The following is a 57671-nucleotide window of genomic DNA, read 5'->3' on the forward strand; positions in this document are numbered from 1 at the left end:
AAACGCAAACGCAAACGCAAATATCACGTCGGATAATGATGTTTTAATAGATGATAGCTATGTATTAAAAAAAATAAAATTATATCGTTTGGGTAAAGGTAGGAATAATGTTGTTCAGAGTTTTGTGATTGATAATAAAACAGATAGATTATATACACTACATGTGACAGGAAAACCAGAAAAAGGAGTTGTAAATAATTTTGTACTTGGTAAAGGATCTAATCAGATTACGGCTTATTCCTTTCAGAATCCAACAGAATTTATTGGTCATCAAGGTTTAACTTTTGATTATAATAGTGGGTATTTAGTTTCTTCAGCGGGTGATGCATTTAGTTACAAGGGATGGTTTATCACTCATTTTAAATATGCGGAGCGGGCTTTTCCCTATGATGTGAAATTTACAAAAGTATTCGATCGACCATATAATACACGCGTTAATACAATGCCTGTTTTGACCTTAGATGCTAAATATTTAATAGTAAGAAGTAAGTTGAATGGACGGAATTTATTAAGGGTCTATAATAGTGAAAAAGTAGATTTCCGAAATGAGAGTGATATTTCATCAGAAGAGAATTCAGAATGGTTTATTGATAAAGATTTAACCAAAAATAATTATGTGTTACAAGCAATTACCGCTGATGATAAATATATATATTTATTGAGTGGAGGAACAAATAGAGAAAGCAAAAGAATTTATGTTTACACGTTAAAAGGAGAACTTGTAAGAAAGTTTAATAATGTAACAGTAGGAAAAAAAGATTCTCTTAAAAGTGGCAAAGAAAAACATTGGGAGCCTGAAGGTTTAGCGATTGATAGCAAATCAAAATCATTGGTGATTATGTATGCTTTGGGTGATCATAAAAAAAGATTTGCACAATTGTATTATATTCCTTTAGATAGACTTATAGTTGAATAACAATAGTAATTAATATATTTATATTTAATAAATATAAAAGGAAACAATAATGATATTATTTTAAAATGCAAATAAAGTATATAAAAATAATATTTTATTTGTAATTTAATGTATGCATGAAACATTAATGCTTTATCTATTTTGAATAGATTTTTCGTTCAATTTAATATTGAACTATGTTTCATACTTGACGCGTAATACTACTAAAATCCTTATCCACCTTAATATCATGTTCAAAACATCTATCCCCATAATAAACCGCATTAACCTGCGTCTTAACCAATAAATACCCTCGAAACTTCTTAAACAGTTTCATATCCGGTTTAAAGTCGGCCTGCCAGAACTGGTGCAAATGCCCTTGATACGTCAATCCTTTGATGTCGTACAGGGCATTGCCCATCACTTTGAGTGGTTTGTTATGAATCAGCGCAGAGATCCCTGCCGTACTGTTAATCGTCACCACCGCTTTTGCGTGGCGTAATAATTCCGGCATCGGGAGATCGTGCACATAAATGACGCGCTCACCTAAGCCATATTCCTTACTCAACCGCTTAATTAATGGTCGATAGAGTCTGTGACCACGATCCATCGGATGATGTTTGATCACCAAATAACTTTCTTTCGGCGCTTTACGTGAAAATGAGTACATGACTTCATTAATATAGTCACGCACATCGTTATAATTGCTGTGGTTACGAATCTGGCTATCGTTATACACCTGCAAAACGGCAAGATAATAACGCTGATCCAGCTCATTCATTAACCTCGGCAATACCTTACGCTGTGTTACCTTGTAAAGTTGCTTGCGCCAGTACGCACGAACCCAGCAACGAGCTTCATACCACGGGGAAAATGATTTGTGGTGGCGGTAGCGAGGGAACTCATGACGGTAATGCCAACCCATCAGGTAATACCACATCGCATGACCTATACGTTTCATCGTTGAAGGTTTTAAGTTCTCAACGTGCGGCGCAGGCATATCTGGCAACTTACGATAAAAATCCGGATCGCGCGGTAGCGATGAATATGCGTTCACACCGCCTTCTTCCACGGTTATAAATTGCGGACGTAAATATCCTTCTTCAAATGCCAGAAAGCGGATGCCTTTCGACTTTGCCCAGCGTTTTGCTTCTTTGTGCAATGGGCGGCAGTCACCAAAGCAGAGGATGGTATCAAAGTCATATTGTCGGTGGAGATCTCGCAGCCAACCGGGAAACTCTTTCGGCGTTTGGTAGTAAGCCAGGTATTGTCGATGGCGGCAGTAAAAACGATCCCCGCCGTTGAAGACAACATTCACAGCGTTACGGCCTAATGACTCTAACCATTCGGCGACGTCATTGAAAAAAGGTCCCATCGGTCCCTGCAAAAGCAGATATTTTTTACCCGATAATAAAATGGTTAGTGCGTTGTCTTGCATAAATAATTTGCGTAATAGTCAACTATGAAATTGTTTAGCCAAATCTGACCTTGCAGAACATAATTAATTTGCGGTAATAGCGTATTACCCGCCCCGCTTTTTTTCGGGTAATAAACATCGGCTTGCGCGGCGTCTGGATTAAATATTCCGCAGCTTCTTCAACCGTAATAGGTTGTAGCCGTGTTGGGTGGATATAGGTTGGATAAACAATCAACGCCTGATAGATCAAGTCTGCTAGCGTTAATCTGCGCTCGCGGCGCGGGCAGTGATGTTCATCAACGGTTAAACCCCAACCGGCATAGAAGGGCAGGCCGTAACAATGAACTTGTTTGCCATGTAATAACGCTTCAAACCCGGACAATGATGTCATGGTGTGCACTTCATCTGCGCGCTGGATGCATTGAATAATATCTGCGTCCAGTGCCTGATAATCAGCAAGTTCAGCGATCAATTTAGCCGGAATATTGCCCTTGCGATTTCCCACCAGTACATCCGGGTGCGGTTTATAAATAATGTAGGCGTGCGGATTACGCTCGCGCACTGTGCGTAATAACTCAAGGTTGCTCTTAATCGAGACAGTGCCAGTTTTAATAGAGGCATCGTCTTCTACCTGACCCGGCACCAGGATGATTTTTTTATCTTTGGCTTCGGCAGGCAGAGAGAAATCGGCCCCCAGGTTGTATTTGCTCAGTTTGCTCTCAACCAGCCGCTGGCGTAATTTTTCAGCTCGCATCTGCTGCGCCAGCGTTAACTGGCTGTGATTAAGCAGTACTTCCAGGTCGCTGGGGCGCGTGGCGTCATAGTAGATTCCGCGTTTATCCAGTACCAACGATAGCGGCGGCAACAGGTCAGAGCCAAGTCCGGATGAACGCAGAAAACCATCTTCCATTCGCCATAACGGCAGTGATTTTTGCTGCGCTTCGGCTTGCCATTGCTGTTCTCCCTTTACACCCCATACCACGCAAGCGGTGGCCGCAGTACAGCGACGTGTAAAACTCAGTCGGTTTGTCGCCGTTCGTAAGAAAGGTTTCAGGATCGCTGACTTCCACAGCGTTAAGCCTGGCGCCCATAAATAGCCATTACGCTGTTGCTGATGGCTGCGCTGTAATTGCAGCCATTGCAGCACGGTAAACAGATCGCTTGCGGCCCCCGTTAGCGGGTCGATATAGCGACAGTAACGCAGGTATGCTGCGGCAAAAAGTTCTTCCAGCGTGGCAGAACCGCGTCGGGCGGATAACAACGCGGACTTCGGATGGCGGTCGTCTGTTAAGCCCCAGCCTGCATACCAGGGCTGACCGAAACATGTTACTGGTTTTCCTGCCAGTAAGGCTTCAAAGCCGTATTGGGATGTCACGACGTAAACCCGAGAAACGTGTCGCAACAGCGACTGCGGGCTGACATTCTCGGCAATCAAACGTACTCGTTGCGTGGCGCGCAGATCAGCGAAATAACCTGTTTTCTTTCCTTCCAGGACATCCGGATGCACCTTCACCCAAATTTCGGCTTGAGGATTTTCCGCCATCGCGGCTTCCAGCATGGCAGCAAACTCATGCGGGCCAGCATTGCCATACGTCACTGACATATCATTAAATGTCTGATCGACAACCAGAACGATGTCTGCACGTTCTGACTCATCAGCCACAAATGCAGGCGCCAGGTTATATTTCGATAAATCCCCGGTCACGATGGTGTGCATCGCTTCTCTGGCCTGGCTTATCAGAGCTGTATTTCCGGCTTTATTCTGTACCAGTTTCTCCAGCGCCGAAGGCTTGCTGGCATCGTAGTAAATGCCGGAGTCGTCCACCACCAAAGAAAGCGGCGGCGTGCCATTGACGCCAAGATCCAGCGAACGCACAAATCCATCTTCCAGACGAATGACGGGTTTTCCCGCTGCTTTGGCGATGGCGACTGGTTTCGCAGCGCTGGGGCGATGCCCCCACACGGCGATAGCATCGACGTTTTGCGGAACAGGACACAGCAGAGAAAGTTTCTGGCACGGTTGCGCCAGAAATTTCTCCAGATGCGGAATACGCCAGATGCCAGGCGAGTAAATGCCAATCATGCGTTTTCGGCCAGTTCTTGCGCCATCAGAGCGCGCACCTTTTCAAGGCATGCCGGGGTGTCGACGCCCGGACCGGTTGCGGCAACCTCAAATGTGCGAATGTTGATCCCCGCGTTCATCAACCGTAGCTGCTCCAGTGATTCCGCCTGTTCCGGCATGGACTCTGGCAATTGACTGTAGTTTTGCAGCACATCGCGACGATAAGCGTAAATACCGACGTGTTTCAGGTAGCGCGCTTTTTCAGCATTACGCGGATACGGAATCGGCGAACGGCTGAAATAAAGTGCATCCTGGCGGGTATTTACCACCACTTTTACCGTGCTTGGCTCTGTTGCTTCTTCGGCAGAAATCGCGTGGCATAGCGTTGCCACTGGCAACGCGGGGTCATCACGCATTCCTTGTAACAGCGTTTCTACATCCCGCGGGCGAATCATTGGTTCATCGCCCTGCAGGTTAATGTAGATATCTGCCTCGACTTTATGCATCACCTCGACCAGCCGATCGGTGCCGGATTCATGATCGTTGCGCGTCATGATGGCTTTCCCGCCAAACGCCTGCACGGCCTGTTCAACGCGCGGGTCGTCTGTTGCCACCCAAACTTCCGCAACGCCCGCCACCTGTAACGCACGCTCGTAAACATGCTGGATCATCGGTTTGCCAACAATATCGAGCAGTGGCTTACCCGGCAGGCGCGAGGAGCCGTAGCGGGCCGGAATGACAATAACTGCTTTGCTCATTTCAATTCCTTACAAAGACAGAATCACTTTTGCACCCACCGCCAGCTGATAGAGGATGGTGGAAATACCACGGGTAACTTCAATGTTTTTCGATTCATATTTCGGCAGAACCATAATCTCATCACCCGGCTTGAGTGAATCCACATCTTCAGCGTTGACTGCCGCACCGTTCTGACGAATGACGATAATTCTGGCGTTACCCGATTTTTGCGTCAGGCCACCGCATTTCTCGATGTAATCCTCGGTGGTCATTCCCTTCTGCCAGCTCACCGCGTTCGGGAACAGCACCTCGCCATGAACCATAACCAGCGATGTTTTCTCCGGAATATTGATGACGTCGCCATCTTCCAGCAGAACAGAATCAATATTGGACTCGTTGAGGATCACTTCACCTTTCGGAACCACGGTGCGCGCTTTCGCCACAAAGCGGCTGATCAGTTGCGCTTCCTGCATTCGCAGGCTGGCTTCTTCTTTGGTGGAGGACTGGGCGGAAAGTGATGCTTCCTCCAGCTTTTGCAGCGAGAGATTCAGCATCTCTTTCTGCCGCTGGGCCACTGATGGGCGATAAAGCTGAACCGCGTTCATCTGCGACATGCTGTTCGGGCGGACTTTTTCCAGAACCGCACGCATGGTGGAGCCATAAGGCAGCACCATTGCATGTTCGCCAGAGTGCGCGCCTTCAACCCGCACCTGAATGGTGCCGGCATAGCGGTCAGTGCTGACGATTAAGGTATCGCCATTTTGCAACATACGGCCTGGTGCAGAGCTTATCGGGTAGTATTCGCTACGTTTTTGCAGCCCTTGTTTACGCATAATCGTAATGTGCGTCGCACCAGGCTTAGGGCGCGCCCAGCTCAACGCTTCTGTTACAGGAATGCTGCTTTCGCGGAACTCAAAGTCGTAGCTGTTAAAGACATCGCCCTGAACGCTGAACGTATGTTGACGAGGCCCAACGATGATGGTGTCACCATCGGCGAACTGCGAAAGCCCCAGTTTACCGTTCAGCAGGAAGTCATACAGGTTGACGTTGGAGCGCACGCGGTTGCCGCGCTTGACTACAATATCAACGTAACTTCCGCGCTCTGGATCAACGCCGCCAGCCTTGATCAGATAATTGAGTAACGAATCAGACGTCACACCGCCATACAGGCCAGGATTTCGCACAAATCCGGTCACGTACACTTTTACTGGCTGCGCCTGTAATAAGGAGGCGTAGACGTTGACGTTGGACTGGTACACTTCCTTCACTTTGGATGTGACCAGGGTATTTAACTGACTATTACTGACGCCAGCAACTTTCACCGGACCAACGTTCGGCAGGAAAATATTACCTTTGGGATCAACCTGTAACGCACCATCAAAGGTGAACGCACCCCACAAGCGAACCTGAATGCTATCGCCCGGATTAAGAATATAGTCAGGGTTGAATCCTACCGTCGCACCGCTATCCGCGCTGGTGCCGTTGAAAAGTTGAGCGCCAAACATACGGCTCATTACCACCGGCGGAGCGGGCGGCGGGGTATTGTCGAAGCCGCTCATGTTTTGCGTATCCGACTTTTGTCCGCTCAGAATACCGGGCAGTGGCGCTGCTCCTGTCAGGTTTGGGTCAGCGTTAATATCAATGGCCGCGCTGGCCTGCGCCGCGTGACAGGCGGCAATCAGTAAAATTGATTTAAATAATTTCATCACAAACTCATTCAGCGACAGCGTTAATCTCGGTGATCTTCAATAACAGCCAGCAACAGTTTCAGGGTGCCGAACAGCAGGCAGCACACCAGTAACCAACAGGCGATCAAATAAGGGATGTTTGGAAAAGAGGATTCCTGCGGCAACTGTGGCGAACTGATCACAGACAGCACCTTGAGCTTACGAGCCGCTTCTACACGGGTCTTTTCAATGGAGGTCAGCGTCAGTTTGTAGAGCTCGGTGTTGAACTCTACTTTTGATTTGATTTCCTCAAAATCCACCGCCATACGGTTTAGCTTGTCACCCTGTGGCGCTGTGATTTTGCTTTTTTCTTCATCGATTTGTGCCTGCAATGACTGAATCGCATTACGTGCACTCACAACTTGCGGGGCGTCCTCGCGCAGATACGTCAGCAAGTTCCGCAGGTCCGCTTCCATCTGGATCTTCTGGCCCATCAGCGTATTCACTAACGTGCTCGCTGCCTGCGCCTGTGCCTGTGGATCCAGAACGTTGTTGTTGTCCTGATAAGAGAGCAGTTCCGCTTTGCTGGCGTCCAGACGCTGGCGTGCCTTTTCCATTTCCGTTTCTGCAAAGGCAAGCTGGTCACGCGCAATGCGATGTGACATCTCATTGATAAAGCGCTCTGACTCTTTCAGCACGGTCTGGTTAAACTTAAGCGCAAACTCCGGGCTAAAGCCCTGCGTCTGAATATTGAGCAATCCGGTTTTATCGTCATACGAAACGTTGATACGGTCCTTGTAGTACTTCAGGAAGCCTTCTGCGGTTTCATCCTTGCTAAGATGATTAAGAAAATCGAGCCCGCTGTGGCTAAACGCTTCGCGAAAATTCAGTTGCTTATCTAACGCAGCCAGCATATCTGGAGAGTTGATGTACTCTTTCAGATATAACGCATCCTCTGCGGAACTCGGGTTAGAGGCACCCAATAGCAGACCAAAATTTAAACTGCCGCTGTTTAAATCATCTGAGCGTTTAATGGCAACTTTCGATTCGCTCATATAGCGAGGCTGGCTGAAGATAGCCAGATAGATCAGCAGCACCGCCATCGGTGCCAGAATGATGATTTTCGCCAGGTGTTTTTGGATATCTGCCAGTGAGATGGCAGACAAACGAGCACGCATCCAGGATACGGCAGACTTCACTTTTATCAACATGTAACGATTATCAGAGTTTCAGTGGGGCGCAAATTCAATGAGAGACTTAACTCTCGCGCCCTGTTGCTTAATTAGTCGAAAATGCGCACAAGACCAGTGACTTTGTTCGCCTTGTTGGTCACCAATAACGTTGAGACGCGGTGTTTTTGCATCTTTTCTTCCGCTTCGATGATCATGGTTTCTTCTGGCAACGTCAGCGGTTCACGCGTCATCATCTGCGCCGCTGTGGCGGATGTCAGAGAATCTTCTTTTTCCATAAAGCGACGCAGGTCACCGTCGGTGATAATGCCCGCCAGCTCGCCTTCTGCGTCTTCTACCATCACCATTCCCTGGCAACCGCTGGTGATACGTTGAATCACCGTTTTAAAGGGCGCATCCAGATGAACCGAAGGGACATCATGCTGCATGACATCCGCAACGCGGGTCAGCAGGCGACGGCCTAATGAACCGCCCGGGTGATAGCGCGCAAAATCATTCGGCATAAATTTGCGTTGGTGGATCATGGCAATCGCCAATGCATCGCCGATCGCCATGGTCAGCGTAGTGGACGTTGTTGGTGCAAGATTATTCGGGCAGGTTTCATTCGCCATGTGGAGTTCCAGTACGGCATCGGCATTTTTCGCCAGCGTGGAATTTCCATTATTGGTAATGGCGATAATTCGGTTGCCGAAATTCTTCAGTGACGGGACGAGCTTGAGGATTTCATCTGTTTCGCCGCTGGCAGAAATAAGGATCAGAAGATCATAAGGCGTAATCATGCCCAGATCGCCATGGAAAGCTTCTGCGGGATGAATAAAGAAACTCGGCGTACCCGTAGAGGCCAGAGTAGCAGACATTTTTCGACCAACATGCCCTGATTTACCCATTCCCGAAAGAATAACGTGTCCTTTACAATTAATTATCAATTCAAGAGCACGTTGGTACTGAGTGGAATCCAGCTGTTTGGACAAATTTTGTAATGCAGCACCTTGTTCTGCCAGAGTCTGGCAAACCGAGGTAATTAAATATGGATCGATAGTACTGCTCTGGTCATCAGGTAAATGTCTTTCAGACATATCAACTCCTTTGCTCGGAAATAATGCCATAGTCACAACAAACCCGAACCAACAATAAATTATTGATATTAAATCAATTGGTTATAACAAAGTGTTTTAATGAATATAAAACCATGGTCAGCCCATGTGCTTATGTAGGGCTTATCACCTTCTTATTAAGTCGCAATGTCTCGTGGAAGTGCGAAGATGCTGCAATATTACAGGCGAGAAGGGGGAACCAAATTTTGCCCACCTATTTAACACACCCCTACATTATGAACAAGGAATTTAGGATTTTTATCAATCATTAAAATGTTTCGCGATTAACTATTAAGTCGAAAAACAATTTAGCGATTGATTGTTTGCTTATAAAAAAAGAACGTATGTCACTGTTATCAATAAATAAAACACGTCAGTAATGGCGATGATATTTTGTGATTAACTATTTAAGTTGAGTTAATAAACAGATTGACAATCCCCTTGTAAAGCAGAAGAGAATAACAAATTTTTTGCGGTGAATATTGACCAGCATGATAGTTTTGCACTTGATTATTTATGGCGATAAATATGTTTTTAAATCAAACAGAGACGCATTTATCACCGTATATATTTTCCGTGGAAACTATTATTAAGTTAAAAAATAATGGCGGGGATTATCATTCGCTAACCAATAACTGTGCACACTGATAAGGAAGTGCCTCGCATGAAGGCACTTCCAACAACCAACGAGCTCACTCTGGATTCAGAGTGGTTTGTTAATCGCGTCATAAAGATGGTTCAACGTTGTTAAGCGCTTTCTGTATATTTCTCTCAGGCAGGGTTTGTCACTGCCACAACGGCGTCGTTCTGCCAGCCACTGTGCCTGTGATTCTTTTAGTTCCCCGGCGGCACCCATTGCGTAAAGCCCGTGGAGAAATTTGTATTTAACGCTCATCTCCACATCCATGTCATTGAGGGTACGCGACGCACAAATCGCTTTTTCATCCGCACTGCGGGCCTGTCGACAGTCAAAACTGGCTGCCGTGACAGAGAAAGCAGGCAACGTAATGATGAGAAATGCCGTAAGTATATTTTTCACTGGTTGGCTCCTTCAGAAAGAATAACTGGCCCTGGAGCCATGGTCAGGGCTCTGTTTCTCGTCAGCCTGAATCCTGTTGCTTCCCCGGTTTTTACTGACAGTTGACATTCGAAGTGAAACGGCGTCCAGCTAATCCCCCTGCGGTACTGGCCATTGCCTGTCAGTAGTGCAGGTGAGAGCAGTCGCTGCATATTATGTTTTCCCTGATCGAAAATAACCTTATCTACGTCGGGGTACTGCTTCTGCAGCTCTTTTATTGCGAGCGGTCGGCAAATAAATTCGGCTACGCGCTGAGCTTCAGTCCAGTTGTTATTGACAAAATTACGGTCATTCTTCCCTTTTACCTCACGATTGATAACGCTATTCAGATGTTTTACCTGGACAGAGTTCAATGTGACGTTCGTTGCAAATGCAAATCCGGTATACATACAGGATATCGCAGTAATAACAACCAAATACTTACTAATCCGAAATACTCCATTACGCATAAGTACCTACTTTTACTGTGCAATTACAATGTCTATGTGAATATAAGTGGTGAAAATAAATAATTTGCTGCGCTGCATCAATGTTTATGCTTAATCAGAGTATTCCTGAAGGTGCTTCTGGATGCAAAAATGCAAAATTCCGATTACCTGAAATAAAAATATTAAGAAGTAAATCTTCTTTCTACGGTATTTAACCTATTAGAAACTGGTTTGACTTTAAGCTGGAGCGTACAAAGAGGAAATGCCAGTGCATGGTGAATATTCACGGTTTACTATAGTGATGGATTTTATATACAAACGAATTACTTCGATATTACATCGCAAAAACACTCAGGGCTGCCGCCTGAGGATCATGAAGAATGTTGTTATATAATAAGTCAGCATTTCGCACTTTGTACAATCTGGGTTAGGGTATAAAAAATAATGTAGTTACGTAATGAAAATATAATTCAGAACATGTATAAAGTCGTTTTTTAATTGCTTGATATGTCTAAAATTATTCTTGTTTTTTGGCAAATTTCTTATTGTTTTTTATATTCAATTTATTGATCTATATTGTTTTTTTGAAATTGATATTGCCCTAGTATCCGGTTAAGGAAATATTGTTGTTAATTTGACTTTAACTGAATTACGTGAGGGAACTATGAGTGACAGCTTCCAGCGGGAGATCCCGAAGGCCCGTATTAATCTAAAATTAGAACTGCATACAGGTGGCGCAAGCAAAAAAATGGAATTACCCCTTAAGTTACTTATTGCGGGTGATTTTAGTAATGGTCAGGAATCCGCGCCATTATCAGAGCGTAAAAAAGTTAATCTTAACAAAAATAACTTTGATGCAGTCCTTTTTGATTATTCACCAAAAGTAAATCTTATCGTTAAAAATACGCTTGCTGATGACGATAGCGAAGAAAGCATCAAACTGACATTCCGCAGTATAAAGGATTTTTCCCCGGAACAAGTCTCCCGGCAAATACCGCAACTGAAGGCCATGCTTTCCATGCGTAATTTACTTCGTGATTTAAAAGCAAATCTTCTGGATAACCAGGCTTTCCGCAAAGAACTGGAAAATATTCTGCTGGACCCGGCATTAAGCGCAGAACTCAGAGCCGAACTCTCAGCCCTGGCCCCAAAACAGCCATAACGATCATGACGATTTAACGGATTAATAAGGAATATGTTGATGTCTGTAAATAATGAGAATGCCACTGCTGGCGAGAGTGTGGTCCTTGAACGTCCTGTGGCAAGTGGAGTTTATGCGTCCCTGTTTGAAAAAATTAATCTGAGCCCAGTCTCAGAGTTGAGTGCACTGGATATCTGGCAGGATGCACAGGCGATGTCAGATGCAACCGCGGATGAACGTTTAACGGCCGGGATGCAAGTGTTCCTGGAATGTCTGACTAAATCCGGCTCTAAAGTTGAAAAGCTCGACAAAAATTTGATTGACCACCATATCGCTGAACTGGATTACCAGATAAGTCGTCAACTCGATGCAGTTATGCATCACGAGGCCTTTCAGGCGGTAGAAAGCCTGTGGCGGGGCGTGAAATCGTTGGTTGATAAAACCGATTTCCGCCAGAACGTGAAAGTTGAACTGCTGGATATCTCTAAAGAAGACCTGCGCCAGGATTTTGAAGATAGCCCGGAAATTATCCAGAGTGGTTTGTACAAACACACATACATCGATGAGTATGACACGCCGGGCGGTGAGCCGATTGCCGCGCTGATTTCCTCTTACGAGTTTGATGCTTCTGCGCAGGACGTGGCGCTGATGCGTAATTTGTCAAAAGTATCTGCTGCGGCACATATGCCCTTTATCGGTTCTGCGGGGCCGAAATTTTTCCTGAAAGAGTCAATGGAAGAGGTCGCGGCCATCAAAGATATTGGTAACTACTTTGACCGCGCCGAGTACATTAAATGGAAAAGTTTCAGGGATACGGACGACTCCCGATACATGGGGCTGGTCATGCCTCGCGTGCTGGGCCGTTTGCCGTATGGTCCGGACACAGTACCGGTTCGTAGTTTTAACTATGTTGAAGAAGTGAAAGGCCCGGATCACGATAAATACCTGTGGACCAATGCCTCCTTCGCTTTTGCGGCCAACATGGTGAAAAGCTTCATCAACAACGGCTGGTGCGTGCAAATCCGTGGCCCACAGGCCGGTGGTGCAGTGCAGGACTTGCCCATTCATCTGTATGATCTCGGCACGGGTAATCAGGTCAAAATTCCGTCAGAGGTGATGATCCCGGAAACCCGCGAATTTGAATTCGCAAATCTTGGATTTATTCCCCTGTCGTACTACAAAAACCGCGATTATGCCTGTTTCTTCTCGGCGAACTCCACGCAAAAACCTGCGCTCTACGACACTGCTGATGCCACTGCTAATAGCCGCATCAATGCGCGTTTGCCGTACATCTTCCTGCTGTCGCGAATCGCTCATTACCTGAAGCTGATTCAACGGGAAAACATTGGTACAACCAAGGATCGTCGTCTGCTGGAACTGGAGCTTAATACCTGGGTTCGTGGGCTTGTGACGGAAATGACCGATCCGGGCGATGACTTGCAGGCTTCTCACCCGCTGCGTGACGCGAAAGTGCTGGTGGAAGATATCGGGGATAACCCAGGCTTCTTCCGCGTGAAACTCTTTGCTATCCCTCACTTCCAGGTGGAAGGGATGGACATCAACCTATCACTGGTTTCACAGATGCCAAAAGCCAAGTCGTAAGGTGAGGGGAAATCAAGGATGAAAATTTTTCGCCCACTTTGGGAGGACGGGGCTGCGCTGGCCCCGCAACAGTTCCAGCAGCAGGCCCGCTGGAATGCGCACATTGCCGATACCGTTGCAAGGATGGGGATTTCCCATCCCTGGGGCGTGGTGAATGCTGAATTTGACACCGCCGCCCTGGCGCTGTCACGGCTAAATGCTACCCGTCTGGTAGTACGTTTCCAGGATGGCACGATCGTTGATACCGACCTGGCGGATAATCTTCCTCCGGTTTGTGATTTATCCGTCGCAATGTCAGCGACCACCTTGCCTTATACCACCATCTTACTGACACACAGGCAGAACCTAAACTCCAGGCCCAGCAGCGTCTGCGCGCTGATGACGCACTGCTGGATGATTGGCATCGTCGCGGTGAGCCTGTGCGCTATCGCCTCGGACTGTATCAGGGGCTGCGTCTTGTACCTGTCATTGAAGCCGTCATGAACGACCTGGTACCACCGCTGCTCTCTTCACCTGTTATCCAAAAAATCGCCCCGGGGCAGAAGATTATCCGCCTCGACAGTATGTCGCTATTTGATTCCGGCAAATCGGTGCTGAAGGCCGGGTCCACCAAAATGTTGGTTAATTCACTGGTGGGAGTCAGAGCAAAACCGGGCTGGTTGATTGTGGTCGCTGGCCACACGGATAACACCGGGAACGCACAACTAAACCAGACGCTTTCTCAGAAACGTGCCGAAGCGGTGCGCGTCTGGATGCATGAAACCGGTGACGTACCGGAAAGCTGTTTTGCGGTACAGGGCTATGGCGAAAGCCGTCCGATCGCAACCAATGACACCCCGGAGGGCCGTGCGCTCAACCGGCGTGTCGAAATCAGTCTGGTACCGCAGGCTAATGCCTGTCAGATACCTGGACACACCCTGGCGTCATCGCAGGATGATGGCGCATCACAACATAATGGAGAGTAATTCCATGGCAATACCTGTTTATCTTTGGCTGAAGGACGATGGCGGCGCGGACATCAAAGGGTCTGTGGACGTTCAGGATCGTGAAGGCAGCATCGAAGTCGTGGCTCAGGAACACAACCTGTACATCCCGACTGATAACAACACAGGCAAACTGACCGGCACCCGTATCCATACCCCGTTCCTGTTCACCAAGGAAATCGACTCATCCAGCCCGTACTTGTACAAGGCAGTGACCACCGGTCAGACCCTCAAGTCTGCCGAATTCAAGTGGTACAAAATCAACGACGCAGGCCAGGAAGTGGAGTACTTCAACACCAAACTTGAGAATGTGAAAGTGGTGAAGGTGAATCCTGAAATGTATGACATCAAGGATCCTTCTAAAGAGAAGCACAACCACCTTGAGCGCATTGAACTGCGTTACGAAAAAATCACCTGGACCTACAAAGACGGCAACATCATTCATTCCGATTCCTGGAACGAACGCGCCACCGCCTAAGCCACGAGCGGGCAGAGTTTCTCTGTCCGTTTTTTGTTTTTGCTGAACGTCTGAAGCCAACGGACTTTCAGCAAAAACTCCACAATCTGCCAGCACGACCGTATGCGCTTTGGTCTTCCTCACGGAAAACAGCGAGGGGCGGTAGCGTGTTCAGAAACCGACAAAGAGAGATATTCATGGAAAATCCAGCCATTTTGCTGCGACGTCTGAACCCTTATTGCGCCCGTGCGATGGAAGGCGCGGCTTCACTCTGTCAGATTCGCGCGCATGCGGAAATTTTGCCAGAGCACTGGCTGCTGAAACTTCTTGAGCAGGGCGAGGGGGATCTCACAGTGCTGGCACGCCGCTACGAGTGGGACATGGACACTCTCTGGCAAGATTTACTTGCCTGGCTCGACAAACAACCGCGCTCGGTGCGCCATCGCCCGCAGCTTTCAGAAAATATCCAGGTATTGATGCAACAAGCCTGGCTGATTGCCTCACTGGCGGGAGAAGAACAGATTCGAAGTCACCACCTGCTGATGGCGCTGGTGGCTAAACAGAAGCTGGTGCGCTGCGATGGTCTGTGGCCATTGCTGACTCTGGGCCAGAGCCAGTTAGAGTGCCTGCGCCCGCTACTGGATGCTCAGTCAGACGAGCGTGCGCAGGTACAGCAGGAAGCCGAACTCACGGGGAGCCATGGTGGGGACGTGGAGTTTATCGGGCGTCCAGTCGGGAGTGAGATGAAAGAAGGGGAACTGAGTCCGGCGCTGCAGAACGCGCTGGATAAATTCACCCATGACGTCACCGCCCAGGCGCGTGAAGGTAAAATTGATCCGGTATTTGGCCGCGATAGTGAAATCCGCCAGATGGTGGACATTCTTTCTCGTCGCCGAAAAAACAACCCAATCCTGGTCGGTGAGCCCGGTGTCGGGAAAACCGCACTGGTAGAAGGTCTGGCGCTCAGAATCTCTGACGGTAATGTCCCTGAATCCCTCAAACCGGTGGTGCTACGCACTCTTGACCTCGGGCTGCTGCAGGCGGGGGCGGGAGTGAAGGGGGAATTTGAGCAGCGCCTGAAAAACGTGATTAATGCTGTACAGCAGTCTCCGGTACCTATCTTGCTGTTTATCGATGAGGCCCATACCATCATCGGCGCAGGTAACCAGGCTGGTGGTGCTGATGCTGCCAATCTGCTGAAACCTGCCCTGGCGCGCGGTGAGTTACGTACCATCGCCGCGACGACCTGGTCTGAGTATAAACAATACTTTGAGCGCGATGCCGCACTCGAACGCCGCTTCCAGATGGTGAAAGTTGACGAACCGGACGACGACACGGCTTGTCTGATGTTGCGTGGCCTGAAATCCCGTTATGCCGAACATCATAATGTGCACATCACTGATGATGCGGTGTGCGCTGCCGTTACGTTATCCCGACGTTATCTGACAGGCCGTCAACTCCCGGACAAAGCCGTTGACCTGCTCGACACTGCAAGCGCTCGCGTGCGTATGAGTCTCGACACCGTACCCGAACAGTTGACCCGTATCCGTTCCCGGATTACCTCTCTTGAAATGGAGAGACAAGCGCTACAGGAAGACATTACCGTCGGTAATCAAAACCACGGTGAACGCTTGACGGCAATCGAACAGGAAGAGAAAAACGTCATCGTTGAACTCCACGAACTTGAAACCCAGTACGGCCAGGAACTGAAACTTACTGAACAACTACGGGAAAGCCGCCAGGATATTTCCCGTCAGAGCGAAACGCATGCCCTGCAACAGGAGCTGAACGGTGTGCAGCAGGGCAATCCGTTGTTGTCGGTGGATGTGGATGTGCGCACTGTTGCAACAGTGATTGCCGACTGGACCGGCGTGCCGCTTTCTTCGCTGATGAAAGACGAACAGACCGAACTGCTTACCCTGGAAAATGAAATCGGCAAACGTGTAGTCGGTCAGAATGTTGCGCTTGAAGCCATCGCCCGGCGCCTGCGCGCCGCTAAAACCGGCCTCACCTCTGAGAATGGTCCACAGGGTGTATTCCTGCTGGTTGGTCCAAGTGGTGTAGGAAAAACTGAAACCGCGCTGGCACTGGCGGATGCGCTGTACGGTGGCGAAAAATCGCTGATTACCATTAACCTGTCGGAATACCAGGAGCCACACACAGTTTCCCAGCTGAAAGGTTCTCCACCTGGTTACGTCGGTTACGGTCAGGGCGGCATTCTTACTGAAGCCGTACGTAAGCGTCCGTACAGTGTGGTGCTGCTCGATGAAGTCGAAAAAGCGCACCGTGACGTGATGAATCTGTTCTATCAGGTATTCGATCGTGGTTTTATGCGCGACGGCGAAGGGCGAGAAATCGACTTCCGCAATACCGTTATTTTGATGACCTCCAACCTCGGTAGCGACCACCTGATGCAGTTGCTGGACGAACAACCGGAAGCCACGGAGGCAGACCTGCACGAACTGCTGCGCCCGATACTGCGCGACCACTTCCAGCCCGCGCTGCTAGCCCGTTTCCAGACCGTGATTTACCGTCCGCTGGCAGAAGCAGCCATGCACACGATTGTGGAGATGAAACTCTCCCAGGTCAGCCAGCGCTTACAGCGCCACTACGGCCTGACCACGCTGATTGACGAAAGCCTGTACGACGTGCTGACCGCTGCCTGCCTGCTGCCGGATACCGGGGCGCGCAATGTCGACAGCTTACTCAACCAACAAATTCTGCCGGTGCTGAGTCAGCAATTGCTGGTTCATATGGCGGCGAAACAAAAGCCAGCGTCGTTGACGCTGGGGTGGAATGATGAAGAAGGGGTTGTGCTGGAGTTTAAATATGACTGAAGGAACCTTATGAGTCTGACAGATACCATCTTCAGCACGGCGAAAGTGGCAGTGACAGACCCGGTCGCCAGCACGAACAGTGATGCGGTGGAGGTCAATTGATGAGCACGTTAAATGCCCTGGTTAGCGCCTGTCAGACAGAGCCGACGACACTCCTTGACGCGACCCGTGAGCGAGTAGCGCAGTGGAACAATTGGCTGCAGCCGTTACCCGGAGAGTCATCAGTGGGAGATGACCCAGGTTATGACGATGGCTTCCAGCAAATGCGCGAGGAGGTCAACAAACTTTCCGGGGCGGATACTGAGCTTATCTGCCAGCTGGCGGAGAAAGTGCTCACCACCACTGCTAAAGACATTCGTGTGGCGACGTATTACTGCTGGGCCAGGTTGCATCGTGAAGGCGAGCAGGGGCTGGCAGAGGGGCTCGAACTGCTGGCGGGGCTGATAGACCGCTTCGGTGTGCAACTGCATCCACAGCGCAACCGCAGCCGTAAGGCAGCACTGGAGTGGCTGGCAGGTTCACGCATGACGGATTCTCTTTCACTGTATCCGGAAGTGGTCAGGGAAGATGCGCTGCGTACCATCGGCGCGCTGCTGCTGATAGCGCAGCTCACTGAAAATGAGCCGGATGAAACCCGCCCAGGACTTAACGCGCTGTATGGTGCGCTGGAAAACCGCCTGCAGAAAGCGGGCGGAGTGGATGCCGTTGTACCGCAGAACGCCAGTACTACTGAGACACTTTCCACGGCGAGCCACAGCGATGCCCCTGCTATCGGGAGAATCACTTCCGGTCAGGATTTGCTGGCGCAGGCGCGCACTCTTAGCGAATACCTGCGCGAACAGCCCGACGGCTGGTTGTCGGCGCACCATCTGATGAAAAGTCTGCGTCACGATACCCTGCAGGCTATTCCTGCTCCAGATGCACAGGGGCGAACTCGCATCGAACCCCCAAGAGCAGACCAGCGAGCGCTGCTCAAACGCCTGTACCTGCAGCAAAACTGGGCTGAGATTCTGGAAACGGCAGACAGTACCTTTTCCCGCGGTGCCAACCACCTGTGGCTGGATCTGCAATGGTATATCCATCAGGCGCTGACGAAGTCCGGTAAGGAGATAGTGGCTGACATTATTGCCGCTGATCTGAAGGGGCTACTGACCCGACTATCCGGGCTGGAGACGCTGGCATTCAGTGACGGTACGCCGTTTGCTGATGAAGTGACGCTTAACTGGATCCAGCAGAGCGTACTGGATACTACTGCTGGGTGGGGCAATGAAACGCCTTCCGCCCGTATGGACGAAGTGAACGACGACATTCTGGCACTGGAGCCGGAGGCCGTGGCGCTGGCGGACAGCGAAAGCCCGGATGTGGCACTGAGCTGGTTACAGCATCGACCGGGCATCGCCACTGTGCGGCAGCAGTGGCTGCTGCGCCTGCTAATGGGGCGTATCGCAGAGCAGTACGGAAAAAATGAGCTCGCGGTGCATCTGTTTGCAGAACTGGGTGAGCGAGCCAGAGAAGTGGCCCTTAGCGAGTGGGAACCTGAGCTGCTGTTTGAGGTACAGGCCCGTCATCTGAAACTCCTCAGACTGAAAGCCAGCCGCAGTGAGGCTGACAAGATTCGCCTCGGGCCTGCTATGGAAAAATTGCTAGGCGGGCTGGTTCAGCTCGATCCGGCGCGGGTCGCGGTGTTATGTGGTTAGAGAAAGTTATTGGCTGGATAAAAGGAGGATGAATAAGTGTGGCTCATAATTTATAGCAAGGTACTTTCTCACATTTTTTCATCTGGTCAGTCATTCAGAAAAATAACTACTGAATTTGAGATTTTAAATGAGGAGATAAAACCTATGTCTCTGACTACTCGCGAAGTGGTGAGATAACTTCCACTTTTGGGGAAGAAAACATTGTTTCCTATATTTTGAGTAACTATTTTATGGAAGATTTAACCCTGCGTTATTACGACGCAGAAATGCGCTACCTGCGTGAAGCCGCGAAAGAGTTTGCACAAAGTCATCCGGACCGGGCAGCGATGTTAGACCTGGATAAGGCCGGCACTCCGGATCAGGTGAATAACACCTGGCGGATCGTGTTGGGTCGTGACGACCTTGACCCGGATTCAGCCAGAATCATTGAAGCAGGGAGTGAACGGTTGACTCTGAAGGCGTTGAAAGATGAATGACACTCCGCGTCCGTCGCTATATGAAACCCTGTTTGGGAATTTTACCGGAGGTCTGGATCTGAATCAGGTTAGCGAGCAGAACCAGATAATTCTCTCAGTACTGGACAATATGCAGCGCATTCTTAACAGTCGTGCCGGCACGCTGGCGCATCTGCCGGACTATGGTCTACCGGATATGACCAAAATTCTCCAGGGAATGCCGGGGACGGCGCATGAAATGATGGGGACGTTATCAACCGTACTGCTCAAATATGAGCCGCGCCTGAAAAAAATAACCGTTGTTCTGCTGGAACAGGCAGTCCCTGGCGAGCTGTGCTATGCCATTGACGCTGAACTCAAAGATGTTGGTCTGGTGCGTTATGGCACTGAATTTATGCCTGAAGGGCGAGTCCTGTTGAGACACCTGAAACAGCAGTATCTCGACACGGCAGCTCGTATTTAAGGTCTGGTTTTAGCGTTTCTCCCTAACCCCGTCAGTATCTGCTACGCCCTGAATATGCAGAACACGAAGCTGCATAAACAATCATCTTCTATAACCGCAAGTACGTCAGATGGATAACTGGTCATGAATGACATTACCCCACGTAGAATCAAAACCGGCGGTGACCCGCGCAGGCTACCGGATTATGCCGCTTTGTGTGATGAACTAAATAAGCTAACGCATCCGGCACGTCCTGATGTGAACTGGCGTTATGCTGAAAAACTGTGTCTCTCACTGTTTGAGCAAAATGGTGTTGAGCTGCAGACAGCGGCCTGGTATACGCTGGCCCGTACGCAGCTGGCCGGATTGTTTGGTCTGAATGAAGGGCTGGCAATACTGGAGGCTCTGATAAGCCATCAGTGGGGCGTGCTTTGGCCACAGCCTGTCCATGTTCGGATTGAGATCCTCAGTAATCTGAGCCAGCGTTTGCAACAACGGATGCGCTCACTTCCGCTGAAATACAGCGACCTTAGCCAACTGTATCGGACAGAGCAACTGCTTACCCGTTTGGGGGCAGTTTTACAGCGCCTGGAACTCAGACATCTCAGTCAGCTGGATACATTGCGTACCCTGATACATAACAACGCTGTCAGGCTGGAGAACAGCGATGACACAATCTGTACAGGGGCGACAATTCAGTCGGGTATCGTTTCGCATGATCCGGTCATGAATGACGTGGGTATAACAACAAGTTCCCATACTGGTCGTTCGTTTGAAGATATCCGGGCGCCAGACAGTGCAGTGCAATGGGTGTACGTTACGCAGCCGAACGTGGAGGTACTGCCGGCAATACCTGAGCCAGTAAAAAAATGGAAATCTTTTGTCGGTGGGATGTGTACCATGCTGGTGATAGGTGCAGCAACGCTATGGACGTGGCAGTTTTTGCATCGGCCGGACCCGTTACAAACCCAGTTTACTGCTTCTCTGGCACCGTTACCCGCCGTACTCACGCCTGAACAATTGGATTTATTGCGTCAGCAATCGCCGTTGCCACAAGCTTTAATTACGCAAACACAACAGCAGCTTACGCTTCTGGACAAGCTACCGCCGGACTGGCTCATAACCCGGGAAAGGCAGCTTGTCGAACAGGCCCGGGTGATATGGCCGGAGCGCGCAAAGCCCCTGATACAGCAGTGGCAGCAACAATTTAATGTCGCTGCGTTGCCGACAGAAAATTTGAATGGCTGGCATCAGGGAATGGTTACGCTACAGAAACTGAGTGAACGACTGAACGGACTGGATGAGCATAAGGGGAAATACATGACGGTCAGCGAGCTGAAGTCAGTGGTGTTTTCAACGATACAGTCTTTTAATCAATCCATACCGGCTGAAGAGCAACTGCGGATACTGGAACAGTCGTCGGCGGGACAACCACTTCCACCTGCCGCAGGGGCTGAGGCAGAGATGCATCTGAAACAGCTCATCGCCAGATATGCCGACATTAGACAGAATGCTTTGAAATTAAAAGGCGTTAACGATTACGAATGACCTGTAGCAACGATCTGAAATTTACCGTAGCCAGAAAAAGAAAAAGCCCCGCTTTGCAGCGAGGCCTTATAAATTTGGTGCCGGACTCGGAATCGAAGATTGCTTCTATCATGTTGATATAAATCTGATTTGTTTGGTTTGGTGAAAAATGTACCCTCTTTTGTACCCTCAGTTCCTTTTGCTGCGAAAAAGGAATCAAACCCGGGAATTGGGAGATGAGGTGAAAAGGGGGACGCATATCCTGGTCCATTTCAGTATGTGTTATCTCTGGTTTTTGCCGTTTCTGCTGTTGTATACCCACTCAGCAATAAACTGTTCCGCGGGTAGTGGAGGTGCATAGCGGTATCCCTGCAGATAGCTGCTTCCTTTCTCTGTCATGAACAACTCCTGTGATTCGGTTTCAATGCCTTCGGCAATGATATCAATACCTAACCGACGAGCCAGCTCAATAACATTTTCTACTATATGCCCGGAGATTTCATCCACGCCGACCATTTGTACAAACCCTTTGTCGAGTTTGATGTAATCGACAGGAAACGACAGCAGGTAGCTGTGGGTTGCATAGCCAGTACCAAAATCATCCAGAGCAAACAATACTCCCTGTTGATGTAATTTCGCAAATAACGCTTTTGATTCTGCTGTGACGGATAGCTGGTTTCGTTCTGTCAGTTCCAGAACCAGTTTCACTTTCCCTTTCGGGAAGGTGGATAGAAACTTTATACAGCTATCTTCCAGCCCCGGGGACAGAAAATGCGCTGGTGAAATATTGATCCCAATATGAAATTGATCTGGTAAAAAATGTGCAACAGGATTAAGGCTATGTTCGACCTGAGACATCAACTGTTGCGTTATCGGGGCAATTAATCCGGTGGACTCTGCCAGCGGGATAAACTGATCTGGTGGGATAATCCCGCTGACGGGGTGATGCCAGCGAATCAGTACTTCGCAGCCGGTCAGCTGGTGATTTTTAGCTGAAATGATGGGTTGAAAATAAGGTCTGAACTCTCCGTGAGCAAGTGCATTTTTCAGCATATCGAGCGGGGTGGATGGACGACGGCGGGGCAGCAGAAAGGCTGTGAGTATTCCACCGAAGATGGCAACAGGGAACATATACCAGGCCTGTCTCCAGGCGTAGATAAGTTGCATTTTCACCGGGATGGTATAAATCAGGGAGAACGGATATTTTTTTGAATGACTTTCTTTTTGTATGCCGCTGTCGTCCGGGAGCAGAGTGACATTTTTTCCGCTGGCTGACAGGACCGTGTTTCCCAAACGGAATTGTATTGCAGGAACCGCATGAACCACAGAGATGATGTCCTGAATAAAATAATAATCCGTGGCGGTAATGACCGTACCGTTTTTGTAAGGTGTTTTTAACAGGATCCAGGGCAGAGTACCTGTATCTTCAGGAAAACGAATCAGCATATCGTGCCGCCACCGTTCCTTTTCAGCAACTGGACCGACAGGCAAACCGGGGTGGGTGCTGCAAAATACAGCCTCTTGTCTTGCCAGGCTTAGTGCACGAAGTTGGGGGCGCTTCAGCAGCAGATTGCTTAATTCACGCTGAGTATCTGCGTTACAGTTATTCAGAAGCAAATGTTCTGCTTCCGGGCTGATGCTGTTGTTCTGATTGAGAATGTTTTCTATATAGCCAAGTGCGAAATTAACTCTGGTCTGGCTGTCATTCACCAGCTCTGCTTTTTTCCAGAAAAATGTCAGCAGAACAATGAACAGAAATACCAGGCCACCTGCCACCATAGCTGGAGTATGTTTTTTTACAAATAATCTGGAAAACATGGTTTTTTGCTCTGAATGACGCCAGATTTATCAGAATGTTTTTGTGTATGTACTGAGTCTGTGCTTTGGGTTAAACGGACGATAAGGTTTCCGGATAGTATTTCGCAATAATATCATTCAGCCTGTCAACCAGTTCTGGTTTCCTGAACGTGATGTGCGCGGAGCCTTTCTTAAAGTATCTGATGCTGAACATCTCATCTTCATAGCACTCTTTACCCTGAACAGACCGGATGTGATCATCCAGATGAATGGTGATGTTTTCCCGGTTGTCGGGGATCGGTTTACCGCTGAACAGGTGCAACATTCTTTCCAGATCGGCGAGTCGGTCAGCCTGTTGCCCGGTGATAAGATGAAATCCCCACCGGTCCCACCTTACCAGGTTGTTAATGATAATTTTACTGCCAAATTTACAGGGGCAATTAGTTTTGTAATTCCAGCTCAGTCCCCTGAAGACGTTGATCACCCCTCGCTCAAACACTTCATCTTTGTTCTGGTGCAGTTGTTTAAATGTGCTCAGAATGTTCGCTTCGCTGATTTCCGGAAAATTATCGTATTCCAGTGACCGGTACCATGTCTCACGGGCCTGCGCATCCATTAATGACAGCATCCCGGAACGTTGCATCAGGTCACGCCAGATTTCGCGATCGAGATTGCGGGTGATGGCTTTCATTGCCGTTTCAGGTTTTTCCATCAGCCAGCAACCGCAGCGAAAATCCTGTTTCATCGCCCAGTCCAGTGCGGTTTTACCGCCAATACTTTCTGTCATTGCTGAGATTTCTGCCAGTTGCCGGGTAAGTGTGTCGATTTGCAGCAGCGTACTCTTTCGTACAGCCAGAATGTGGCGGATACTGGTTGAGTAGATAACGTCCGTATGCCCGTTGACCACTTCCGGACGGGGGGCTGTGATTTCAGACATAATCGATATTCCTTTTTGCAGATAAATGAAAACGCCAGCCCTGTTCAGGCTGGCGTCAGTGGAATGAAGTCTGGTGAGTAAGACTCACCGGTTCTGTTGCAGAAGTTGCAGTTGGCGCAGGGTACGGATATCCTCCCTGGCCTGTTCAATACAGGGCAACAGTGCTGCCGAATCCGTTTTATCCTCATCGTTGTCAAAGATAATTTCCGATTCGCAGTCAATATTGTCCTGCAGCCACGCAATGAGGATATCCAGCGCTGTTTCAGTGGTTAATGGCATCACGCTCTGTATCACTGTATTGTCTTCCGGCAACTGATGAGGGCTGGCAGAAGTTGCCGGTGTTTTGGTAGCGTCACGTTCATCCACCACGCGGAGTGAATAACCGTTTTCAGCGACTTTGTTAATCAGTTCAGCGAGCTTAATACCATCGACGTCAACGACAATGCGCCCCATGTTCAGCGCCTGCATGTTAACGCTGTCTGCCTCCAGCGTCAGGGCCAGTTTCATTGTTTCGCCTCCGGATGCTTCCCTGGGTAATGTCATTTACCGTTCTGTAATTGTCGCGGGTCATCAGGCCTGTCGCCCGGCGGGCCCGGAGGATATCGATGCTGTTTATTAACTGAGAGTGGGTACAGGTGCTGAATCCCGGCTGGTCGGTACGTACCAGCGCGTATTTTTCAACGAGAAAGTTCACCGCATCACACAGTGAAATGCCAGCTTCAATATGCTGCTCAATCACACGTTCATCGGCGAACGGTGTGTCATTTAGCGTGAGGCCGTAATGCTGGTCCAGCAGTCGGGTGAGCAGTGTCTGCCAGATGGTGACGGGAGACGGGCAGCGCGATGCCTCCCGTACGTGTGTGTCGGGTAATGTGTTCATACTGAAGATTTTCCTGATATGCAGAGATGAAAAATGGGAAAGTGGCGTGGTGAAAACACCAGGCCGTAGCAGAAGGCTATTCTGGAGAGTTAATTTTTCATTTCGGGTGTCGGATAAACAGCCAGATAAACGTAACCACAGGAGCCGAGGGTGTCAGCTTCACAGGTCAGCCCCTTCGCATACAGTGTCACGGTATGCTGATGGCGGGGATTCAGTTCACCGCTGGTGAGCATGAGCTCCAGTTGTTTCATCAGCAGCGGAAAGGCCTGGTCCAGATGGTACGCATCCGCGTCGCTGAACCGGCCTCTGATGCCGGCGCGGTCTGCAAGGTAATGCAACCGGTTGCCTTCCTGCACCAGACGGGCGCCAAAACAGGGCGTCACAGTGCAGGGTAGTCCCCACCAGGGACGGTCGTGATTGTCATCGGTATGCGTTGTCCTGGAGAGTGTGTCTGACACGATAAAATCCTCACAGAAAATCGGTGAATGATAGTTTAATGATGACGGGTCAGCCGGCGCGCAGACCGGCTTCGGTGACGGTGTATTCGTTGATGAGCAGGGCCTCATCCACAGCGGCGTCTGAGGTCAGCCAGTCGTACTCGTTTTCCAGTTGACGGTACAACCAGAAGGCCAGGTCGCGCAGGGCTTCGCTGACAGCGGCTTCCGCATCGGCTGTCATAGCCTGACCAGTCGGACTGTTCCGGGTAACAGTGATATCCATGCTGTACGGATGGCAGTAACGTCCCCGGTGGTGGATTTCAGCCTGCAGTTGCCAGAAGTTACGTTTCTGCACCGCCTGCAGGACATCCGCGATACGATGGAGTTCATGGTCCTGTGTGGCATACTCCCGGAGCCTCCTGGCTGTTGCTGACTGCCAGTGCCAGCGTCCTTCAAAACAGGCTCCGTCCCCCTGGCTGCAGAATCCGCTGAACCAGATGCACGGCTCTTCCATAAACCTGCCGTTGCTGAGCCGGAAAACGCGCTGGCGGAGGTCAATTCCGAAAATGCCACAGACCGCCCTGAAGTCCTCGTACACGTTTTCATACCAGTTGCTGTCAGCATGATGCTGACGGTACCCGTCGCGGGCTTTTTCCCGTGCAGAAGGGCAGGAAAGTTCATCCAGCGTATACACTGTGGTGGTGATAATGCTGCTCATCAGAATCCCCTTTCTGACTCAGTTCAGAGTGACGCTCATCAACCGGACATACGGGCCAAAACTGTCCTTACGGCGTTCAGCAAACACGGCTAGCACACCGGGAATATCCTGCACTTCACGACCGGTATACGTTTCAGCACTGCCGTGCCAGCGGTACTTACCGGTACAGAACGGAAAAAGACGGGATGCAGGATTCTGTTGGTGAATACGCATGGCTTCACCACGGGTGATAATTTTCATGATGGGATACCTCTGAAGACAGAAGATAAAAGTGAAAACAAGTGTGATGTGGTTGTGATGGTGACGGGTTAAAGCAGACCGTGTTCAGCAAAGGAGAAAACCTGGCTGCCACCGATTATCAGATGGTCCGGCACCCGGATATCCACCAGGGCCAGTACCTGTACCAGACGTTCCGTAATAAGGCGGTCAGCCTTACTGGGTGTGACTTCACCTGACGGGTGATTGTGCGCCAGCACCACGGCAGCGGCATTGTGGTACAGGGCACGTTTAATTACCTCCCGGGGATGAACTTCCGTGCGGTTGATGGTGCCGGTGAAGAGGGTTTCACCGGCAATCAACTGATTCTGGTTGTTCAGATACAGCACCCGGAACTCTTCCCGCTCCAGTCCCGCCATGTTCAGAATCAGCCACTCCCGTGCCGCATGCGTGGAGGTGAAGGCCACGCCGGGTTCATGAAGATGGCGGTCCAGGGTTTTCAGGGCCCGCTGAATGAGGCTGCGCTCGCCGGGCGTCATCTCTCCGGGCAGAAAGGAAAGCTGTTGCATTGTTCCGGCCCCTTTCAGTCAATGATGCGCATAATGGCGTTGCATTCCGGATGCTGCAGGGCGTAGTCCCGCAGACGGTAATAATGAACCGTCATGGCATAACACTCCGTACGACAGGCATGATGACTGTACGTCATCAGACAGGCAGCAATGCCGGCGGCTTCCGGGCTCATTTCAGCGCGGTTACCGTTCATGGCATTGAACAGTACCCATGTTTCGTCATCATCGTCATCCGGTTCGGGTGCCATAAATGCGCCACCGTTGTTCAGGGTGTACAGATTCCAGATACCACCGCAGTAGTCTTCACACAGACGGTCCATCCAGCCGAAGACCCGGGGCTCCAGGGTCACCCACTGTGGAATGAGGCCAAAGTGCTGCGGCCAGAAACTGACGCGCTGTTCATCAGGGACGGGAGTGGCAACCAGCTGAGGCGGGTTATTCCCTGATGCAGCGGTCACGGAAACAGAAGGTGTGGTGGAATTATGCGAAGAGGTTGTCATGAGATTATTCCTTATAAAAAGCAAATGAATGGAAGAATGCCTGGGGACTGGTACAGACGTGAGTCAGGGCTGCACTTTCAGGGAAACAGCATCAGCGCATGCTCTCCAGCAGCGTTTCTGCCATCACCCACAATGCGCGATTGAGCTTAATGTCCGTGTCGATGCTGTGAATGGCACGGGTGTGGATACGTTTTCCTCTGGCACTGCGACTGGAAATCCCGCCTTTCAGCATATTCTCCTGGATGGTCTGATAAGCACTCCACAGGTCCTTACCGTAATCCTCCCGGCGTCGCGGTGTCAGAATGTCGGCGGTGGTGACCAGTTGATGTTCGTCACCATAACGGTAAGTCAGTGCCGCCTGTGCCAGTGCCTGACGTGCCGGTGGCGGTAAGAGCAGCGACTGCATGGCATCACGCTTTTCCTCAATCTGGTCAAAAACCCCCACCACCTCGTAAGCACCTTCAATCACCCTGTCCACCACGTTTCCCCGGTGTGGCACCCGGACTTCTCCCAGCGACTGACCGCAGACCAGGCCATTGGTGCAGATGGCACGAAAATATCCGGGTAACATCTGGTAGCTGGATGAACCGTCATGGGAGTTGAGCAGAATAATTTCAGGCACATGCTGGCCGGTTATCTGTCCGCTCCGCCGCAGACGCAGCATGTGTTTGGTATATTCCCGGCGGCTCTGGTCGCGCACGCGGGTCTGGCAGGCGAAGAATGGCTGAAAGCCTTCCCGCTGCAGGCTTTCCAGGACGGTGATGGTGGGAATGTACGCATACCGTTCACTGCGGGAGGTGTGCCGGTCTTCTCCAAAAATACTCGGGACGTGGTACATCAGTTCTTCGCGTGTCAGTGGGCGCTCCCGACGGATCTGATTTACATGACCAAAACGACTGGCTAATCGCATGATTTGCTCCTTATGAATGAGTTAGCGGTATAAATGAAAAGGCCGCGTCTCCCGGAGAAGACGCGGCCTGATGGATGAAATGAAGACGTTTATTGCCTGAGAATTCCCTCACTGGCGAGATACGGATTTAGCTGTTTTCCGGCATCAGGTTCAAAATTCCAGCACCGCCAGCGTAGCTGCCCTTCAGCATTGCGAATAACCAGCCGGAAATGCGTTCTCTGGTCATCTTCAATAAGCACATTACGGTAAGCTGTTGTGACAGCCATCGCCTGTTCGCGTGAGAAAGGGCCTTCGGGCAATAAAACAGGGTGACAGTCCGACATACCGGCTATTTTCCGATAAATTCAACGCTGGCTCCGGTGGCATTACCGTCAGCACCAACCGTGACGGTCACTTTGTCGTACGCACGGTCTTCAGGATTGAACACTTCAAACTCAACCTTATTGCCTTTTACTTCGTAAGAGCCAAAATCAGCGGTTTCTGTTGTTTCCTCGTCATATTCCCGGGCGTATGCCTGTCGGGCAGCCTGCAGTACGGAGTCTTTATTAATAGTGGTCGTCTGTTTCGGGGAAAAACCGGCAAGTGATGTGACAAATTTCGGACAGACCTTCAGCATATCACCGCGGGTGAATTCCATTCGTACACCAAATGCCTGTAAAACGGACACATCACGCTCTGCTATGGAGTGAACGGCTTTTTTGACCATTTCCGGCGCCTGTCCGACTTCCACCTCAACAGCCCTGAATCCCGTCTGCTGATTACACATTTGTGATGTGGGGATCAGGTTACCGTTAATACTGATACGGCTGCCCAGGAGCGTCTGTACGCCATTCGGGCATTCCTGCATCAGGCCGGTAATACCAATCGTGCCATTTTTCAGCATTACCAGCGCCTGACCATCTTCCGTCATGGTCTGACACCAGCCGTTTTTGACAGCCCAGTTGCCGGCGGAGGCGGAGAATGATGCCACGGTGAACAGCAGGGGAAAAAGAATTCTGGTATTCATGACTGACCTCTGAAATTAAAGAGCGTGTTATTGATAATGACAGACGGTATACGGCAGTGGTTACCGTAATCCGTTGTCGTGTAAAGGTATACGGTTGCCACGGGGGACTCCGGGGCGCTCAGAACAGGTGATCCCACAGTGTGACCAGCAGGTGGATAATGCGGTCCCGGGTTTTGCGCAGAAGCTGTAACATCCAGGCCGGAAAACTGAAACGGGCAACGGCGTCGTCAAAACTTTTCCCGATGGTTTCACCAAAAGTCTGTTGTGCGTGTTTCTGGGCCTGTTCAGAGCGGTTTTCCCCCCGGATATGTGAATACACCGCGCTGGTTGCCTGTGGTGGCAGTGCGTGGATCATCAGCGACACAAACGCCGGAAGGTTCCAGCCGACAGGTGCGGCAACGGAGAGTACCGGAAATGATGAAGGGAACAGGGTTGCCACCCGGGCTGTTACTGTTGCCAGTGAGAGTTCCTGCTGACGGGACGGGCATTTTTCTGTGTCGTTCCATTCTTCAGCAGGAAACACGCGATCGGCATGGCTGAGAACAAACAGAAAACGCGAGGGATCTGCACCTTCATTCAGTAAAAACTGATGCATGGCAATATCAGCAGCATACGCACGTTCATCAGCCCGCAGGATCCAGATAATCAGATCCAGTTCCGGTAGCAGCTGACGATAAAGTGTCCGGTATTCCTGATCATGCTGCGGTGTTTCACCAATGCCGGGCAGATCGACCAGCGTCATTCTGCGCTCACCGAACTGAAGGGTAAGGTGATGAGCCTGACGGGTGCAGCCGTTCAGGGGATGCGTGGCACAGATACGGGACTGAAAAATGGCATTACACAGACTGCTTTTGCCGGTGCCGGATTTACCCATAATACCAATCACGGGCTCGTAATGAATAACACAGTGGAGATGTTCAAGGATTTTCTGGCGTATTTCTTCAGGAAGAAACGTCAGATATGATTTCACTTGTGCAGAGAGGGAATAATGGCTGAATGACATACCGGTGTCCTGTTGATTTCACTGAACCGGATCACACTAATCCGGTTTATCATTCAGGTAATATGGGCGTATAATTATTTCCATTTTTAATGGAATATATTCAGAGGTAATAAATGACAGGATTATCTGAGCAGGCAAAAGAACTTCATATGATGATGGGGCGGAGAAAACCGCCGAAGATACAGGCTGTTCTTAACACCCGATACTGGAAAAATACAGAAAAAACGATAAAAAGAACTGTAGGTATGGATATTCATACACTTAGTTTGTGGTGTGGAGAACAATGTGAAAAGATGTTTATTTCAAAAGTGGCAGAAGTCTATATGCTTCACCATACGGCAGCAATATTGAGGCGTAAAGGAGTTTATGTGGATGTTTTTAAGATTCCCTCAAAAATAATGAACCCGCCTGAAGCGAGAGCCAATTGTACTGGTTGCCCTTCTTCTCAGAATGTCTCTCCTTTTTTTGCTGATTCTGAGCCCAACACCATAAAATTTTCTGAAAGTATAAGAATAAATCATTCATATACTCTAGTTCCAACCTATATAAGGAAAAAAGTCTCATCTCTGATGGGGGATTCAGAACTTCGTTATGTGTATTCATTTCCCGGTAGTTTATATTCTTATCTTCTTGAGAAACATCCATTGTCAGAAGTTAAAAAACTGATGGAGGATTTGCCTTCAACGGAAGATGAAAACTTCAGGAGGAGTGAAACAGGCAGCGAGTATCTGAAGGGGATTCTCGGTGTAAAAACAAGAGTATCTGAACTTTTTATAAGGCAGTTTTCTTTGCCGTTTAGATTTCTCCACACTAAAGAATATGTAAGAGACGTTATATTTAAGCCTGTAGAAAATGATATGTCGTTAAGTGAAGAACTGGCCCATGTGTTATTTTTTACATTATTGCATTCAGGTATAAAGTATCCGTTCACTTTTAGCCGTTTTTTCTCCGAAATGGAAAGTAAGTCCGATAATAATAAGAAAAGGGAAATTATACGTGAATATGTGAACGACGTAACGAAAGAATATGCGTTATGTATACCAGACATGGTTAATCTGAGGGGGGGGGAATAGTCAGTATCATCCCGTGCATATGATGTATGGCCGGGATGAAATGGTGAACGTGGTGGTTATTGTATCGCCCGGTATGCCCTGGTAATGAGCTCCTTTATGATTTCTGACTTACTTTTGTTTTCTTTCTGCGCGATAAAAAGAAGTTGCTGATACTGAAAATCCTTAAGACGAATATTTACCTGTTTATCCGCTCCTGAACTGACTGACATCTGTTGGTTATTCCGGGAGTGAATTCGCGCACGCGCCCGGCTCTTTCTTTTATAAAACGCTGCATTCATCTTTCTGAGTAACATGTTCTTTATGTCAATATCGTCGGCAGGGTTGTTTTCAATAAGACAGGTATCAAAAAAAGCATTAATGAGAAGCTTTCGTTCAGCATTATTCTGAGGCTGAATGTGTTGCAGGCCGCTCAGGGAAAATAATCGTTTTTTCTTAATGTAATTCCATGACCATTCTGTGTCATCAGTTCCCTCCTTAAAGTGTCGTGGAACGTGGATATTATCAAAGGTGAATGCCCATTCATTTTCCATACGATAACAGAACTGAGCTATCTGATTTATATTAAAACGGGAGCGCATGAAGGATATCCAGTCACGTAATACCTTTTTCCTTTTTTCATGGGTGTCAGGGTATGAGGGAAAATGGTATTCACGATAGGGTATTGATTCGGGCGCAGAACCGCGCTGAAAAATCCCCATCTTCTTATAACTGGCTTTACTGATATAAAGCCATACCCAGAACACGACTCTTTTATTATTCAACCACCCGGCGCCACCCCGTTTTGCTGTGGTTGTTGTACCAGGGAAAATGACAAGAAATATTTCTGGTTTTATTAAATCGGAAATGCCATCTGCGCTCATGTTTGTACCTCCATTAAATTATTAAATACTGACATTTTCATGATATGTCAGTCAATTAGTTTTGTGACATGCCCATGTCGTCTCAGAAGAACAATGACGAGTCTGTATTATTGGAGACTAAATACATGCTCTAAGGTTGTAACATATAAGGCCATGGAAATGGTCTTGATGGTGTATTATTGTTACATATACTTAACATGGTGGATTATGTTCTGCCCTGCCTGTATGTCCGGAGGACGTTGCTGTTCTGTGTGTGTCAGCGAGTGGTAAGATTAGCAGGAAGGTGGTATTGAGCAGGATAAAAGTATGCGATGTCTGAGCAAAGAAAAGCGTGTACGATGGGCGTCATTATCAGGATGTCGGGTAACCACGGAAGGTTATTCAAAAAGGAAATGATGGATTACAGATGTGCAATATCGGCGCGGTTTTTTGGCGCGATTTTGTTGATTTTTATATGTCAGTACCATCTGTGACGTTGTCACATGGTGATAATTTTCAGGTGTATGTCCTTTATAACTGACAATATTTCAATGACGTATGAGAATAAACGGTAATATGCAGGCGCCAGTTCGTTACTGGAAGATATGTTTACGATGGTCATCTCTTATCGTTATTGACGGAAATCTGCCTGATGTTCATCTCTTTTATCCGACGGTCAGATTTACAGGGAGGAGATTCGCCTGAAAGATATCAGGTAATGCAGCTACCATGATAAGAACAGGTATCACTTCCTTTCGGGAAAAATAAATGTCCCGGTCTTCTGCATGAGAATGTTTGTCAGACAGAAATGCCGTCTGAATCAGTTTTTTATCGCTGCCTGTTCGTTCGGTAAAGAACAGGATTATCCCTTGTCCGACTCACCTGAATGAATATGTCAGAATGATGTTATACCGCCGTTGTGTTGTAGAAATTTTTCAGGTGAAAAACATCCCGACAGGGAAAATAATTCCAGAGTAAATATGCTCTGTTTTTAGAACAGAAAACTCCATGCTGGCTGTAAAAGTGAGAAATCAACACCCAGTATGTATGGAAGTCTGAAGATGTTGAGAATGTCGGTATGATACTATATACACATATTTTACTAAGTATTTTTACTAAGCATTTCAGTAAGTGTTATACACGTATTTTCTACTAAGTGTTTTACCAGACATACACGTGTTTTCATAAACAGCCCTATAAGTGTTTTCATTAAGCATTGCTGTACACATTGCTTTGTCTGAAACACATCCAGTTTAGTAAATCTTTACGTTAGCTAAAATCAGTTTAAAGCTGCTGTAAAACCTTTCTGTTTAAGCAATCAATCTGCTATTCGATTTTACTGATGTTGCGTTTAACCTTTTCTGAGTTTTTGTGTTTTTAGTCGTTAACCTGAGAAAAGTGTCTTTACGTAAAAACGCAAATCCGACTGAGATAACCTGGCGTGATTTACGGTGTGCTTACGACGATTTTGTTAAATGGTTTTATGGATTATTTTGTAACGATGAGATTGATAAGGTGATTAACTGGTCCTGGTGTTTTTTCTCAGTGCAAGGTGATTATCTTCATCATAAGGCTCTTTTCAGAAAAAGCGTGATGATTGGTTTTGGTGTTTTGATTCAGATGAGATTTACGTTATCGATGGTTAATCGTTTTTATGGTGTGTTGAAAAGTAACGTTTTCAGGATAAGAAAATCGATTCTGATGTTGGTGGTTTTTGTTCTCGGGGCGGGGTTGTCTGTAAACAGGTTTTAAACGCGCTATTCGGCTCTGTGATTGCGTTTTGATGTTTTGTTTGCACGTTCTGTGGATCCGTTTCCCTTTTGACTTTTCTCGTCGTCCATGTCGTTTTTTAAATCCATTCATGCTGTTGTTGCGTGTTTTGCAGAGGTGTTTTTACCCTCTGTGTCAGCTGGATTCTCTTTTCGTTACGGGATGGTTTGTTCCGTTTCAATCACTCTTAATCAGAGAGTTGTAGCGTTGCTCAATGGCGGGATGCCGTAAAGTTTTACCGCGGTGATTAATGATGTGAAGTCAATCCAAATCAACGGAGATCTCTCATCATGAATCAACCAATACACAATGCTTACTGGTTATCCCGTTTTGAAAGTATTCTCAACAGTGCCCTGGCGCAACACCGTGCCGTCTCGTTAATCCGGGTGGATTTACGTTTCCCTGAGTATATGCCAGCCACCATCATGGATACCGATTTAGATTCAGCGGTGATTTCTCGTTTTTTCGAATCCCTGAAAGCAAAAATTCAGGCTTACCAGCGGAAAAAACGACGTGCCAACAAGCGTGTGCGTGCAACCATTCTGCGTTATTTCTGGTGTCGGGAGTTTGGCAAGGAAAAAGGCAGGAAACATTATCACGTGATATTACTGCTCAACAAAGATACCTGGTGCTCGCCAGGGGATTTCACCGTTCCTTCTTCGCTGGCGACGCTGATCAAGCTGGCATGGTGTAGCGCTCTGCATCTTGAGCCCTGGCAGGGTAATGGACTGGTTCATTTTTCCAGGCGGACGCCTTTCCGTAAACCGACATCATCTGATGCTTGCCCTTCTTCCGATGATACGCCTGTGCCTGGTGGATGTTCTGATACCCGGAAGGATTCTGACAAAAAGTCTGGTGGATCCGCTGTGCTCTGGGTCAAGCGTGGTGATGTGGAAGCGATGCAGAAAGCCATGGAGAGAGCCCTTTATCTCGTGAAGTATGAGACGAAGCAGCATGACGGTTCTGGTCAACGTAATTATGGTTGCAGTCGTGGAGCGGGGCGTCTACTGGATGGCAGGTGAACCCTGTAAAACAACATCTGGTGCCTGAGCGTATGCCACGGTAAGGGCGTGGTTGACGCCCTTAGCTCGCTTTCTGAAAAGTCGTCCTGAAGTAATGCAATGGATTGCCATCTACTTTCGTTCGCACGCTTGCTTTCCACTCCTCACTCTTTGCAACATCGACCATAAGTCGAAAAGCGCTTGGCTGTTCTGGTTATTTGCATTTACTGCCATTTATGGAAATGAACAGATCGATTGGTAGGACTCAAATGTTATAGCGTCTATCTTCTCATGGTCTGCTTTGTGCCAGAGCGGACGTTGTTTTCCAACTACTACCCAGGCCTGCGAATCATCTCCTCTTCATTCCTTAAATTCTCAATGTATCGATAACCGCTCGCAGAGCGGGTGACACATTGCGGTGTGGATAATAGATATATGAACCTTCCAGTCGCTGGCTGTAACATTGTAAAACTCTGATCAGTGTTCCCTGTTCTATATCACCAGACACCAATTCCTTCGGGACATAAGCCAGTCCCAGACCTAGTCTCGCGGCTTTGGCTTCCATATAACTGTCAGAAAAGACCCATTGTCCCTGAGGCTGATGGGTGATCTTTTTACCGTCCTGATTGAGTTCCCAGGCATACAGGCTGCCGTCGCCGAACTGGTAAGCGATACAGGGATGAGCCACTAAATCAGTGGGGGTTTGTGGAAATCCGTAGCGACGAAAGTGCCCGGGCGAGCCGACAACGGCCATCTCCATATCGGGCGAAATACGCACTGCGACCATACCGCTATCCACCTCTGAACCCAGACGTATACCGGCATCAAAGCGCTCTGTAATAATATCGACAAACCGGCTTTCGCTGATGAGTTCCAGCCGGATATCCGGGTAGCGTTGTTTAAACACTGCCAGCTTCGGCAGCAGCACTTTATCAATGGCGTGCTGGCTGGCATTAATACGGACCGTACCCGATGGTGTATGGCGATAATGGGCCAGAGTGGCAAGCCCCATATCTAATGAGTCAAATCCAGATTCGACGTTTCGATAGAGCAACTCGCCGGCATGGGTGAGCGATAACTTGCGCGTGGTGCGTACCAGAAGCTGTACGCCCAGTCGTTCTTCCAGCTCGCGCACTGTACGGCTAATTCCTGACTGCGCCAGGCCAAGCCTCTTGGCGGCGGCGGTAAAACTCCCTTCTCGCACGACCTGCATAAACAGATAGAGATCGTTATAGTTTTCCCGTTTCGCCATCATCCTTCCCCGCAGCATCACAATTAAGAACAATATAGTATTAATCTTAGCACTTTTTACCCTCTAATCAGCACTATTAATGCTAACTATAATGCGCGCGTTGCAACAAAGCACAGCAGCGTTGTCCGTATGAAACCAGTATTTGGCACATTTTATGAAGGGGATTTTGATGACTGCTTTCACCCAAAAATTGACAGCCGTGATACCCGCTATGTTGTTATGCTCATCATTAAGTGGAGTCACAAGTATGAGTTACGCTGATACAACCAATCCGAACACGCCCGTTTCGCTGGTCGAGAAATGGGATAAAACTTTTGCTGAGAGCACGAAAGTTGATCACCGTAAGGTGACCTTTCCGAACCGGTACGGGATCACCTTAGTCGGGGATCTCTACATACCGAAGGATCGTGGAGATCGCAAGCTGGCTGCTATTGCTGTTAGTGGTCCCTTCGGGGCGGTGAAAGAACAATCCAGCGGCCTGTATGCGCAGACGCTGGCAGAACAGGGATTTGTCACTCTGGCTTTCGATCCTTCATACACGGGTGAAAGCGGCGGCTACCCGCGAAATGTCGCATCTCCGGATATCAACACCGAGGATTTCAGCGCGGCGGTTGATTTCTTAGGCCTGCAAAAAGAGGTGGATCGCAACCGTATCGGGTTGCTCGGTATCTGCGGATGGGGCGGCATGGCCTTAAACGACGCAGCGATGGATACGCGTGTCAAGGCGGTGGCGAGCAGCGTGATGTATGACATGAGCCGGGCAATGGGGCATGGCGTGGGCGATGGCAAAGACCGCTATACCACTGCCGATCGTCGTGCCGTATTGCAGTATCTGAACATGCAGCGCTGGAAGGATGCGGAAAATGGCGCTTTCGAGCCAGGCGGACATGACATTTACGTTGATGAGAAGGGCAACGTCACCGCTTCCGATCGTATTTTACCGGAAACTCTGCCCGCTAATCCTAATCCGGTATTGAAAGAGTTCTTTGATTATTACCGCATGCCGCGTGGTTTCCATGTGCGTTCGGTCAACTCAACCGGTGCCTGGAATGCAACCATGCCGCTGTCATTTATGAATATGCCGCTGCTGAGTTACGCTAATGAAGTGACTATCCCCACACTCATCGTGACCGGTGAAAAAGCCCATTCACGCTATTTTGCTGAAGATGCCTTTAACGCTATCGGCAGCAAAGAGAAAGAGTTAGTGATTGTTCCAGGGGCAAACCATGTTGATCTGTATGACAATGTTGCGGGTAAGATCCCATTTGCCAAATTTGAGCAATTTTTCAAGGCAAACTTAAGATAACCCGAAAGGTTTACAAGGCCACCTGTCGTAAACGGGGGGCTTTTAACTGCCTGGTGTGATGCAGAATATGCCACATCGCCCTCTATTCTTACCCAACTATTATGTCGTTATTTTCTGAATGATTTCTGACCCGACTGCGTCTGAATCCGGCTGGTTCGATATTAAGGGATGCTAATAATGTCCACTATAAGTCTAAAACAATCATACGAAAAAACGCATGCATATTGGAGCGGCGTATTTGCCATGACGCTTTGCGTGTTTGTGCTGATCGCTTCTGAGTTTATGCCAGTCAGCCTGCTTACGCTCATTGCCCATGATTTGCACGTTACTGAAGGGCTGGCAGGGCAAGGAATTGCTGTCTCTGGTGCGCTGGCGGTGCTTACCAGTCTGACTATCTCCCGTATTACCGGAGACCTGAATCGAAAATATCTTCTGCTGGGGCTGACGGCCTTAATGGCCATATCGGGAATAGTTATCACCATAGCACCTGACTATCCAGTTTATATGCTGGGGAGGGCCCTGATTGGTATCGTCATTGGAGGGTTCTGGTCAATGTCGGCGGCAACCGCCATTCGGCTCGTGCCAAAGCAGCATGTCCCCCGCGCACTGGCAATTTTTAACGGCGGAAACGCACTGGCCACCGTTGTGGCAGCGCCACTTGGTAGCTATCTGGGGACAACCATCGGTTGGCGTGGCACCTTTTTATGTCTGGTCCCCCTTGCGATAGCTGCGTTCATCTGGCAATGGTTCAGCCTGCCTCCGATGGAAAGCGATAAAACACATAAACCACAGGGGGCTGTGCTTCGTCTGTTCAGTGTCACCATCGTACCAACGGGACTGCTGGCCTGCGGGCTCTTCTTTATGGGACAGTTTGCTTTATTTACCTACGTGCGCCCCTTTCTGGAGAGCGTCACCAGGGTGGAAGCTTCTGATCTTTCTTTGATTTTGCTCGCAACAGGTGTAGCGGGTTTGGTCGGCACAATATTCGTCTCAATATTCCTGAACACCATATTTTATAAGACCTTAATCATGATCCCGTTGCTTATGGCAGCGATTACCGGTGCGTTGCTGCTGGTTGGACACCACATCTGGGCTGTTGCCGTTTTACTCAGTCTGTGGGGGCTACTTGCAACGGCTGCGCCAGTGGGGTGGTGGACATGGATAGCACGTGCGTTACCCGAAGATGCAGAGACGGGGGGAGGTCTCATGGTTGCGGTGATTCAGCTATCTATTGCACTTGGTTCAACGGCTGGAGGCTTGGTATTCGACAGTCTGGGATGGAGAAGTGCTTTTGGTTTAAGTGGTTTGTTACTTCTGGTAGCGGTGGTGATGACATGGGTCACATCCTGTCAAAACAGGAATTCGCAGTAGCGCAATCCTTTTATTTCGTGTCCGCTCTTTAAGGCATACGGCTGAGGGGCTAATGACCGCTCCTCGCTCATAGCAGAATTTTGCATAGATTCTTTTCCTAAAATAGCATGGCATCTGTTTCAAAATTAGCCTGCAAGTCAATGATATACAGGTATATCAATAAGTTATTCGTTGGTGGCAACGATAAATGTCTATATAACAGATACTGTCGAGTCACTAAATTGATGTGTTTCGGTAGATGAACAAAATGGTAGATCCAATAGAGTGTGGATGAGTTAACCTGACTCAGCCAATTTCTTGAGTTCGTTGAGCATCTGATCGGTTAATCTCTGAGAAAGAGTTTTCAAACAGATTCATTTTCTAAAATTATTTTTATCCATTAACATGGATATTTAGGTTTATTACTATTATTATACTCACTCCCTTTTTCATACAATCTCTATCTTTACAAATCTCATTGATCTTACTCTCATTCTGTCATTTCTAATCTTGTTATCGTGTTCACTCCATCCATCCCTCAATCATAACTACTGTAACTCATATGATGTTCAGATAAGTTATCCTCTACCATTCTACTGATGATATCCATCTGTTCTCATCTTCAGTGAGACAGTAATTGATTTTAATTTTATCTATCATGAACAGCATTTGCTTGACGATGATTGTTGTTGACCTGAAGTGTTTTAACTGTTCTAGTAAATATAAATTCCTCTGTCATTGCTGATTAAGCGAATGTTTACTCTTTGATAAGGTGTCCATGATTTCGTCATGTTTAACAGGTCAGGATAAACAACGGCATTAAAATTAACAGAGTGAATTCCTGATTATGTCTGTTCGTTTCTGATTATCTTTTATGTTAAGCAAGATAAAAATAATCCATCCATGGTATATTTTATTCTGGTATCGTGTGCCGTTAACGCTCATGTTTTGAAGTGATTCGTTTTTAACAAATTAAATGAGAGTGTATAATTTTATCAGGTTACAGGTATGTGTTGGCCTTGTACACGGTTTTTAGAATCACTGAGAGCAAGTTTGTAGTTTATGATTGATTGGTCGAAATATATTTCTTAACCTTCTGGTTGTGGTGTTTTATCGCGTATTTTGCAGTATTTCGTGATGTTTATTGATTCTGTATTTTATTCGCTCCTCGTTTATCTCATCTCTTTAGCAAATACCATCAGATAATCCATTTCTTTCTGCATAATGCTGTGTGTCGTTAATAATCCGTCGTATCCATTCTGTTACATCATGCCTGATAAATACCATCTGTAAGTTATTACCGTTTTAGATCTGATTATGAGCGAAAGCATTAAATCGCTCACAGAGCTTAAAACATCATTAACTTTCAGGAGTCATCAACATGCCTAAATCTTACACACCAAACTGGTTTTTTACCGCTTTACTTGACAATCACATCAATCAAATGATGGCACGCTATTCCTGCCTGCGGGCCTTACGCATGGATTTCTTCTACAGGAAAGATACGCCTGATTTCTTACAACCTGATCATCGCTGGCTTGAATTGCAGTTGCGTATGCTGCTGGAGCAGGTGGAACAATTTGAAAATATCGTTGGCTTCTTCTGGGTGATTGAATGGACGGCTGATCATGGTTTTCATGCGCATGCGGTTTTCTGGCTCGATCGTCAGAGGGTTAAAAAAATATATCCCTTTGCGGAGCGGATTACGGAATGCTGGCGGTCTATTACGCATAACAGTGGTTCGGCACACCGCTGTACATATCAGCCGCATTATACATACAACATCAACATTCCTGTGCGCCACAACGATCCTGAAAGCATCGATAATATTCGCGGTGCCCTGCATTATCTGGCGAAAGAAGAACAAAAAGACGGGCTGTGTGCCTACGGCTGCAATGAAGTTCCTGAACGTCCTGCAGCAGGACGACCACGTAAGCCTCACTTCTGAAGCTTAAGGCCTGAGCCTCCGCTCCTGGAAACACTCCGTCGGTAAAACCTTACCGCCTTGATTAATGATGTGAACCGAAGTCAACGGAGATCATTCATCTTAAACCCACTTCAGGAATTTTACACCTGTCTGGTCTCCTGACTGTCCTGGCATACGACATCTGCCATCCCCGGTTCCACGGTTATCACATCAACAATCTCAGTACACGACGCCTTCAGTTTCACCATACGCTCGTCTTTCGCTGGCGGGGATGCGTCGTGCGTTTCCATATGGAGCATATCTTATGAATGGTATCCCTCATTTCGACTATAGCCTGGCGCCCTTCTGGCCGTCTTATCAGAACAAAATCATCGGTGTTCTCAACCGTGCGCTGCGTGAACAGTCCTGCTCCCGGGTACGGCGGATCCTGCTTCGTCTGCCGTGGGAACATGACAACGCCTTCAGTGACAGAAAAACTTGGTTCGGTATGGATTTTATCGAAACCGTCAGTGCGCTGATGAATGCAACACCCGGACGTGACCTCTGCTGGCTCCTGACCCGTCATCCTGAAAAACCGGAATACCACGTGGTGCTGTGCGTCAGACAGGAGTATTTCGACGGCCCTGAACTGGACCGGCTGATTCTGGATGCCTGGAGCAACGTACTGGGCTTCGCGTCACCGGGTGAAGCGGCACCGTACCAGAAGCAGATAACACGGGATGTGGTGCTGGACAGTCGTTCACCGGACTGCGAAGACATCCTCAAAGAGTTGATATGGGCGTTCAGTGATTTCGCCCGCGATCGTCGTGGTGTGCGCGATCCGGAAGCCCGTTACCTCGCCGGTAATCCCTGGTATCCCGTAGCAGGCCAGCTCTGAAAGCACAGTTCAGCAGATTAATCCGCATTTGCACAACCTTCATAAATCTCACAAAGGACATTCTGACCATGTTGACCACAACAAGCCACGACAGCGTGTTGCTGCGTGCCGACGATCCCCTGATCGACATGAACTACATCACCAGTTTCACCGGCATGACCGATAAATGGTTTTATAAGCTGATCAGTGAAGGTCATTTCCCTAAACCCATCAAACTGGGGCGCAGCAGTCGCTGGTACAAAAGTGAAGTGGAGCAGTGGATGCAGCAGCGAATCGAAGAGTCACGAGGAGCTGCAGCATGAAACGTGTTGTGATGCCGGTACGCTGGCAATGTGCAAAATGCCGGCGCTGGTATTGTGGAAATCAGCCCTGCCCCTGGTGCTGGCGCTGACAACTCCCGCTCATCTTTCTGCTGACTCCTCTGGTCTGCCAACTGTTTGTCATCATTTCCTGACTGATTCGTCATTCCATTCTTATTGTTTATAAGTGGCATTAAACCGGTGTTGGCGTGTTTACCTGCGTGTCTGCATCGGTTCAGTAAAATTAGAAAAGGAGCATTTCGTGCAAATAACCGAAGCATTACTTTCAGAGCCGGGAGACATCCGGCGTTTTGTTCAGCAGGCGGTGGACCACTGGCCGCGTCTGCTGGCATTTCACTTCATACTTCATTCGGTAGAAGGGAATATCGATGAGGGGCAGATTCATGCGTTTTATCGGGCATTTTACCGACAGGTAAATACTTTCGTCATTCAGCAAAGCCACGCCGAATATCCGTCATTGCCGGTGGTTCTGCGCTGGCTACGGGAAAAACAGGATGGTGCTGCAGAGCGTTGTTTGCTGTTGTTTAATCAGGCGCTCATTTGCCCCTCGCGAGCCAGCGTTACAGTTGATGAAGGTGGTTCGCAACTGACTGAGTTGGTTCAACAGGTCTGGAGGACAATAAATTCTGACGGACAATGCAGGGTGGAAAGCTATTTTCGGGTTACCCGTTCAGGTACGTTAGATCAATTTGTTGCGTTAAAAACAACAGCTCAGTCCTTTATGTTACCGGTTATAGCGACAATTGTCAGATGATGACCGGGAGAAGGATCAGTACATCTGTTGATTCTTACGGGTTGATAAAGTTTTGCTAACGACACGATTTTTGCGCAAATATCGTGTCGTCGACTTGCGGTCAGTAGCCCGGGAATTCAGCCTCCGCTATCCTTATGAAATTTAATAAAGCAAATCACAATCGTTTGCTTGTGAGCATCTGTGGATGCCACAACAGAGACATTCCTGAAATTTAACGTCAGAGTGATTTTTGTGGCGCACTATTTTTCTCTGAGTACTACCCATAAAGTACGGGCTCCCTGACGAAGAGGAGTGCGTCTGATTTTCTTTTCCCTGTCAAGAGTCATAAGGTAATACCTGGCCTGATAAGCAGATATACCTGTGGCGTCAGCAATTTCCCGTGTTGTGCAGGAACCTCTGGAATTTATGTATTCAAGGATGTGTTCTTTCATCAACAATTATTCCCTGTACAGATGGCTTTGATATTCGTGTTTTTAATATTTGTATTATCAGGTGAATAACCGGTCTCACAGTAAATCTATATTTCTGGTTTGTGATATCGGGAAAACAAATAACTCATAAGGCAGTTTTTAATTAATTTCTATTTTTCTTATATCTTATTTTGATGTGTATCTAATAACTATTTCTTTTTTTTGTTGTTGTTTTGTTTTGTGTTTCGCTGAAATAACGATCTTTTATTTGTGTATTTGGGCTATTTTTTGGTTTTTTCGCTGTTTTTGTGTGAGTTTGTGGTTTTTTATTCTGTGTTTTTTGCTTTAATCGGATTTAAAGATCGTAAAATGTGAGATTGTCAACATAAAAAACCAAAAGTAAGATGATCACCAACGCGTAGTTGTTATGTTTTTGATTAGTTTTTCTCAGGTTACTGGGGGGGGAGAAATGGAGAGGTTATCCGGAGAGAAGGGGGTGTTTTTTTTAAAGAATAAAGAACATAAGCTTTCCTCAGCGGAGTTGTCGGAAGAGCAATTCTGGCTGCTTGCAGAGATATCGCCGATTCACAGTGAAAAAGTTCTTTATGCGCTGAGAGATTATCTGGTTCTGGGATACGAGCGTAAAGAGGTTTGTATGCGGTACGATGTGTCGTCAAGCTATTTTTCTATAGCACTGGGGCGGGTATCGCGCGTAAACAGACTTGTTTCTTTGCTGGCATCTTATTATTCAGATACGGGCAATAATTTTTTTGACAGACCGCATTCATGAAAAAAGCGCTCTTATTAGTATGTGTGTTTTTTTTTACAGGGGGCGGGGTTTCTCACGCCGCTGTTCAGAAAACCGTATTCAGTGCTGACGTGGTGGCTTCGGCCTGTCATGTGGTGGTGGATGCGGACAGCATCGGCAACAGTGGTCGGCTGACATTCGGGACTTACCGCAAGTCCACGGGGGCGTCTGTGCCTCCGCGTGACTTCACTGTGCGTCTGTATGAGTCCGGTGCCACGGTTCAGGGCTGCTCAGCCTTTCAGGCAGGGCAGGTCGCCACCCTGGATTTTGGTAACCCGGGACAGCTGGATGCAGGGGGCGTGGTCACCCGCGGTGCCGGTGATGGTATTCGCGTGGATGTGCGAGCGGTGGATGCGCAGGCTGATTATCGCGGACGTCTGACTCAGGACAGTCATTCGGTGAATTATCCGGTGGACTTTGCCGCCAGGGGGCAGTTCCGCTTCCGTGCGCAGCCGGAGTTTCCGAAAGACGTGAAGGCAGGAGAATACAGTGGTGCGCTGACGTTTGTGGTCACGTATCAGTAACGGAGAAAAGGATTGTGTGTGCAGGAAAGAAGGTAGTCGCAGAGCCGGAGCCGGTTTCGTCCGTGTTTTTCCGTCGGGCCGCACTTGCGCTTGCCGTATCAGTTGCTTTTGCCAGTGCCACAGGTATTGCAGGTGAAAAACTTGATATGTCCTTTATCCAGGGTGGTGCCGGGGTTAATCCGGAAGTCTGGGCAGCCCTGAACGGCAGCTATGCGCCGGGGCGTTATCTGGTTGACCTGTCCCTGAACGGGAAGGAGGCAGGGAAACAGATACTGGATGTGACACCACAGGATAGTAATGAACTGTGTCTGACAGAGGCATGGCTGACGAAGGCCGGGATTTACGTCAGTGCAGATTACTTTCGTGAGGGATATGATGCCACACGACAGTGCTATGTGCTGACAAAAGCCCCGTCAGTGAAAGTGGATTTTGATGTTTCCACCCAGAGTCTGGCGCTGTCCATTCCCCAGAAAGGGCTGGTGAAGATGCCGGAGAATGTGGACTGGGATTACGGGACCAGTGCATTTCGCGTGAACTATAACGCGAACGCCAACACCGGCCGTAATAACACTTCGGCCTTTGGCTCTGCGGACCTGAAAGCCAATATCGGGCACTGGGTGGTGAGTTCTTCTGCCACGGCCAGCGGCGGTGACAGCGGGGATAACTCCACCACGATAAACATGTTTACGTCCACCCGGGCCATCCGCGCACTGAGTGCGGACCTGGCGGTCGGGAAAACATCCACCGGGGACAGTCTGCTGGGCAGCACGGGAACGTACGGGGTGTCGCTGAGCCGGAACAACAGCATGAAGCCGGGCAATCTGGGGTACACCCCGGTGTTCAGCGGCATTGCGAACGGGCCGTCGAGGGTGACGCTGACACAAAACGGGCGGTTGCTGCATTCGGAGATGGTGCCGGCAGGTCCGTTCTCCATCACGGATGTGCCGCTGTATACCAGTGGTGATGTGACCATGAAAATCACCGGTGAAGACGGGCGCGAGCAGGTACAGAACTTCCCGTTGTCGGTGATGGCCGGGCAGTTAAGCCCGGGGCAGCACGAGTTCAGTATCGCGGCCGGGATGCCGGATGATGACAGCGATATGGACGGTGCGGTGTTTGCGGCTTCATACGGTTACGGTCTGGACGGACTGACGTTGCGCGCCGGTGGTGTGTTTAACCAGGACTGGCAGGGGGCCAGTCTTGGGGCGGTTCTGGACCTGGGTTACCTGGGGGCGGTCTCTGCGGACGGTGCTTATGCCACGGCGAAATACCGTGACGGCAGCCGCAGCGGGAACAAGATGCAGTTCTCATGGAGTAAGCAGTTGCCGGTCACGAATACCGGCCTGCGGGTGAGCTGGTCACGGCAGAGTGAGGAATATGAGGACATGTCCTCCTTTGACCCGACGGAGCTGTGGTCACAGTCAAACCACGGCCGACGGACAAAGGATGAATGGAATGCCGGTATCAGCCAGCCGGTGGGTGGGCTGTTCAGTCTGTCGGTGTCCGGCTGGCAGCGGAGTTATTACCCGGCACAGATGACCGGCAATTACCGCTACCGTGATGACAACGGTAAGGATACGGGGATTACCGGCACTCTGAGTACACAGATTAAGGGCGTCAGCCTGAATTTCGGGGTATCCGGCTCCAGGAACACGCAGGGAGAGAACAACTGGTCTGCGTCGGCATCCGTGTCGGTACCGTTCACACTGTTTGACCGTCGTTACAGCAGCAGTACGTCTGTGAGCACCAGTAAGAATGGTGGCACGGGCTTCAGTACCGGGCTGTCCGGCTCCCTGAATGACCGCTTCAGCTACGGCTTTGGTGGTGGTCGTGACAGTGGTGGTGGTGCCAGCAGTTACCTGAATGCGTCGTACAGCGGTGACCGGGCTTATCTGAGTGGAGCCCTGAACCACTCGCAGTCCGGTGGAACTAGCGGCTCTGTGTCAGCCAGTGGTTCGATGCTGGCGGTGCCGGCGGCGAAAGACATCATGTTCAGTCGTACGACCGGTGACACGGTGGCGGTGGTGAATGTGAAGGACACGCCGGGTGTGAAGGTGACGTCCGGTAACGGGGAAACCAACAGCGATGGCAACCTGGTGGTACCGCTGAACAGCTATGACTGGAACACGGTAACGATTGATGCAGGTACGCTGCCGCTGAGCACCGAACTGACGAACACCAGTCAGAAGGTGGTGCCGACGGGCAAGGCTGTGGTCTGGATGCCCTTTGATGCCCTGAACGTGAAGCGTTACCTGCTGCAGGTGAAGCAGCGTAACGGTGAGTTTGTGCCGGGTGGAACCTGGGCACGGGACAGTAAGAACACGCCGCTGGGCTTTGTGGCCAACAACGGTGTGCTGATGATTAACACGGTGGATGCGCCGGGTGACATCACCCTGGGGCAGTGCCGGATACCTGCGGCGAAACTGCAGGATACTGAGAAACTACAGGAGATTACGTGTGAGTAAGCGTAACGCAGTAACGACGTTTTTCACCAACCGGGTGACGAAAGCACTGGGAATGACGCTGGCGCTGATGATGACCTGTCAGAGTGCGATGGCTTCCCTGGCGGCAGACCAGACCCGCTATATCTTTCGCGGGGACAAGGATGCGCTGACCATCACGGTCACCAACAATGACAAGGAGCGTACCTTTGGTGGTCAGGCTTGGGTGGACAATATCGTGGAGAAGGACACCCGTCCGACTTTTGTGGTGACACCGTCCTTCTTTAAGGTGAAGCCGAACGGTCAGCAGACGCTGCGTATCATCATGGCTTCAGACCACCTGCCGAAAGACAAGGAGTCGGTGTACTGGCTGAACCTGCAGGATATTCCGCCGGCTCTGGAGGGCAGCGGTATTGCAGTGGCACTGCGCACGAAGCTGAAGCTGTTCTATCGTCCGAAGGCTCTGCTTGAAGGCCGCAAGGGGGCGGAAGAGGGCATCAGCCTGCAGAGCCGTCCGGATGGCAGGACCATGTTGGTGAACACCACGCCGTACATTTTTGCGATTGGCAGCCTGCTGGACAGCAGTGGAAAGAAAATCGACACGGATAACGACACGGCACAGAAACTGCTGATGTTCATGCCGGGTGATGAAGTGCCGGTGAAAGGCAACGTGGCGAAAGTGGATTCGCTGAATGACTGGGGCGCGCTGCAGGTCTGGACCATCAACCAGAAAAAATCGGCAACCCCGGATGCCGCAAAAGCTGAGAAAGCAGATACCACAGAACAGAAGTAATCACCCTCCGGAATACGGAACTGAGGGGTAATAAATGAAGAAAACGATGATGGCAGCAACCCTGGTCCTGACCGCACTCAGTATTCAGTCCGCCCCAGCGGCTGAATACAGCGTGAAGACCCAGTATCTGGGTGTGGTGAACGGCCAGGTGGTGGGTAACAGTGTGGTGAAGGTGACCCGCACACCGACAGACCCGGTGTTGTACCGCTCAGGCAGTAACAGCCCGTTTCCTGCAGAACTGCTAATCCGGCATGCGGAAAGCCGTCTGGCATCCGGCGGGCTGGCAAACATCACTGTGAAACAGGCACTGCCGGATAACGGGGAAGCCCGCATCACCCTGAAGACGGCCCTGATGGTTGACGGAAAGAGAGTGGCACTCAGCGCCAGACAGCAGGGTGAGGATGTGGTGATAAGCGTGCCTGAGGCACAGAAGCTGGTTGAGTTAAGAACGGATGCACCGGCAGAGCTGGAGGTCCCGGTCAGTTACCGGGGAAATGTGCAGATAGCGCTGCAGGTGGAAGACTGAGAATTCATCTCCGACAACAGATGCAATACATCCGTGACTCCGGAACGGGTCATATTGGTAAAGGGATTTACCGTATTTTTAAACGGGAATAACGTAAAACTATTCTGAGTTAAACACAGTGTTTAATGAAATGCAGTTAATTAAATGAATCCGCAGAGGATAGTTTTGCGGTAATTCCGGAAAAATAAGGATTACCGATTTCGGTTTATTATTTATGAAATATCAAGGAAATTATTTTATGAAAAAGACTCTGATTGCACTGGCTGTGGCTGCATCTGCTGCAGTATCTGGTTCTGCTATGGCGTGGACTGCAAATGGCACTGGTGGTTCTGTTGACCTGGGCGGTACCCTAACTCCGGTAGTTAAAGTGACTCCATGGGAGGTTCAAGTCGGTGCAAAAGTAGGTGATCTGGATGCTACTATCATTGAAAATGCAACTGAAACTGAAATCGTTACGAAAAAACCAATTCCAATTCTGGGTATTCGTACTATTAGCAAGAATGTATTCAAAGGGACGACTGGTATTTCCCCACGTATCAGTTTTAATAAGGCACTTGATTTGAACTCATTCAGTAATAGTATTGGAACTATTACTCTGGATGTGATGGACGCTAATAACAGTAAAATTGGTACTTTAAATGCACCTATGTTTGCTGCAGCAGAGATCTCGAAAGTATCTCTCGACGGATCTTTTCAAAAACTGTTTCCAGCTTTTGCTAGCGGTTTGGATCGTTCTTTTGGCGGCGGCTTACCGAGAGCAGAAAATCAAATGATGAAAGGGGATGTTGGTCCTCGAGCTGTTGCTCTATATCAGGATGCCACTTTGAATTTTAACACCCAGGGGATTCAAGTTAAATCAGGTCCGGCAAACGCTGATAACTTTATAAGCGATCAGTATACACATAGTGCTTACTATGTATCTGGTATTGAGCAGGGCGGAAAAATTCACATCAGTCTTGATAATCCGGCCTCAGCCAATACTTCGGTTGTTTGGAATGCTTCTCTGCCGGTTACTGTTTCCTACCAGTAATTCAGCAGGTGTCAGCAGTAAGCGCCCTCTTGTCTGCTGCTGACAAAAATTCAGGCTGCTGTTTTCAGTAGCCTGAAAAAACAGAATCGGCATACTGATATAAGTATTTTTTTCTGTCGGATACATTATGTCGTATGCCGGTTTCTTTTTACTCTTTCTTCTTTTGTTTTTTTGTTATTCATTTAACAGGGAACTGTTTTCTGACTTTTTTATTTTTTACTGATATCACCCGGATAAAACAGAGAGAATAACGATGAAAATAACCCATCATTATAAATCCCTTCTTCCCGCCCTGATGACGGTGGCCCTGTTTTATTCGGCAGCGCCCCGTGCAGACATTCTTGACGGCGGCGAAATTCAGTTTCACGGTTTTGTCACTGACGAAGCCCCGAAATGGACCTGGCAGATAAGCTCACCGGATCAGACCTGGGCGGTGGATACGGCAGATGCGCGTACAGAGAACGGACAGCTTGTGTTTGATTTGCGTGATAAAGGGGCACTGCCGTTTCTGGAAGGACACCTGCATGAGGTGGCTGAGCGCGGTGGTCCCGGATTCACGCCATTTATTACGTTCGGCAGCAACGGACAGCCTTTTGCTGTGACGGAGGGGAGTGGTACTTCGGCGCAGCGTTTTCGCGCTTCTGTTCCGGTACGTGACCCGGAGAGCGGAAACGTGGCGGGACAGCTTTCTTTTACCCTGAATCAGGGGATGGCGGTCAGTGCGGGTACACAGGAAGAGGGCGCATCCGTTCCGGCGGGCATGTCGCTGGTCGGCGGGCAGAGCGTGACGGAGGTGCAGTCCGGCAGTCTGCCTCAGGGGCTGAAATCCCGGCTGTCTTCCTTATTGTTGATGAATCAGCATTTCGGAAATGGCATGAGTGCGGTGGATAACGGTCAGGTTATCAGTCAGGGCGTTCTGGCGGATGGTCGGGTGATAAATCTGGCTGCCTCTTATGCGTCTGTGGTATCGGATTTTGAGCTGCGGCTGCCGGCTGAAGGCACGCCGGCCCGCTGGCGGGCGGGGCTGAATGTGACGGTCACGGTACAGTAACAATCCGCGGGAGCGAAAGGAGTGAAAAAGGTGATGAAGAAGACAACCCTGTTGCTGCTGGTTGCCAGTCTGTTACCCACGGCAGTGCTGGCCTGGAACACACCGGGAGAGGATTTCAGCGGAGAGCTTAAGCTGGAGGGGCCGGTAACTAGCACCCGTAACCCGTGGGTGTGGAAAGTAGGGCAGGGCAATGAAAGCCTCGAGGTTAAACAGAACCGTGACGCCCGTGGCGGAGAGCAGATCATTCCGGTGTCTCTGCCGGTGCTGACCGTGGTGCTGGGAAAAACCACCCTGACCACGCCGGCAGGACGTGAAGGGCTTTCACCCCGGGTCAGTTACGGAAAGGGGGCTGAGGATTTTTCTCTGGTATGGACTGAACCCGGTGTGGCGGAAGTGACGCTGCCTGTCACCGGCGATAATAATACCCGGGCGGGGACATTTGTTTTCAGCATGCAGGCTGCAGGGGTGCTGCGCCATGTGCAGGACGGACAACTGGTATATGCCGGCGTGTATGACGATCTGAATGCGAACGGCCTGCCAGTGGAAAACCGGGCCATGAAGGCGGCTGATATTCCGGGCGTCCTGCAGGCGATGTTCAGTGGCGAAGGCCCTGCCTGGCTGCAGACAATGACCCTCAGCGGTTATACGGGCGTGAGCCATTTCAGTGATGCTGCGCTGCGCCGGGTTGAGGGGGTTTATGGTGCACAGACAGTGGCAGGCAGTGGTGAATTACGCCTGAACGGCACGCTGCCGGAGCGCTGGCGGGTATCTCTGCCGGTGAGTATTGAATATCAGTAAGAAAGAGGACCGTTCAGTGCTGAATATGACCCATCGTCTGAAGTCCGGCATGTTGCCGGCTCTGTTTTTTCTGACGTCAGCCAGTGTGCCGGCGCAGCCTCTGGTTGTTCCCCCGGGGCACTGGCAGGAGGGGATGGCGGTCGGGGTGACAGAATTCAGTGGCACCCTGTATGTCCGTGATGTGGCCTGGCAGTGGCAGCCTGCTTCAGTGCGGATGAGTACACCGGATACCGTGCAGGCCGGCCTGTCAGCGGGCAGGAGGGGCATGGTGAGTGAAAGCCGGGCAGAGCAGGATTTTTATATTCTTGGCGGGCACACCACATCACTGACCGCGGCCCGTCCGGGATTACAGCCTTCCGTGACATGGCTGCATATTTCCCCGTCGTCTCCCCGCATTGCCGCCCGGGGTGAACTTACCCGGGGCCAGGTGCGTTATGGCGAAATCACCTTCACGATGCGGCATCTGCTGGCCTGGCAGGACAGTGTGACGGCTGACCGGGGATGGAGCGTGGTCAGCGGTGAGGTGACGCCGGGGGCCGAAAAACAGGTGAAACGCCAGTTATGGCAGGTGAACGGCTATGAATGGACTCCGGACTATGCCGGGTTAACCGCGCGTCCTGATGCGTTTATTTCAGGCGCTGAGTCGCTGTTGTCACAGGGGAATGGCAGCCAGCATATTGCCGGTGCCTGGGTGACATCCCTGAGTGATGTGCGGGTGAATTTCCCCGGTGCTGAGGAGCCGGTAAAACGCTGGCAGGGTAATCTGACGCCGGTGGTGGCGTACTTCTGAACAGGAGGCGAAGAATCATGGTGCCGATGTGGTGTGTGATGGGTGTGTGTGTGGCCATCACCTGCACGGCATGTCTGGTGCTGACGCTGATGATATGTGTGGTGCTGATATGGTGAGAGTCAGAAACAGGAAGCAAAAAATTCTTCTGACGGGCACCTGCTGGTATGAGCTGACAGGGCTGTGGCACCTGTTATCCGCACAGGGCCATAACGTTTACCGTGTACCTCCGGGGCATCCCTGTGCCCGGCATGGCTGGGACCTGATTATTGTGGCGCTGAGTGCAGAGCCTGTTACGGGCTGGGGGCGTCATCTGTCCTGGATACGTGAACTGAGGGTAGAAATGCCCGGTGAAATGCTGGTTCTGGTACCGGAAAGGCTGGAAATGCTGAAGGTGTTGCGAAATATCTGTCCGGTGTACAGCGGATGCATGCCGCTGTCGTGCCTGGAAAGAACTGTCCGCATGGCACTGAACAGAAAGACAGTTCGTACCGGTAAATTCCGCCTGACGTCCGGACAACGACAGGCACTGAAGCGTCTTTCTGAGAGAGGAAGAGACCGTCCCCTGAATCTGAAACAGAGTGAACAGGGGCTGTACTGGCATTATGCCCGGCTGGCAGAGAATGTGGGCGTCAGGGATTTCAGGATGCTGTTGATGACCGGGCTGGACCGGGAGGTTCATAAAATGGAAGACCGACAGTATGGACAGTGATTTTGTATCCGCAGACAGGCTGATGCGTGCGCTCATTAACGGGGAGTTTGAACCGTATCTCCAGCCGGTGGTTTCTGCATCAGACCTTACTGTGTCCGGTGCAGAGCTTCTGGTTCGCTGGCACATGCCTGCAGGCGAAATCATTCCGCCGACATATTTCATTAACCGGGTGGAGTCTGCCGGTCTGTTGTTGCCTGTGACGGAAAAAATCCTGAACCGTGCGGTGGCCGGGCTTTCGGAGGTTAAAGCCATGCTACCGCGTGACTTCCGGCTTGCCGTGAACGTGACGCCGGCCCTGCTGGCTGAGCGTGAGTTCACTCAGATGTGTCTGGCGCTGGCAGGGCATGACAGCATACATCTGGTTCTGGAGCTGACGGAGCAGCAGCCGTTTAACATGGACAGACAGACAGACTGAAGAGAAACTGAGCCGGCTGAGTGATGCCGGAGTGGCATTTGCGCTGGATGATTTCGGAACCGGATGTTCCGTACTGTCGTACCTGAAGCACTTCCCGGTCAGTTATATAAAAATGGACAAGAGCTTCACACAGGACATTCTGAGTGAAAAGACATCCCGGCATATCGTGGAAAGTGTTGTCGGGCTGGCAGGAAAGCTGGGTATTGATACGGTGGCAGAAGGTGTGGAAACACAGGCGCAGGTGAACTGTCTGTGCTCTCTGGGAGTGGATTATCTGCAGGGGTTTTATTTCGGCAGACCGGAAAAAGTGGATACATTTTGTTGTGAGTATGGATAACGCCAGCTGTGTAATCAGCAAATTACTCCTGAAAAAATAGAATTAAACGTATTTAAGTAATTTCATTTTATTTCTGATAAATGATGTGCCGGCATCGCATTTTTCAGACTCCGGCAGTGTTTTTCTTCTTACTTGAACGTCTTTTTGTTTTTATTCTTTTATTCATATTTGCATTGAGAGGCAGGCGTGTTTGTTCGCTTTGTCAGCAGGCAGGGGCAAAATCTTCTGGTGAATATAAAAGACATCAGTTTCGCCGTTCGGAAGGGTATTTTTTGTGAACTTCATATCAGGGGAATTGAAGGTCATATGATGGTGGAAGATGACTTCAGTGAGGTTTACAGAAAAATAAAAGAAATTTCACCACGAGTGAATAATACAGGTTAAGGTGTCTCAGAGGGGAGTGGATGTGCGTCAGAATGCTGTAATTGATATTTTACTTATTATTGTCTTTTCTCTTTCTTTATTAATTTGCGGAAAAGCCTCTGCTGATACTGGATGGCAGTCTGTTGGGGGCTTTCAGGGAACCGTGGAATTCGGGGGGACCATCACGCCTTATGATGATTCACTTCCTCCCTGGCTGTGGAAAACCGGCGGATATACCGGGTTCAGCAACAACATTAGTGAGCTGACCGGTAACGGAACCCGCCTGACGGTCAGTGCGCCTTATGACCTTCTGCTGCTTGCCGGTAAATCAGCCCGTGCTTTTGAGGGCAGTGAGACATCCGGTGCCGGTATTGTTCCTGTTATTCAGCTGAAGGGAAGTGACGGAAGTGAATTCCACATTCAGTGGGCCAGTGGTACGCCGGGACAGGGGCTGCTTGTGCTGCCACTGAGCGTCACCGGGGACACGCAGACAACAGGCACACTGGCGGCAGAGGTTCAGGCTTTCGGGGCCCTTGCGTGGGCTGAAGATGATGGCTTTGGGGCCAGAATCACTCAGACACTGGGGAATAACAGTGCGGATGCTTATGTGTTTAATGGCGGCGTATCCGACAGCAGTACGTGGCATACAGCTGACGGGCTGGGCTTCATTTCCCGGATGACGGAAGGCGAAGTGTCAGCAGAAAGTATCTGGGCACAATTAAAACTGGGTGTTCCGGGGGTGCCTGACTCACCGGTGATTGCTGATGAAAACGGTTATCAGGACCTGGTGGGTGAAGGGTGGTTTTATTCCGGGGCATATGCACTCGGGATTTCTTCCGGCGCAGTTCTTAATCTTCATTTCAGTAAACCGGTGACAGGACAGTCAGTCTGGCGGGCAGGGATGACGGTGATTATCCGTTATGCCTGAGAGTGCTGATTTTAATTTTTCAGGATTTATTAAAAATGAACAGAATTTATTCTCTTCGCTACAGTGCCGTAGCCCGGGGCTTTATTGCCGTCTCTGAGTTTACCAGAAAATGCACCTGCCGGGTTACCGGGAAAAAGCATCTGAAAGCCGCTGCATTGTTATTATCGCCACTGCTGCTTTCCGGTCCGGCAGGTGCCTCCATAGTGAGTGCGGAAATTGATTATCAGATATTTCGTGATTTTGCTGAAAATAAAGGCGCGTTCCGACCGGGGGCAACGGATATTGTCATTTATAATAAGCGGGGAGAGCTTGTCGGTACACTGAATAAAGCTGCCATGCCGGATTTCAGTGCCGTTAACATTGCGGACGGTGCATCAACGTTAATCGATCCACAATATGTTGCCAGTGTGAGGCATAACTCCGACTGGCATTTTAATAGCCTCCGGTTCGGAGATGGAGATAATGAATATAAGTCGGTCAGCCGTAATGATCACCCTTATGGGGCGGACTCCAGAGATTTTGCGCTTCCCCGATTAAGTAAACTTGTTACGGAGGTCGCTCCAGCCACGGTCACCACCGCATTATATAAAGAAATCGCTGATTCATCACGGTTTCCACTATTTTACCGGATAGGGGCAGGAAGCCAGTATACGCAGATTCCCGGAGATACATCTAAGGAAAGTTATACCAGCATAAATGGAGCATATGCATACCTGACCGGGGGGGGGATGCCTTCCGTCAGTGCGGTGTCATCCATGGGGTTAAGTGGTTATGGCACTGTTTATGAGCTTCTCGGACATACCATAAAAAATGTTAATGATTTTGATGACACAATGGTCAGTCGACCAACGGCAGGGGACAGTGGTTCACCAGTTTTTGGCTGGGATGCAGTAAACCATCAGTGGGTTCTGGTTGGCGTTCATACGGGGGGGGCTTCCCGCAACGACATAGATGGAACCAATAATCCTGCAACAGGGAAGGGGTATGCAACAGCAATACCGGTTAGCTATGTTACACAGATTATTCAGGGAAATTATGATGCACCTGTCATGTTTGATGCACTGGCGGGGAATTCTCTGTTATGGACATATAATAATACCACTGGTACAGGTGCTTTGACGCAGGGCTCCTCTGAATATTCCATGCATGGACAACTGGGGGATGACCTGAATGCCGGTAAAAATCTGATATTCATGGGGCAGAATGGTCAGGTTGACCTGAAGGATCCGGTTTCGCAGGGGGCGGGCTCTCTGACATTCCGTGATAACTACACGGTGACAACATCTAACAGAAGTACCTGGACCGGAGCCGGTATTATTGTGGACAGGGAGGCTTCCGTAAACTGGCAGGTTAACGGCGTGAAGGGCGATAACCTGCATAAAATTGGTGAAGGTACACTGACTGTACAGGGTACGGGCATCAATGAGGGCGGTCTGAAGGTCGGGGACGGAACCGTTGTACTGAACCAGCAAGCGGACAATAAAGGGCAGGTGCAGGCGTTCAGCAGTGTCAATATTGCCAGTGGCCGGCCGACCGTGGTGCTGACTGATGACCGGCAGGTAAATCCGGACACCGTTTCATGGGGATATCGTGGGGGTACGCTGGATGTTAATGGTAACAGTCTGACGTTTCATCAGCTTAAGGCGGCAGATTATGGTGCCGTGCTGACGAATAACGCAGATAAACGGGCCACCATCACGCTGGATTATGCCCTGCAGGCTGACAAAGTGACACTGAACAGCTGGTCGGGTTCCCGTAAAGGGACTGTCGGGAATTTATATAAATATAATAACCCGTACACAAATACGACGGATTATTTCATCCTGAAGCAGAGCACCTATGGTTATTTCCCCACGGACCAGAGCAGTAATGCCACCTGGGAGTTTGTGGGGCACAGTCAGGGGGATGCACAGAAACTGGTGGCTGACCGTTTCAATGCTGCAGGGTATCTGTTCCACGGACAGCTGAAAGGCAATCTGAATGTGAATAGTCGCCTGCCGGAAGGTGTTACCGGTGCCCTGGTGATGGATGGCTCTGCGGATATGTCTGGTACGTTCACCCAGGAAAACGGGCGTCTGACGCTGCAGGGGCATCCGGTTATCCATGCATACAATACTCAGTCTGTGGCTGACAAACTGGCTGCCAGTGGAGATCATTCGGTTCTGACTCAGCCCACGTCATTCAGTCAGGAGGACTGGGAGAATCGCAGTTTTACCTTTGACAGGCTGTCACTGAAGAACACTGATTTTGGTCTTGGCCGCAATGCCACGCTGAACACCACGCTTGAAGCAACAGATTCGACGGTCACACTGGGCGACAGCCGGGTTTTTATTGACAAAAACGACGGTAATGGCACGGCCTTTACGCTGGAAGAAGGCACATCAGAGGCGGTGAGGGATGCAGACCGTAGCGTGTTTAATGGCAGTGCTGTTCTGAACGGAAAGACGATGCTGAATATCATGAATGCAACCTTTAATGGTGATATCAGCGGTCATACCGGCTCGCATGTGGAACTGTCGCGCAAAAGTTACTGGAATATGACAAAAAGCTCCACGCTGGATTCATTCAGAAGCAAAGGCGGGACGCTCTCCCTGGT

Annotated in this window: 54 protein-coding genes and 6 pseudogenes (1 of these 60 cut by a window edge); 34 read left to right on the forward strand and 26 right to left on the reverse strand. The window is 49.4% G+C overall.

Going from position 1 to position 57671, the window contains the following annotated elements:
• Nucleotides 1-22: 22 nt before the first annotated feature.
• The gene (locus tag FEK47_RS15080; RefSeq protein WP_240730978.1) at nt 23-916 is read left to right on the forward strand and encodes a hypothetical protein; all 894 of its coding nucleotides are present in this window, start codon (nt 23-25) and stop codon (nt 914-916) included.
• Between the two features lie 181 nt (nt 917-1097).
• Here FEK47_RS15080 and FEK47_RS15085 read toward each other — a convergent pair whose 3' ends face one another.
• The 8 genes from FEK47_RS15085 to FEK47_RS15120 form a co-directional block, all read right to left on the reverse strand.
• The gene (locus FEK47_RS15085) at nt 1098-2333 is read right to left on the reverse strand and encodes a capsular biosynthesis protein (protein ID WP_138183239.1); all 1236 of its coding nucleotides are present in this window, start codon (nt 2331-2333) and stop codon (nt 1098-1100) included.
• A 34-nt stretch (nt 2334-2367) separates the two neighbouring features.
• The gene (locus FEK47_RS15090; protein WP_138183240.1) at nt 2368-4395 is read right to left on the reverse strand and encodes a capsular polysaccharide biosynthesis protein; all 2028 of its coding nucleotides are present in this window, start codon (nt 4393-4395) and stop codon (nt 2368-2370) included.
• Nucleotides 4392-5132, reverse strand: coding sequence for a 3-deoxy-manno-octulosonate cytidylyltransferase (gene kdsB / locus FEK47_RS15095; RefSeq protein WP_134233573.1), 741 nt, complete (start codon nt 5130-5132; stop codon nt 4392-4394). The genes FEK47_RS15090 and kdsB overlap by 4 nt, the downstream gene beginning before the upstream one ends.
• A gap of 9 nt (nt 5133-5141) precedes the next feature.
• Nucleotides 5142-6818, reverse strand: a complete 1677-nt coding sequence (locus FEK47_RS15100; protein WP_032226219.1) for a polysaccharide biosynthesis/export family protein — start codon at nt 6816-6818, stop codon at nt 5142-5144.
• Nucleotides 6819-6841: 23 nt separating this feature from the next.
• On the reverse strand, nt 6842-7990 hold the full coding sequence (locus FEK47_RS15105) for a capsule polysaccharide export inner-membrane protein KpsE (protein WP_000905920.1): 1149 nt from the start codon (nt 7988-7990) through the stop codon (nt 6842-6844).
• Between the two features lie 71 nt (nt 7991-8061).
• Nucleotides 8062-9045, reverse strand: a complete 984-nt coding sequence (locus tag FEK47_RS15110; protein WP_130258027.1) for a KpsF/GutQ family sugar-phosphate isomerase — start codon at nt 9043-9045, stop codon at nt 8062-8064.
• A 721-nt stretch (nt 9046-9766) separates the two neighbouring features.
• Complete coding sequence (locus tag FEK47_RS15115) at nt 9767-10102, reverse strand: lysozyme inhibitor LprI family protein (protein WP_138183241.1); 336 nt, start codon at nt 10100-10102, stop codon at nt 9767-9769.
• Entirely contained in the window at nt 10099-10590 is a 492-nt protein-coding gene (locus FEK47_RS15120) for a hypothetical protein (protein WP_138183242.1), read from the reverse strand. Before FEK47_RS15120 ends, FEK47_RS15115 begins: the two co-directional genes overlap by 4 nt.
• 643 nt (nt 10591-11233) lie before the next feature.
• Here FEK47_RS15120 and tssB point away from each other — a divergent pair.
• The 10 genes and pseudogenes from tssB to FEK47_RS15170 all read left to right on the forward strand — a co-directional run bounded on the left by tssB (nt 11234) and on the right by FEK47_RS15170 (nt 21731).
• Nucleotides 11234-11731, forward strand: a complete 498-nt coding sequence (tssB, locus tag FEK47_RS15125; protein WP_135403996.1) for a type VI secretion system contractile sheath small subunit — start codon at nt 11234-11236, stop codon at nt 11729-11731.
• 33 nt (nt 11732-11764) lie between these two features.
• Entirely contained in the window at nt 11765-13312 is a 1548-nt protein-coding gene (gene tssC / locus FEK47_RS15130; protein ID WP_130207939.1) for a type VI secretion system contractile sheath large subunit, read from the forward strand.
• Between the two features lie 18 nt (nt 13313-13330).
• Nucleotides 13331-13597: pseudogene (tssK, locus tag FEK47_RS15135) on the forward strand (type VI secretion system baseplate subunit TssK); the annotation flags it as partial.
• Nucleotides 13594-14277 (forward strand): annotated as a pseudogene (locus FEK47_RS15140) (OmpA family protein); the annotation flags it as partial. The pseudogenes tssK and FEK47_RS15140, both read left to right, overlap by 4 nt.
• 4 nt (nt 14278-14281) lie before the next feature.
• Nucleotides 14282-14773 carry a type VI secretion system effector Hcp gene (gene hcp, locus FEK47_RS15145; protein ID WP_024558534.1) on the forward strand — a complete coding sequence of 164 codons (492 nt, stop codon included), beginning with the start codon at nt 14282-14284 and terminating at the stop codon, nt 14771-14773.
• A gap of 176 nt (nt 14774-14949) precedes the next feature.
• Nucleotides 14950-17589, forward strand: coding sequence for a type VI secretion system ATPase TssH (gene tssH, locus FEK47_RS15150; protein ID WP_138183243.1), 2640 nt, complete (start codon nt 14950-14952; stop codon nt 17587-17589).
• A gap of 101 nt (nt 17590-17690) precedes the next feature.
• On the forward strand, nt 17691-19286 hold the full coding sequence (tssA, locus tag FEK47_RS15155; protein ID WP_138183244.1) for a type VI secretion system protein TssA: 1596 nt from the start codon (nt 17691-17693) through the stop codon (nt 19284-19286).
• Between the two features lie 230 nt (nt 19287-19516).
• Nucleotides 19517-19642, forward strand: a pseudogene (locus FEK47_RS25230) (type VI secretion system baseplate subunit TssF); the annotation flags it as partial.
• 112 nt (nt 19643-19754) lie between these two features.
• Nucleotides 19755-20204: a type VI secretion system baseplate subunit TssE gene (tssE, locus tag FEK47_RS15165; RefSeq protein WP_130207931.1), complete on the forward strand. Its 450-nt coding sequence runs from the start codon at nt 19755-19757 to the stop codon at nt 20202-20204.
• A 123-nt stretch (nt 20205-20327) separates the two neighbouring features.
• Nucleotides 20328-21731, forward strand: coding sequence for a VasL domain-containing protein (locus FEK47_RS15170; protein ID WP_138183246.1), 1404 nt, complete (start codon nt 20328-20330; stop codon nt 21729-21731).
• A gap of 261 nt (nt 21732-21992) precedes the next feature.
• Here the strand turns inward: FEK47_RS15170 and FEK47_RS15175 are convergent, their stop codons facing one another.
• From FEK47_RS15175 to FEK47_RS15240, 14 genes and pseudogenes are all read right to left on the reverse strand, one after another.
• Entirely contained in the window at nt 21993-23528 is a 1536-nt protein-coding gene (locus FEK47_RS15175; RefSeq protein WP_001601157.1) for an EAL domain-containing protein, read from the reverse strand.
• 70 nt (nt 23529-23598) lie between these two features.
• Nucleotides 23599-24444, reverse strand: a complete 846-nt coding sequence (locus FEK47_RS15180; RefSeq protein WP_001601159.1) for a DUF4942 domain-containing protein — start codon at nt 24442-24444, stop codon at nt 23599-23601.
• A gap of 84 nt (nt 24445-24528) precedes the next feature.
• The gene (locus FEK47_RS15185; RefSeq protein WP_087891818.1) at nt 24529-24726 is read right to left on the reverse strand and encodes a DUF957 domain-containing protein; all 198 of its coding nucleotides are present in this window, start codon (nt 24724-24726) and stop codon (nt 24529-24531) included.
• Nucleotides 24727-24801: 75 nt separating this feature from the next.
• Nucleotides 24802-24951: pseudogene (locus FEK47_RS15190) on the reverse strand (DUF5983 family protein); the annotation flags it as partial.
• Nucleotides 24948-25324, reverse strand: a pseudogene (locus FEK47_RS15195) (TA system toxin CbtA family protein). The pseudogenes FEK47_RS15195 and FEK47_RS15190, both read right to left, overlap by 4 nt.
• A gap of 89 nt (nt 25325-25413) precedes the next feature.
• Nucleotides 25414-25782 carry a type IV toxin-antitoxin system YeeU family antitoxin gene (locus FEK47_RS15200; RefSeq protein WP_001601163.1) on the reverse strand — a complete coding sequence of 123 codons (369 nt, stop codon included), beginning with the start codon at nt 25780-25782 and terminating at the stop codon, nt 25414-25416.
• A 49-nt stretch (nt 25783-25831) separates the two neighbouring features.
• The gene (locus tag FEK47_RS15205) at nt 25832-26479 is read right to left on the reverse strand and encodes a hypothetical protein (protein ID WP_001601164.1); all 648 of its coding nucleotides are present in this window, start codon (nt 26477-26479) and stop codon (nt 25832-25834) included.
• Between the two features lie 18 nt (nt 26480-26497).
• Nucleotides 26498-26719 (reverse strand): DUF987 domain-containing protein, encoded by a 222-nt coding sequence (locus tag FEK47_RS15210; protein WP_001601167.1) that lies wholly within the window; start codon nt 26717-26719, stop codon nt 26498-26500.
• A 68-nt stretch (nt 26720-26787) separates the two neighbouring features.
• Nucleotides 26788-27264: a RadC family protein gene (locus tag FEK47_RS15215; protein ID WP_001601168.1), complete on the reverse strand. Its 477-nt coding sequence runs from the start codon at nt 27262-27264 to the stop codon at nt 26788-26790.
• Between the two features lie 14 nt (nt 27265-27278).
• Entirely contained in the window at nt 27279-27764 is a 486-nt protein-coding gene (locus FEK47_RS15220) for an antirestriction protein (RefSeq protein ID WP_001601169.1), read from the reverse strand.
• 91 nt (nt 27765-27855) lie between these two features.
• Entirely contained in the window at nt 27856-28674 is an 819-nt protein-coding gene (locus tag FEK47_RS15225) for a DUF932 domain-containing protein (RefSeq protein WP_138183247.1), read from the reverse strand.
• A gap of 89 nt (nt 28675-28763) precedes the next feature.
• Entirely contained in the window at nt 28764-28997 is a 234-nt protein-coding gene (locus FEK47_RS15230) for a DUF905 family protein (RefSeq protein ID WP_001601174.1), read from the reverse strand.
• A 5-nt stretch (nt 28998-29002) separates the two neighbouring features.
• On the reverse strand, nt 29003-29680 hold the full coding sequence (locus tag FEK47_RS15235; protein WP_001601175.1) for a hypothetical protein: 678 nt from the start codon (nt 29678-29680) through the stop codon (nt 29003-29005).
• A 118-nt stretch (nt 29681-29798) separates the two neighbouring features.
• Nucleotides 29799-30683 (reverse strand): YfjP family GTPase, encoded by an 885-nt coding sequence (locus tag FEK47_RS15240; protein WP_001601176.1) that lies wholly within the window; start codon nt 30681-30683, stop codon nt 29799-29801.
• A 113-nt stretch (nt 30684-30796) separates the two neighbouring features.
• Between FEK47_RS15240 and FEK47_RS15245 the strand changes: the two genes are divergently transcribed.
• Nucleotides 30797-31756, forward strand: a complete 960-nt coding sequence (locus FEK47_RS15245) for a hypothetical protein (RefSeq protein WP_001601178.1) — start codon at nt 30797-30799, stop codon at nt 31754-31756.
• A 56-nt stretch (nt 31757-31812) separates the two neighbouring features.
• Here FEK47_RS15245 and FEK47_RS15250 read toward each other — a convergent pair whose 3' ends face one another.
• Nucleotides 31813-32616, reverse strand: coding sequence for a hypothetical protein (locus FEK47_RS15250; protein WP_001601179.1), 804 nt, complete (start codon nt 32614-32616; stop codon nt 31813-31815).
• 1377 nt (nt 32617-33993) lie between these two features.
• On the opposite strand from FEK47_RS15250, the gene FEK47_RS15255 reads away from it, so the two are divergent.
• Together FEK47_RS15255 and FEK47_RS15260 are read left to right on the forward strand one after the other, a co-directional pair.
• On the forward strand, nt 33994-34347 hold the full coding sequence (locus FEK47_RS15255; RefSeq protein WP_187415510.1) for a hypothetical protein: 354 nt from the start codon (nt 33994-33996) through the stop codon (nt 34345-34347).
• 308 nt (nt 34348-34655) lie between these two features.
• Nucleotides 34656-35387 carry an inovirus Gp2 family protein gene (locus FEK47_RS15260; RefSeq protein ID WP_001601184.1) on the forward strand — a complete coding sequence of 244 codons (732 nt, stop codon included), beginning with the start codon at nt 34656-34658 and terminating at the stop codon, nt 35385-35387.
• 346 nt (nt 35388-35733) lie between these two features.
• Here the strand turns inward: FEK47_RS15260 and FEK47_RS15265 are convergent, their stop codons facing one another.
• Entirely contained in the window at nt 35734-36618 is an 885-nt protein-coding gene (locus tag FEK47_RS15265) for a LysR family transcriptional regulator (protein WP_001601186.1), read from the reverse strand.
• Between the two features lie 169 nt (nt 36619-36787).
• On the opposite strand from FEK47_RS15265, the gene FEK47_RS15270 reads away from it, so the two are divergent.
• The 3 genes from FEK47_RS15270 to FEK47_RS15280 all read left to right on the forward strand — a co-directional run bounded on the left by FEK47_RS15270 (nt 36788) and on the right by FEK47_RS15280 (nt 41222).
• Complete coding sequence (locus FEK47_RS15270) at nt 36788-37924, forward strand: alpha/beta hydrolase (RefSeq protein WP_032158042.1); 1137 nt, start codon at nt 36788-36790, stop codon at nt 37922-37924.
• A 177-nt stretch (nt 37925-38101) separates the two neighbouring features.
• Nucleotides 38102-39295: an MFS transporter gene (locus FEK47_RS15275; protein ID WP_001601191.1), complete on the forward strand. Its 1194-nt coding sequence runs from the start codon at nt 38102-38104 to the stop codon at nt 39293-39295.
• A gap of 1360 nt (nt 39296-40655) precedes the next feature.
• On the forward strand, nt 40656-41222 hold the full coding sequence (locus tag FEK47_RS15280; RefSeq protein WP_001601195.1) for an inovirus-type Gp2 protein: 567 nt from the start codon (nt 40656-40658) through the stop codon (nt 41220-41222).
• Between the two features lie 119 nt (nt 41223-41341).
• Here FEK47_RS15280 and FEK47_RS25120 read toward each other — a convergent pair whose 3' ends face one another.
• Nucleotides 41342-41491, reverse strand: a complete 150-nt coding sequence (locus FEK47_RS25120; RefSeq protein ID WP_001421645.1) for a hypothetical protein — start codon at nt 41489-41491, stop codon at nt 41342-41344.
• 14 nt (nt 41492-41505) lie between these two features.
• Here FEK47_RS25120 and FEK47_RS15285 point away from each other — a divergent pair, with 14 nt between their 5' ends.
• The 3 genes from FEK47_RS15285 (at nt 41506) to FEK47_RS25125 (ending at nt 43152) form a co-directional block, all read left to right on the forward strand.
• Nucleotides 41506-42078, forward strand: coding sequence for a hypothetical protein (locus FEK47_RS15285; protein WP_138183248.1), 573 nt, complete (start codon nt 41506-41508; stop codon nt 42076-42078).
• 68 nt (nt 42079-42146) lie between these two features.
• Nucleotides 42147-42380: an AlpA family transcriptional regulator gene (locus tag FEK47_RS15290; protein WP_000958492.1), complete on the forward strand. Its 234-nt coding sequence runs from the start codon at nt 42147-42149 to the stop codon at nt 42378-42380.
• A 259-nt stretch (nt 42381-42639) separates the two neighbouring features.
• A complete protein-coding gene (locus FEK47_RS25125) occupies nt 42640-43152 on the forward strand; it encodes a hypothetical protein (RefSeq protein ID WP_001601200.1) in 513 nt (170 codons plus the stop codon).
• A gap of 239 nt (nt 43153-43391) precedes the next feature.
• On the opposite strand, the gene FEK47_RS15295 is transcribed toward FEK47_RS25125, so the two are convergent.
• A complete protein-coding gene (locus FEK47_RS15295) occupies nt 43392-43583 on the reverse strand; it encodes a FaeA/PapI family transcriptional regulator (RefSeq protein ID WP_032158043.1) in 192 nt (63 codons plus the stop codon).
• 448 nt (nt 43584-44031) lie between these two features.
• On the opposite strand from FEK47_RS15295, the gene FEK47_RS15300 reads away from it, so the two are divergent.
• The 14 genes and pseudogenes from FEK47_RS15300 to FEK47_RS15365 all read left to right on the forward strand — a co-directional run.
• On the forward strand, nt 44032-44352 hold the full coding sequence (locus tag FEK47_RS15300; protein WP_138183249.1) for an adhesin biosynthesis transcription regulatory family protein: 321 nt from the start codon (nt 44032-44034) through the stop codon (nt 44350-44352).
• A complete protein-coding gene (locus FEK47_RS15305; RefSeq protein WP_001601203.1) occupies nt 44349-44894 on the forward strand; it encodes a type 1 fimbrial protein in 546 nt (181 codons plus the stop codon). The genes FEK47_RS15300 and FEK47_RS15305 overlap by 4 nt, the downstream gene beginning before the upstream one ends.
• Before the next feature lie 62 nt (nt 44895-44956).
• Nucleotides 44957-47359: a F4 (K88) fimbrial usher FaeD gene (faeD, locus tag FEK47_RS15310; RefSeq protein WP_240730979.1), complete on the forward strand. Its 2403-nt coding sequence runs from the start codon at nt 44957-44959 to the stop codon at nt 47357-47359.
• On the forward strand, nt 47352-48128 hold the full coding sequence (gene faeE / locus FEK47_RS15315; protein WP_001601205.1) for a F4 (K88) fimbrial chaperone FaeE: 777 nt from the start codon (nt 47352-47354) through the stop codon (nt 48126-48128). Before faeD ends, faeE begins: the two co-directional genes overlap by 8 nt.
• Nucleotides 48129-48162: 34 nt before the next feature.
• Nucleotides 48163-48654 (forward strand): F4 (K88) fimbria minor subunit FaeF, encoded by a 492-nt coding sequence (gene faeF, locus FEK47_RS15320; RefSeq protein WP_138183251.1) that lies wholly within the window; start codon nt 48163-48165, stop codon nt 48652-48654.
• Nucleotides 48655-48892: 238 nt separating this feature from the next.
• A complete protein-coding gene (locus FEK47_RS15325) occupies nt 48893-49684 on the forward strand; it encodes a hypothetical protein (RefSeq protein ID WP_171020855.1) in 792 nt (263 codons plus the stop codon).
• Nucleotides 49685-49937: 253 nt separating this feature from the next.
• Nucleotides 49938-50735, forward strand: coding sequence for a F4 (K88) fimbria minor subunit FaeH (gene faeH / locus FEK47_RS15330; protein ID WP_138183253.1), 798 nt, complete (start codon nt 49938-49940; stop codon nt 50733-50735).
• Nucleotides 50736-50768: 33 nt separating this feature from the next.
• The gene (gene faeI, locus FEK47_RS15335) at nt 50769-51533 is read left to right on the forward strand and encodes a F4 (K88) fimbria minor subunit FaeI (RefSeq protein WP_138183254.1); all 765 of its coding nucleotides are present in this window, start codon (nt 50769-50771) and stop codon (nt 51531-51533) included.
• Between the two features lie 16 nt (nt 51534-51549).
• Nucleotides 51550-52323, forward strand: a complete 774-nt coding sequence (faeJ, locus tag FEK47_RS15340) for a F4 (K88) fimbria accessory protein FaeJ (RefSeq protein ID WP_138183255.1) — start codon at nt 51550-51552, stop codon at nt 52321-52323.
• Between the two features lie 70 nt (nt 52324-52393).
• On the forward strand, nt 52394-53032 hold the full coding sequence (locus tag FEK47_RS15345) for a hypothetical protein (protein ID WP_138183261.1): 639 nt from the start codon (nt 52394-52396) through the stop codon (nt 53030-53032).
• Nucleotides 53022-53784: pseudogene (locus FEK47_RS25755) on the forward strand (EAL domain-containing protein). The gene FEK47_RS15345 and the pseudogene FEK47_RS25755 overlap by 11 nt, the downstream one beginning before the upstream one ends.
• 186 nt (nt 53785-53970) lie before the next feature.
• A complete protein-coding gene (locus FEK47_RS15355; protein WP_001601217.1) occupies nt 53971-54168 on the forward strand; it encodes a hypothetical protein in 198 nt (65 codons plus the stop codon).
• A gap of 22 nt (nt 54169-54190) precedes the next feature.
• On the forward strand, nt 54191-55075 hold the full coding sequence (locus tag FEK47_RS15360) for a hypothetical protein (protein WP_001601218.1): 885 nt from the start codon (nt 54191-54193) through the stop codon (nt 55073-55075).
• Nucleotides 55076-55110: 35 nt separating this feature from the next.
• Nucleotides 55111-57671, forward strand: the 5' portion of a protein-coding gene (locus tag FEK47_RS15365) for a S6 family peptidase (protein WP_138183256.1). The gene runs 1426 nt beyond the window's last position; only the first 2561 of its 3987 coding nucleotides appear in the window; the start codon lies at nt 55111-55113; its stop codon lies off the right edge, out of view.

This window comes from Escherichia sp. E3659 (assembly GCF_005781135.1).
Lineage (GTDB): Bacteria > Pseudomonadota > Gammaproteobacteria > Enterobacterales > Enterobacteriaceae > Escherichia.

Excerpts from the sequence above, each read along its gene's own strand:
- FEK47_RS15085 (WP_138183239.1), bottom strand. The coding sequence starts at position 2,333 with ATGCAAGACAACGCACTAACCATTTTATTATCGGGTAAAAAATATCTG.
- FEK47_RS15090 (WP_138183240.1), bottom strand. The coding sequence starts at position 4,395 with ATGATTGGCATTTACTCGCCTGGCATCTGGCGTATTCCGCATCTGGAG.
- kdsB (WP_134233573.1), bottom strand. The coding sequence starts at position 5,132 with ATGAGCAAAGCAGTTATTGTCATTCCGGCCCGCTACGGCTCCTCGCGC.
- FEK47_RS15100 (WP_032226219.1), bottom strand. The coding sequence starts at position 6,818 with ATGAAATTATTTAAATCAATTTTACTGATTGCCGCCTGTCACGCGGCG.
- FEK47_RS15105 (WP_000905920.1), bottom strand. The coding sequence starts at position 7,990 with ATGTTGATAAAAGTGAAGTCTGCCGTATCCTGGATGCGTGCTCGTTTG.
- FEK47_RS15110 (WP_130258027.1), bottom strand. The coding sequence starts at position 9,045 with ATGTCTGAAAGACATTTACCTGATGACCAGAGCAGTACTATCGATCCA.
- FEK47_RS15120 (WP_138183242.1), bottom strand. The coding sequence starts at position 10,590 with ATGCGTAATGGAGTATTTCGGATTAGTAAGTATTTGGTTGTTATTACT.
- tssB (WP_135403996.1), top strand. The coding sequence starts at position 11,234 with ATGAGTGACAGCTTCCAGCGGGAGATCCCGAAGGCCCGTATTAATCTA.
- tssC (WP_130207939.1), top strand. The coding sequence starts at position 11,765 with ATGTTGATGTCTGTAAATAATGAGAATGCCACTGCTGGCGAGAGTGTG.
- hcp (WP_024558534.1), top strand. The coding sequence starts at position 14,282 with ATGGCAATACCTGTTTATCTTTGGCTGAAGGACGATGGCGGCGCGGAC.
- tssH (WP_138183243.1), top strand. The coding sequence starts at position 14,950 with ATGGAAAATCCAGCCATTTTGCTGCGACGTCTGAACCCTTATTGCGCC.
- tssA (WP_138183244.1), top strand. The coding sequence starts at position 17,691 with ATGAGCACGTTAAATGCCCTGGTTAGCGCCTGTCAGACAGAGCCGACG.
- tssE (WP_130207931.1), top strand. The coding sequence starts at position 19,755 with ATGAATGACACTCCGCGTCCGTCGCTATATGAAACCCTGTTTGGGAAT.
- FEK47_RS15170 (WP_138183246.1), top strand. The coding sequence starts at position 20,328 with ATGAATGACATTACCCCACGTAGAATCAAAACCGGCGGTGACCCGCGC.
- FEK47_RS15175 (WP_001601157.1), bottom strand. The coding sequence starts at position 23,528 with ATGTTTTCCAGATTATTTGTAAAAAAACATACTCCAGCTATGGTGGCA.
- FEK47_RS15180 (WP_001601159.1), bottom strand. The coding sequence starts at position 24,444 with ATGTCTGAAATCACAGCCCCCCGTCCGGAAGTGGTCAACGGGCATACG.
- FEK47_RS15205 (WP_001601164.1), bottom strand. The coding sequence starts at position 26,479 with ATGAGCAGCATTATCACCACCACAGTGTATACGCTGGATGAACTTTCC.
- FEK47_RS15210 (WP_001601167.1), bottom strand. The coding sequence starts at position 26,719 with ATGAAAATTATCACCCGTGGTGAAGCCATGCGTATTCACCAACAGAAT.
- FEK47_RS15215 (WP_001601168.1), bottom strand. The coding sequence starts at position 27,264 with ATGCAACAGCTTTCCTTTCTGCCCGGAGAGATGACGCCCGGCGAGCGC.
- FEK47_RS15220 (WP_001601169.1), bottom strand. The coding sequence starts at position 27,764 with ATGACAACCTCTTCGCATAATTCCACCACACCTTCTGTTTCCGTGACC.
- FEK47_RS15225 (WP_138183247.1), bottom strand. The coding sequence starts at position 28,674 with ATGCGATTAGCCAGTCGTTTTGGTCATGTAAATCAGATCCGTCGGGAG.
- FEK47_RS15230 (WP_001601174.1), bottom strand. The coding sequence starts at position 28,997 with ATGTCGGACTGTCACCCTGTTTTATTGCCCGAAGGCCCTTTCTCACGC.
- FEK47_RS15235 (WP_001601175.1), bottom strand. The coding sequence starts at position 29,680 with ATGAATACCAGAATTCTTTTTCCCCTGCTGTTCACCGTGGCATCATTC.
- FEK47_RS15240 (WP_001601176.1), bottom strand. The coding sequence starts at position 30,683 with ATGTCATTCAGCCATTATTCCCTCTCTGCACAAGTGAAATCATATCTG.
- FEK47_RS15245 (WP_001601178.1), top strand. The coding sequence starts at position 30,797 with ATGACAGGATTATCTGAGCAGGCAAAAGAACTTCATATGATGATGGGG.
- FEK47_RS15250 (WP_001601179.1), bottom strand. The coding sequence starts at position 32,616 with ATGAGCGCAGATGGCATTTCCGATTTAATAAAACCAGAAATATTTCTT.
- FEK47_RS15260 (WP_001601184.1), top strand. The coding sequence starts at position 34,656 with ATGAATCAACCAATACACAATGCTTACTGGTTATCCCGTTTTGAAAGT.
- FEK47_RS15265 (WP_001601186.1), bottom strand. The coding sequence starts at position 36,618 with ATGGCGAAACGGGAAAACTATAACGATCTCTATCTGTTTATGCAGGTC.
- FEK47_RS15270 (WP_032158042.1), top strand. The coding sequence starts at position 36,788 with ATGACTGCTTTCACCCAAAAATTGACAGCCGTGATACCCGCTATGTTG.
- FEK47_RS15275 (WP_001601191.1), top strand. The coding sequence starts at position 38,102 with ATGTCCACTATAAGTCTAAAACAATCATACGAAAAAACGCATGCATAT.
- FEK47_RS15280 (WP_001601195.1), top strand. The coding sequence starts at position 40,656 with ATGCCTAAATCTTACACACCAAACTGGTTTTTTACCGCTTTACTTGAC.
- FEK47_RS25120 (WP_001421645.1), bottom strand. The coding sequence starts at position 41,491 with ATGGAAACGCACGACGCATCCCCGCCAGCGAAAGACGAGCGTATGGTG.
- FEK47_RS15285 (WP_138183248.1), top strand. The coding sequence starts at position 41,506 with ATGAATGGTATCCCTCATTTCGACTATAGCCTGGCGCCCTTCTGGCCG.
- FEK47_RS15290 (WP_000958492.1), top strand. The coding sequence starts at position 42,147 with ATGTTGACCACAACAAGCCACGACAGCGTGTTGCTGCGTGCCGACGAT.
- FEK47_RS15295 (WP_032158043.1), bottom strand. The coding sequence starts at position 43,583 with ATGAAAGAACACATCCTTGAATACATAAATTCCAGAGGTTCCTGCACA.
- FEK47_RS15300 (WP_138183249.1), top strand. The coding sequence starts at position 44,032 with ATGGAGAGGTTATCCGGAGAGAAGGGGGTGTTTTTTTTAAAGAATAAA.
- FEK47_RS15305 (WP_001601203.1), top strand. The coding sequence starts at position 44,349 with ATGAAAAAAGCGCTCTTATTAGTATGTGTGTTTTTTTTTACAGGGGGC.
- faeF (WP_138183251.1), top strand. The coding sequence starts at position 48,163 with ATGAAGAAAACGATGATGGCAGCAACCCTGGTCCTGACCGCACTCAGT.
- FEK47_RS15325 (WP_171020855.1), top strand. The coding sequence starts at position 48,893 with ATGAAAAAGACTCTGATTGCACTGGCTGTGGCTGCATCTGCTGCAGTA.
- faeH (WP_138183253.1), top strand. The coding sequence starts at position 49,938 with ATGAAAATAACCCATCATTATAAATCCCTTCTTCCCGCCCTGATGACG.
- faeI (WP_138183254.1), top strand. The coding sequence starts at position 50,769 with ATGAAGAAGACAACCCTGTTGCTGCTGGTTGCCAGTCTGTTACCCACG.
- FEK47_RS15345 (WP_138183261.1), top strand. The coding sequence starts at position 52,394 with ATGTCTGGTGCTGACGCTGATGATATGTGTGGTGCTGATATGGTGAGA.